The organism is Bacteroides sp. 224, assembly GCF_010500995.1.
In the GTDB taxonomy this organism is placed as follows: domain Bacteria; phylum Bacteroidota; class Bacteroidia; order Bacteroidales; family Bacteroidaceae; genus Bacteroides.
The window spans coordinates 1-42,000 of the sequence record NZ_QVMK01000027.1 but is presented as its reverse complement, the minus strand read 5'-3'; the positions used below and the strand labels follow the sequence as shown (position 1 = coordinate 42,000).

Here is a 42,000-nt window from a genome sequence, read left to right as displayed (position 1 = left end):
AACATCACACATAAAGCATTTGATTTATATAATTCAAGCAACAAAAGTACAGATACTAAGAAAACAGATGGAGACGTACTACGCCGAATGGTTACGGGTGGAGAACCCTCCTCCACCCGGATGTGGAAAGATTTTTCAAACCGTTAAACATTTTACCTACCTGATTGTTATTCAAATAAAACAATATTATGAGTTTGATATTACAAATACTTATTTCGAGCGTTGCAGTATATTTCACTGCATGGTTGCTCCCGGGAATTTCTGTGAAAAGTTTTGGTTCTTCTATCATTGTGGCCATTGTATTAGGATTGCTGAATACACTCTTAAAACCAGTATTACAATTCCTTTCTTTCCCAATTACGATATTAACTTTGGGATTATTCCTCTTAGTTATCAATACTGTTATTATTCTGATTGCCAGCGCAATAATGGGTAACAGTTTCCACGTAAAAAACTTTTGGTGGGCACTCCTATTTAGTATTGTTATGAGCATTGTAGCAAGTGTTTTAGAAAGCATTCTATAAAGATACGCTCAAAAATCACACTACTAAGCCCAATTAATACACTCCCGATCAGTGTCTTTTCCTTATTTTTGCCTGTAAATTAACTTCAAATATTATAGCATGATGAGAAAACAGACATTGATCTTTGTTTTATCCCTACTTACCAGCCTTCCCATAGTGGCACAAGGCAATTATGTGTCGAAAGTATGGGTAGCCGATCAAGGTAACGGCACTTATAAAAACCCAATTCTTTATGCAGATTACTCAGATCCCGACGCTTGCCGCGTAGGAGACGATTATTATATGACATCGTCGAGTTTCGGCTGTCTGCCTGCACTACAAATTCTGCATTCCAAAGATTTAGTAAACTGGACAATTATTAGTGCGGCTGTACCTTACGCACTTCCTCCAATCGAAGCAGTTGAGCGTCCAGAGCATGGAAATCGTGTATGGGCTCCTTGCATACGTCATCATAACGGCGAATTCTATATATTCTGGGGAGATCCCGATCAAGGCGCATTTATGGTAAAAGCCAAAGACCCGAAAGGACCGTGGACTGAACCCGTGTTAGTAAAACCCGGAAAAGGAATCATCGACACCTCTCCCCTATGGGACGAAGATGGGAAAGTCTACCTCGTACACGGATATGCAGGAAGCCGTGCCGAACTGAAAAGTATTCTGGCCATCTGCGAATTAACTCCGGATGCCACCAAAGCCATTACCCAATCACGCATCATCTTCGACGGACACGATAACCACACCACCGTAGAAGGTCCCAAATTTTACAAGCGCAACGAATATTATTACATCTTCGCCCCTGCCGGAGGCGTACCTACCGGATGGCAATTAGCATTGCGTTCTAAAAATGTATACGGCCCTTACGAAGAGAAAATTGTTTTAGCGAAAGGAAACACTCCAATCAATGGTCCTCATCAAGGTGCGTGGGTTGATACTCCAACAGGCGAAGACTGGTTCTTCCACTTCCAGGATGTAGGTGCTTACGGACGCATTGTACACTTGCAGCCCATGAAATGGGTGAACGACTGGCCTGTAATGGGAGTTGATAAAGATGGCGACGGATGCGGCGAACCGGTACTTACCTATAAAAAGCCCAACGTAGGTAAAACTTACCCCATCTGTACCCCTCAGGAAAGCGATGAGTTTGATGGTTTCACCCTCTCTCCGCAATGGCAATGGCATGCCAACATCAACGAAAAATGGGCATACTTTGCCGGAGATAAAGGATTTGCACGCCTCTACTCCTACCCTGTAACAGAAAATTATAAAAGTCTGTGGGATGTAGCCAACCTAATGTTGCAAAAAACGCCTGCCGAAAACTTCACAGCCACTATGAAGTTGACTTTCAAACCCTCGGACAAATATACCGGCGAACGTACCGGATTGGTAGTCATGGGTATGGATTACGCCGGGTTAATTCTTGAGAACACAGATAAAGGCCTCGTACTCTCTCAGGTTGAATGCAAAAAAGCAGACAGAGGAGGTACAGAATCAGTAAATCAATCCATCGATTTAAAAGACGGAACAATCTATTTAAGAGTTAACTTCAAAGCAACCGGCGAAAAAATCGGTAAGAGCGAAGGCGGATATGATTTACTCGTGATGTGCACCTTTAGCTACAGCCTCGACGGAAAGAATTACAAAAAGATGGGTGCCCCATTCCAAGCCAAAGAAGGTAAATGGATTGGAGCCAAAATAGGAACTTTCTGCACCCGCCCAGCCATTAAAACCAATGATGGAGGATGGTCGGAAGTAGATTGGTTTAGGATTAGTTGAGAGTTGAGAGTTGAAAGTTGAGAGTTACCATGCGGCATCGTAACTCTCAACTCTCAACTTTCAACTCTCAACTAAATTTGTACCTTTGCAAACAAAAACTCATGAAGAAACTAATCATATTCGATCTCGACGGAACGCTCATCAATACCATAGCCGACTTGGCACAAAGCGTAAACCATGCTTTAACAATCCTGGGATTTCCAACACATCAGGAAGAAGAATATAACTTCATGGTAGGAAACGGCATTAACAAACTCTTTGAACGTGCATTGCCCGAAGGAGAAAAGACCGAAGCAAATATTCTTCGCATGCGCGAAGAGTTTCTGGCATTTTATAGCGAACATAATGCAGATAAAAGCTGTCCATATCCCGGTATTCCGGAGCTATTGCATACATTAAATGAGCAAGGCTATCTGATGGCTGTAGCTTCCAATAAATATCAGGCCGGCACAGAGAAATTAGTCAATCATTATTTCGGCAACATTCCATTTATAGCGGTTCTGGGTCAAAGAGAAGGAATAAATCCTAAGCCCGATCCAACCATTATTCATGATATCCTACAAGTAGCCCAAGTAAGTAAAGAAGAAGTTTTATACATCGGAGATTCCGGAGTAGATATGCAAACAGCCATCAATGCAGATATTACCTCTTGTGGCGTAACCTGGGGATTCAGACCGCGCACAGAGTTAGAAGGCTTCCAACCCAACTATATTATAGATAAAGCGGAAGAGGTGTTGCAGCTACTCAAATAAAAGCTGGCATAATCGTATATTCACTGAACAATTCTACCCACTTACTCATTTCCTCCTATATAGCTAACAATGTGATAGCCATATAGGAGGAAAATTTGTATTTAAAGCATTGATAAAAACAAAAAAGACCACCTAAACAACAATTTTTGCACATAATTGAGTTAACAGCCCTATATATTTGTAACGTGGTATTAACACTTAAAGAGTTTATATAGCGATAATTATCTATTTTTAAATTAACGAACATGCAAAGAATGTCTAACAAGATGAAAAACATGCGCGCTTTGTTGCTCCTTCTACTTATGGCAACATCGCTTCATGTATTTGCTCAAAATGTAACCTTAACAGGTAATGTAAAAGACAATTCAGGAGAGCCCATCATCGGAGCTTCCGTCCTGGAAAAAGGTACTTCTAATGGTACTATCACTGATATTGACGGTAAATTCAAATTATCAGTACCTTCGAGCGCCACCGTAGTGGTATCCTACATAGGTATGAAAACACAAGAAATTAGCGCCAAAGGAAAAACAACATTGAATGTAACACTACTTGACGACTCACAACTGATTGAAGAAGTAGTAGTTATTGGATATGGTACAGTAGCCAAGAAAGATTTAACTGGGTCAGTATCATCGGTAAGCGCTAAACAATTAGCTGCCATCCCGGTTTCAAGCGCAGTAGAAGCAATGACCGGAAAAATGGCCGGGGTTACTATTACCACTACCGAAGGATCTCCGGATGCTGATATGAAAATTCGTGTACGTGGAGGAGGTTCTCTTTCTCAAGATAACTCGCCTTTGTATATTGTAGACGGATTCCCGGTTTCAAGCATTAGTGATATTGCTCCTACCGAAATTCAAAGTATCGACATCTTGAAAGATGCTTCATCTACAGCTATCTATGGTGCTCGTGGTGCAAACGGGGTAGTTATCGTTACAACAAAAAGCGGAAGTGAAGGAAAAACACAAGTTAGTTTTGGAGCTTCTTATGGTATAAGAAAAGCAACTAAGCTTATAGAAACTTTAAATCCGTATGAATATGCACTATATCAATATGAATTAGGTTCTACCGATTATGGAACATATAATGACTTGGAAATTTGGAAATCGGTGCAAGGGAATGACTTTCAGGATGATATTTTCGGACGTACCGGAAATCAAATTCAATATAATGCAAGTGTCAGTGGAGGAACGAAAGAAATTAAGTACAATGTAAGCTATACTCACAATGAAGAGGAAAGTATCATGCGAGGTTCAGGCTTTAACAAAGACAATGTCAATGTCAAACTCAATACTCAGTTAAACAAATGGATGAAACTCGACTTTAATGCTCGTTTAAGTTATCAATCTGTAGAGGGATTAGGTAGTGGGGCAGATAGTAATGAATCTAACGCAGCCAATTCTATTGTAGCAAATGCCGTAAGATTCCGTCCAGTTGAAGCATTATCAAATAACGAAGATGATGAAGAAAGCAAAAAAACATACAACCCACTGGAACGACTGGATGCTACCTATAAAGAAAAACGCACATTTAACCAGAATTATAATGCTGGCTTAAACTGGACTCCATTTAAGAACATCACAGTACGTACTGAATTCGGATATGGATGGAAATTTACAGATACAGATCAAGTTTGGGAAGCCCCAGCCACTTTAAATTCGAGATTAGGAGATTCAGGACAGCCGCAGGCTTTGATAACTAAAGTTACCAATAAAAACTGGAGAAACGCAAATACCATTACATACGACTACAAAAAACTATTTAATGGTCGTGACAAGATTAACGCAATGATTGGTCATGAAGTTAGTGGTAGTCAGGATAAAAAAAGAACAAACACTTCTGTAAGATACCCTAGTAATTTTACTATTGATGATATTCTGAATAATATGGGAATAGGCGCAGGTTTGGCCAACACAAGTAAAATTGAAGCTAAAGAAAATATGCTTTCGTTTTTTGGACGTGTTAACTATACAATGATGGAAAAGTATCTGTTTACAGTTACAATGCGTGCCGATGGTTCCAGTAAATTTTCTTCTGACAATCGTTGGGGATTCTTTCCTTCTGCAGCTTTTGCATGGCGCATGTCGGACGAAGCTTTCTTAGCTCCTACAGAAGATTGGTTATCTAACTTAAAACTGCGTTTAAGTTTCGGTACTGCCGGAAACAACCGCATTAACTCCGGTCTAATAACCCCCACTTACTCTGTATCTAATACTGATGCTAAAGGGCCTTTTTTCAATGGAGTGAATAATACAATGTTAGAACTTGGAGATATACTATACAATCCTGACTTAAAATGGGAAACAACCATTACACGAAACTTAGGTATTGATTACGGCTTTTTCAATAATAGAATCTCTGGTACATTAGATTTTTATTGGAATACAACTAAAGACTTATTAATGAAAGCCAAGATACCGGCAAGTACAGGTTATCCTTATCAAATGCAAAACTTTGGTCAAACTTCCAACAAAGGAATTGAGCTTGCATCAACCATAGTGATTGTAGATAATAAAAAATTCGGTTTAGATTTCAATTTCAACATCTCATATAATAAAAATAACATCGAGAAATTAAATGTTGATAGTCCTTGGCAGAGTAGTAGTTGGGGAGGTTCAACTCTTTCTAAATACGATGATTTTAAGGTAGAAAAAGGTAGTCCTCTGGGCGAAGTATGGGGTTATAAAACCGACGGTTTCTTTACTGCATACGATGAAGTTAGTAATCCTAAAGGAGAATTGGTTTTAGAAGGTACTACTTGGAAACTTAGAGACGGAGCAGCACCCAATGACAGCAAGACCATCACTGGAGGTTCTTACTATCCGGGAGCAGTAAAACTACAATGTGATGAGAATGGTACTCCTATAAAACAAAAGTTAGGCAATACAATAGCTCCATGGAATGGTGGTTTTGGTTTCAACGGACGTTTCAAGAATTTCGATTTTGGTGCTTCGTTCAATTATTCTTTAGGCCAAGTAGTGATTAATGCTACTAAATTAGCAACAAGCTTTTATTCCGGTTCTGCCAAAAACTACAATCTGAATAATGATTTCAATAGTGGCAAACGTTATACATGGATCGACCCTGAAACTGGATTAAATTTAGGTCGTCCCAGTAATAGTACTATTGCATATTATGGCGGTGCTGATAATATGATAGAAAGATTGAATACTATTAATACAAATGCAAATATCTACAATCCTGCCTCAGCATCTTCAATGGAATTAACCGATTATGCTGTGGAAAAGGCATCATTCCTACGTGTTAATAATATTACCTTAGGGTATACATTACCTAAAGAATTAATGCGCAAAATGTTTATGCAAAATATTAGGGTTTATGTAACCGGCTACAATCTATTCTGCTTCACCAATTATTCAGGGGCTGATCCGGAAGTAGATACAAGCAGCAAGAAAAATCCAATGGCTCCAGGAGTTGATTATGCTGCTTATCCCAAAAGTCGTTCATTCGTAGGGGGAGTAAACGTTACATTCTAATTTAAAAAGAAATATTATTTATGAAAAATATATTCAAAACAATCGCATTAGGCGTCGGTATTCTAAGCATGTCGTCCTGCTCTGATTTCTTAGACCAGACTTCTCCTTCTGAAATGAATACCACCACGGTGTATAACAATAGTTATTATACCAAATTGGCTCTCAATAAAGTATATGGAGATCTTACTTTAGATCAAACTTATTCTCAATACATTCCCATTGTTTGGGGCTTGAATTCTGACTGTGAGTTAGTAGATGGTTTAGGAGAAACATCCACCAGTACCACCAATAATCGCGGCGCTATGAACTACAATGTTATTCCTGGTTGGGGAGATATTTCTAAATTATGGGATTCAATGTACAAGATCATAGAAAATGCCAATATGATAATTGAAGGCGTGGAAGGAAGCAAATTGCTTGAGGTAGATAATGCGGAAAAAATGACCATGCTTCAACATAAAGGACAAGCGTTAACACTTCGTGGCATGATTTATTACGATTTGGTTAAATTCTTCGGAGATATCCCATTTAAAATAGAAACAGCCAAGCCTGATTTGTCTAATGCCTATATAGGGAAAACAGATCGTGATGAAATTATGGACCAATTAATCTTGGATTTAGAGGAAGCGATTGAATATTTACCTTGGGCAGGAGAATCAGATTACTCCACTGAATATGCTACCAAAGGGTATGCCCATTCATTACTGGCTAATATTGCATTAAGTCGTGCAGGATGGCACATTCGCGAAGCAGCTAAAGAGGGATACGAAACAGCCGACTTCAGTGATCCAACTTATCCAACTCAACGTTGTGATGCCGAAACCAGAACTAAAATGTACAATTTGGCGCAGAAGCATTTAAGTGCTGTTATTACTTCAGGAGTACATAAGTTAAATCCATCTATCGAAAACCATTGGTATCTTATCAACCAACGCAAATTAGATGAAACATATAGAGAAAACATCTTTGAGATACCTATGGGATTGGCTAAAAGTAGTGAATTAGGTTACACTGTAGGAGTTAGAATAAATGGTGCAAGTGACTATTATGGAGCAAAAGGAAACTCTTCCGGCAAACTAAAACTAACAGCTCCTTATTTTTATTCATTCGAAAAAAACGACTTACGTCGCGATTTAACTTGTGCTACTTACCAATTAAAAGAAACAGATAAAGTTTTGAAAGAAGAAATGTTGGGTAATACTCCTTTTGCATTGTATTGTGCAAAATGGGATATCAGAAAGATGACCAAAGAATGGCGCGATGCAGCTAAAAGTGCGGGAGAAGCTAAATGCATGACAGGTATTAATGTAGTCAGAATGCGTTATCCGCAAGTATTATTAATGTATGCAGAAGTTGTTAACGAGCTATCTGGTCCTGATGGCGTAGGTGATGCAGGCATATCTGCCAGAGATGCTCTTAAAGAAGTTCATAAACGCGCTTTTAAAGAAGCCAATAAGAATACCTCTGTACAGCAAATTGATGCTATTTCTTCCAAAGAAGATTTCTTTAGTGCTATTGTTGATGAAAACGCATGGGAATTGGCAGGTGAAGGATTCCGTAAATTTGATTTAATACGTTGGAATTTATTGAGCAGTAAAATTGATGACTTCAAAACTGCTTATAAGGCAGAATTAGACAATGGTACATATCCTGAAAAATTGTATTTCAAATATAAACCGGATACTTATGAAATAGATATGTCAAGTGTTTGTTGGTACCAAGAGCCCGAAGACAAAACCGGATATGAGAGTAAAGATTTCTTCGGTAAAGAAAAAACAGCTACCACCCAAACTCAGCTTACTGAAAATTTGCCGCTTATTAGTGCTGGATTAAATGCCACAGTAACCAATAGATATTTATTACCTATTGCTTCTTCCAGTATTTCCGATTCGAACGGAACATTGTATAATTCTTACGGGTATACCAATTAAGCTTAATTGAATAATGAAAATGAAAAATCATAATAACACACTAAAGTCAGGAGTATATATTCTCCTGACAGCCTTATTGTTTATCTCTTGTACAGATAAAAATGATTGGGATGTAGACAGCTCATACGATCGCTTATTCAGTGTAACCAAACTGAGTACAAGCATTGAAGCCGCAGATGTTAAAATCTCATGGACAGTCAGCAATAAAGCAGAATATTATATTATTGAAGTCAGCAAAGATTCTCTTTATGACGACATAGCTATGGGAGAGCATAGTAGTTCTATTATATACGGTGAAGATAAATCAATTACAAAATCACCTTTTACTGTAACCTTAAATAGTGAAACTAAATATTATCTTCGTGCTAAAGCTATGTCTTCATCCAAAGATGACTCTAAATGGGCTTATTTGAGTGATTACTATTTCACTACAAAGTCAGAACAGATCATCACTGCAACCATTATCGGTTCTACATACATTACAATAAATTGGACAGGCGGATTAGCTGTTACACATGCAGAATTACTTGATGCATCAGGTACATTTATCAGAACCATTGATTTTGATGATGATATTATTGAGGCTGGTGCTGTAACTATTGATGAGTTAGAAGCATCCACTGCATACACTGTTAATATATATAATGGAGAGGCCAAGAGAGGATATAAATCATTTAATACCGGAGTAAGTCTTCCCGAAGGATATGATGAGACTGTGATCTTGGCAGCAACCGATTCATTAAACCAAACTTTATTTGATGAATTAGCAGCACGAGAATTTAACTCTGTATTAATAGCATTAAGTCCTGAAGCAACATACTACAATAGCAATTCTATAACTTTACCGGATAACATGTCATTTGAGTTCTTTGGTATAGCCGGAGCAAAGAAGCCTATTATTGGAATCAAACAACTAAATCTCAATAATACGCATGCTCGTATCAAGTTCCAAAACGTAGAAATTTCAGGAAAATATCCAAACGAAAATGGAGTTTCAATTCAATCAGACTACTTAATTAACCAAAGCAATGCAACCAATGTTAATACTATTGAGTTTATAAATTGCTTTGTTCATGATTTCAAGAACTCCCCATTACGTCTTCAAGGATCGGCTGTTAAAACAATTGCTCAGCTGACTGTTGATAACTGTATATTCTATGGTGCTACTTCACGTACATATAGTCTTATACATGTTGATGCCAGTAAAGTTGGTAAAATTGATAAAATATCATTTAGTAATTCTACCATTTGGTATACAGGTAAAAGCTTTATCTATGCTAAAGAAACAGACTTTACAAGTGTAGCTATAGAAAATTGTACCTTTAGTAAAGCTCCTGGAACCGGTGATTACATATTAGACGCAGGTAATACCACAACTGGTCCAAATACCATTTCCCTAAAAAATGTAATTTTTGGAAGTATGGGAGGAACCAGTGTAAAAGGAATTAGAAGCAAGGCTACTGTTTCTGTAGATAATTGTTATAGAACAAGTGATTGGGTTAGCGGTAGTAACCACATTAGTGGACTAAGTGAATACTCTGACTCAGAAACAACTCTTTTCACTGACCCTGAAAACGGAGACTTTACTATTAAAGATTCCAATTTCTCAGAAAAAAGATCATGTGGTGACCCACGTTGGTATATGCCGCAATAAGAAATCATACCTAAAAATAAAGGCTGCTCAAACGAGTAGCCTTTATTTTTTAGATAATCTCCTTAAAAACTCCTATCTTTGTCTCCCAAACTTAACATCCCAATTATCAATGAGAAAAACATTTAAATCAATTCTCCTCTTTGCAGGACTCTTAACATGCACTTGTGCTTGTCAATCAAACAAACAGGAACCTCTTTCCGATGTTATTAATCGTTCTTTGGATGTAGCCACCCAACAGTCTATACTTATGGCCAAGGCTTTAGAAGATCAGGAAGGCAGACTACCTACCACTACAAACAAAGATGGAAAACTAAAAACCAGTAATTACTCTTGGTGGTGTAGCGGATTTTTCCCGGGAGAGCTATGGTACCTCTACGAAAACAACCCTACAGCGGAACTAAAAAAATATGCCGAGATGTACACCAGTCGTGTAGAACCGGCTAAAAACGTTACAAACAACCACGATGTGGGCTTTATGCTCTATTGCAGCTTTGGAAATGGCTTCCGACTAACCAAGAATCCACATTATTTGGATGTAATGACTACCGGAGCTAAATCTTTGGCCACTCGCTACAGACCCGAAATAGGACTTATCCGTTCTTGGGATTTCAACAAAGATAAATGGCAATATCCTGTTATTATAGATAATATGATGAATTTGGAATTCCTTTCTTTTATTGCTAAAGAAACCGGAGATTCATTTTATTCAGATATGATAAATAGTCACGCAAAAAAGACTATGGAACACCACTTCCGTCCGGATTACAGCTCTTATCATGTAATTTCTTATGATACAATTACCGGACTTCCACATGCTAAGAACACTCATCAGGGATATGCAGATGAATCGGCTTGGGCACGCGGACAAGCATGGGCGGTTTATGGTTATACCATGATGGCTCGTGAAACTGGCGACAATGCTTATTTGGAACACGCTAAAAAGGTTGCTGAATTTATTATGAATCACCCCAATATGCCGGAAGATAAAGTTCCTTATTGGGATTTCAATGCACCCGACATTCCAAATACAGTAAGAGATGCTTCATCGGCTGCTATCATAGCATCGGCATTGATCGAACTGTCTCAATTAGATAAAACTGCTCAAAGCAAGCAATACCTGAACTATGCTATTGACCAGATTCGTTCTTTAGCTTCTCCTGTATATCTGGCCGAACCGGGTACAAATAATAACTTCGTACTTATGCACAGCACCGGACACCTTCCGGGCAATAGCGAAGTAGATGTACCTCTCTCTTATGCAGATTACTATTTTGTAGAAGCATTGCTACGACTTAAAAAGTTAATCTAATAGAAAGATGAGAAAGAGTATTGCTTTTCTGTGCATTGTATGCATTTTGATGGCTTGCCAAACTACTCCGGTAAACGACACACCGCCTACCGGAGCAGAAGATCGTGCTTTCTGGGTAAATACAATGGCAAATATTGCCGACCCTGTACTGACTAATCTGGCTAACGACCAACTGAAGCAAAACATGCCTTTTGAATCTTTGTCTAAAGACACACTGCGTATGCAGGTATCTTATCTGGAAGCTGTTGGACGCTTGCTTTGCGGAATGGCTCCCTGGTTAGAATTAGGTCCGGACAATACAGATGAAGGCAAGTTGCGCGAAAAATATATCGAATTAGCTGTTAACGGGCTTAAAAATGCGGTTAATCCGGAAGCCAAAGATTATCTGGTATTCGATAACCGGGCTTATCAGCCATTGGTAGATGCAGCTTTTCTGGCACAAGGACTATTAAGAGCCCCCAAACAACTTTGGGGTAACTTAGATGAAGAGTCTAAAGAACGAATGATTACCGAACTAAAACGTACACGTGTTATTCCCCCCTGGCAAAACAACTGGCTATTATTTGCCTCCACGGTAGAAGCCGCCATCCTGGAATTCACAGGAGAGTGTGACATGGAACGGTTAACAAATGGTGTTGTACGCTTTAGAGACGAATGGTACAAAGGTGATGCACAGTATGGCGATGGTCCTGCATTTCACATGGACTATTACAATAGTTTTGTTATTCACCCAATGCTGACTGATGTACTGCGGATTATGAAAAAACATAACCTGGAGGATGCTGCTTTTCTTCCTCTTCAGTTAGCACGCCACACTCGTTATGCCGAACAACTGGAACGCCAGATTTCTCCCGAAGGTACATATCCGGCAGTAGGTCGTTCCATTGTATATCGCTTCGGAGCATTTCATGCGTTGGCACAAGCTGCCTTGCAAGGAATTCTACCCCAAAAGGTAACCCCGGCACAAGTACGCTGTGCACTCACAGCAGTTATTCGTAATCAAACAAAATCTAAAGATACATTTGATGAAAATGGTTGGTTAAGAATTGGTTTTTCCGGTTCCCAGATCAACATGTCGGAATCTTATATAAACACAGGAAGTATTTACCTATGTTCAATGGGGCTGCTTCCGCTGGGCTTACCGGCCGATGATCCTTTTTGGAGTGATCCTTTCACTGAATGGACTAATCTAAAAGCCTGGAAAGGAATAGATGTAGGAGCTGATAAAGCACTTAAGAAATAAAATTTTCTTTCTTCTATCCGGAGGTGTGTCAAAATGATATTATTTATGATTTGAACACAGAGAAACGGAGGCACAGAGAATTAACTCACTAAAAATGAGAGACTCTGTGCCTTTGTGTCTCTGTGTTCAAATCGTATTTTATCATTAATTGGGACTTTTGACACATTCTCGTTTTTTTAGTTATTTAGTTAGCTTCTTCACCGCCAATACATGCTTACAAAGCCCTCTCTCTCCCTGATATTTACTATACCATTCGCAAGTACACCTTTCTCCTTTCTCGTCCAGAATCACGGTATGGCGTACTCCACTCCCTTCTACACGAGCCTCTACCCTACCTTTTGTTTGACTGATGATTTCTATTTTACCATCTTCTATCAGTTTATTGGCTCCTTTCATTCGGGGATTTAAACTCATAATGCGGTTCAGCTTAAACGGCAAACGACGATAGAAAAACCTATTCTCATCCAGATCAAAGCCAAGCAATCCCATCGCTGCCAGTCGTGCGGTTAGGTTATCAACCGTATCAAAGGCCATATCCTCTTCAATAGCAAACAAGGTGGGGTTGAAAGCCTGATTGGCGTATGCGTACTTATCGAGCGCATCAATCCATTCGTCGGAAACATCATTAATCAGTGCCTCTAATGCAGCACCCTCGCCCGAGAACCCTCGCCAAGCATCACGAGAAAGGGAAAAGCTAAAACGGACATCACCGAAATAAAGCTGCCAAGTAGTAGATTGCATGGTAGGATGCGGAAATACCTGCATCTTATCTATATAAGGCAATAAGGGTTCCAGCAAACGTAACCGATGCAAACCACCCACACAAATGGCATTAAGCGATTTTACCGGTGTAAACATGGGCGTATTACCCCGAACCACTAAGTAATAGTCGTTCTTCACTTGCCCTTTAGGGATACCGCGGAAAAGTTGTTGAGTCTGTATCTTATTAAAAGTATGTACTCGCTCCGCCTTGGACAGATATATTTGAACTGTGCTTAATCCTTTAATCCATTTGGTTGGCAAAGGTACTTTACGTTCTATCACTTTCTCACCTTCCAGATGAAGACCGACCTCTTTCTGACCAATGGAAAGCAATACATTCTCATTCTGCCGGATACCCCCCAAAGCCATAAGCATTGGTTGGTTAAAGTCAACATTAGTGGTTCCATTTTCGAGGAATTCACCATCCAGTCCATCCGGAAGAACATCCACACGTGCATAAACTCCGGCACAATGTGAAAAGCCTTCGAAACGAACACAACTATTACCGGCAGTAACAATAGGGTCTTTCAATAAAGCCATTTGGAAAGGAGACATATTGAAACTGGATTTCACGATGTTCGACAAGGTTATCAGGCAACGAGCCATGATAAACGGATTCTTCACATTCCCCCAAAAGAAACAGGGAGCATCGGTATTCTTTTGAATTTCGCTATATTTAGCTAAAAACAGTTCCTCCGCATTTCCTTTTTTAACAAGACTGGAGGGCATTGCATATTGATAGGTAAGTAAATCTTCCATGTTTATTCTTTATTTGAGTATTTGTTTAATTACTTTCTTTAAGTTGGACTCGAATGTCCAAATGTTTAATTGCTTAATGGTCTCTGCACCAGGTTTTTCTTTTGTCAGTGCCAACAACTCTTTGTATATTTCCAGCAGTTTCTTTAAGTTCTTTATTGGTTGTGGTTTAAGTTCGGCCAATAAAGATTCAATCATTGAGAATAGCGCTTTGTTATGTTTATCGCTTACTCTCAGCATACTGGCAGTCATTAAATCGGTAAGTCTTTTCAAAGGAAATAGCTCTAACGATTCGAGTTTGCCCAAGACTTTTCCTAATTTGCAAGAATCGAGCGTATCGGCAGATACTTTTTCCAGCCAAATGCTGAAAGCATAATCCTGACAGGTTTTAGCTTTGCCCAATAATAAACAGGCAAAGGAAAAATAATGCATCTCGCGGAAAGGAGTATTTGATTCTTGCAGTACACGTGCCACCTGAAATGCTATATGCTGCTCTCCCACCCCCCACATATCGCAATTGGCAAAGTAGGTTGTCAGTTGGCTTAATAGCATATCCGGATTATTGGGAATAGCTCCAAAAAGGAAATCAACAGGTTCACTTTGTATGCTATCTTGTAGAAGATATTCATAAAATAGCGGATGCTCATCTTCATTATATTCACATTTGGGAGTATTCATTCCTACTTTTGCTCTTTGTGCCGGATAGCTATCGTAACCTCTTATCTCCGGATTATATTCATAGGTCATATAATCTTCCATAAAAACAACCCATTGATAATTTCCGGTAAAACACTCCTGAGGGATTCGTTTGTATTCGGACTCTTGCAGCTTGGTTGATATCTGAGAAGACAAACGAGTAAGAGCCACCGTAGCCCACCAAGCCAGATGTGCGAAAGCTCCTTGAGGAATTGCGGAAGTATCTAAAAGAAAGATCATTAATTCTTTCAACTCACCGGATAGCTGTTTGCGAGCCTTTTGCAGTGCTTCTCCGGTTTCTTCTAATGCACAGCGCTGTATGGCTAACTGCATATCCATATCGACAGGAGCAATATGTTGCTGCTGATACATAACCAATCTCTCTACCAGCACTGAAGCATCTATCCAAACAGGCAAATGGGTGGGAGTAGACAGTAAAGGCAATTTATGCTGTTTCTTTATTCTGTCAACAGCTTCGATGGCTATCTGATGAAAACCTTTCAGGTAGATACTTACATCTCGCTCTTCGATATTCACCGCTCGCTTTTTATAGTTTTTACTGTTTTGTGCTCTTTTTAGCTCAATTGCCGCATATTTCTCTTTCATCTTTGCCAACTTAGTTAGCTTTCCGGAAAACTTCTGTATCAGATAATCACCATAATTGGTTAATGCAATATGAGCCATTCCGTCGAGTTTGGGGCTTTCCCATTTACCAAGAGTTTTATACACTTTCTGAAATATGGGTTCCAACAACACCAATTCTTCCTCCTTTATTTCATTGCCCCATACAATCAGGTTGTTCAGTAAATGGTCGAAATGAAAGGGCTCCGACAGGTCGATTGCCTGACCAAGAAAGAAAGCAAAATCTTCTACCGATTTCAGTTCCGGAATTTTATTTTCATCACTAATTAGTTTCCGAAGTTCGATAATTGGTTCTTCGGGTGTAAGTGCCACCGCTTGTTCTGTGTCTGGCAGATAGTTCTTGAGTAGCGTGCGAGTATTCATTAAAAGATGTTCAACGTAAGTGGCGAGCAAATCTTTTAGTTCCGGAGTGGGTTGGGCATACTTCACCAATAGTTCGCCTGCTTTTTTTTGAACAGCCTCATCTTTTGTCAGAAAAGCGGTGCAGAGGTTTATACTTATTTCTGTTTGATGCCCTTTGTGTTTCTTCAAAAGAACTTCGAGCACTGCCAATGTAGTAGTTACCACCGATTTTACTTCCGAGCTAAGCAATATGGGCAATGATGGCAAGAATCCGTTGATACGGAAATTTTGATCTGCTGCCAGCTTCTTCAGCAACTTCATTGTATTGCTCACGGGTTTAGACCATACGCTGGTTAGTGCACTAAAAAGTTCGTCCTGAAGATTCAATAATTCTTCTTGGGTTGGCTCTAAAGCCATAAACAAATCAACAAACCAGCCGGTTTGCGTTTTATTGAAATTGCGGTTGGCTGTCTGCAAACTTTCACGAAGCACTCGCATACGATCAATTCGTCCTTCGGAAGTATATTTAATAAAGGTATCGCACCAGTTGCCTTTAGTTTCTTTTTTATCTTTATTATCGGCCAGCCATTTGTCTGCCCAATCCACATTAGAAGGAGCATAAAACAGATACCAAATATGTTCGTCTAATGTAATAGGGTATTTTTCAATAGCCTCCAGCGTATAGTGCCTGCCACGATTTCCGGGTATAGGTTTTAATATGCTCGCAGGAAGCGTGAACAATATCTCCTCTTCTGTTAAGGATAGATATCCGGCCTGTTCCCATTTAATCAGATACTCATAAGAGCGAAGGAATTGATAGTCGCCAAAATCTTTCGGGCAATACCAAGGCAGTATTTTGTCTAATTCTTCCGGTTTAGGCATCCTCCATCGCCATATTTTTTTTGCTTCGGCAGGAGGAAAGCAAACAAAAGCAGCTATATTATTAACGGCTCTTTTATCCCACGCTCCGGGCGCGCGCTTCTTTTCTTTGTCGTCGTCATACAGTTGGTCGTATTGCTCTATTTCAGGTACTAAGCTTCTTCTTTCCTCTATGGTAAGCGCTTGCAAAAAGGTTATCATACCATTTCTGTCTTGATTCTCTATAAACTCAAGTAGTTTGTCTTTCATTGTGCGCTATTCTTTTCTGTTTAATGGCAAATATAACATCAACTAACCGATTTTACCCAATCTTCGTTGAATAAATTCCCCTACAGTATTTTTTTGATTGCTTTAGCAAGATTTTGCTACGGCCGCAACGAGGTTTTTCCACGGCCGCAACAAGATTCTGCTGCGGCCGCAACAAGATTTGACCACGGCCGTGACAAAACTTTGCCGCGGCCGTGGCAAAAGCTGGCATAAGAAGCATCATACGCATCTATCACAGGTAGCAAAAAAAGAGGAGAGCCATTAACCCTCCTCTGATATGTGTGCTGTAATTGTAAGCAGATTATTTTGCTACTTCAATTTGTACCATACGATTCAAATACACTTTGTCTTTAGCAAATTTATCAATACCACCTGCTGCATCTACAGTCATGCGGCTACGTTCAATTCCGTAAGTAGTAGCCAATGCATCTACTACAGCTTGTGCACGTTTAAGACTTAATGCTTTGTTTTTCTCAGCAGTTCCGGTAGCAGCATCTGCATAACCCACCAATTTGAATTTCAGGTTAGGGAACTCTTTCATTTGGTCTGCAAGGAAACCAAGGTTCACCAATTCTTGTTGAGAAACTGTTGAAGAACCAATATTAAAGAATACCGAACGTGGAGCAATTTGAGGAACACCACTTTCTTTCTCTACTTCCTTTATTACAGTAGTAGGCTTGGCCGCCAAGTCTTGTTTCAGCTTTGCGTTTTCGGAAGCCAAAGAACCCATTTTAGAACGGATATTGGCCAATTCTGCTTCAGAAATCAATTGGCGTTGTGCTTGTGGTTTCTTAAATCCGCGTGCTTTAAACTTGTAGGTCAAACCTAAGGTTGCCGATACCACACCGTCGAAGTCTTTCTTACCACCGACTTCTTTATCGAACTTGTTTTCTACGCCCATAGCGCTCAATTCCAAGTTTAAATCTAATGCATTGCCCAAACGGAAACGATTGATGATACCTGCATTTACAGCAAAAGCTTGAGTTTTATCTCCCGAATAAGTGTGAGTAAGCCCTGCACCTACATAAGGAATAATTTCGTAAACACGATCCGGATTGTATCCACCGAAAAGAGAATTTAGGTTGAATAATACATCACCATGAAGATTTCCATAGCTGATTTTTTGCTTATACATTGATTCAGATTGATAGCGTACATACTCATTACTTGCATCAGGAGTATAGCCATAAGCTTTTAAACCACTGTATTGCAAACGCAATCCTAAACCGGGAGTAAACCATTTACCTACGCCTACGTTCAATGTTGGGCTGATGCGGTCGCCAAAGCTACCTTTTACATCTTGGTTACCCATTAACATAGAAGCACCACCTCCTACAGAAATAAACCAATTGTCTTTAAAACGGTTTGTTAATACTTGGTACTTGTCCGAAGTTTTGTTGAAATCACTAGAATTTTGTGCACACACTGAAGTAATAGATGTGCCGGCAATAGCCAGCATAATCAAAGTTTTTTTCATGTTTGTTGTTGTTTAAATTAAATCGGGGCAAAGGAACAATTTCTTTTGGATGCTTACAACATTCATTTACCTTTTTTATTAAATAAACGATTTTACACTACGCATATAGACATTCTATAACGTTTCAAGTACTTCTTTTAAGTTTTATGCGGAAAATTTAGAAGACGAATACTATGCAATAAAAAATAAGTCACGAAAACACAAAGGCGTTAATATGCTCTCTGTGTTTTCGTGACTCTATGTTCACTTCGCTATTCTATTATTATGCGTTACTCTTCAACTTCCGGCTCTACCCTTCCACTTTCATAAGAAGCTTTCAATTGTTGGATTTCCTTCTGATGTTTCCGTTTTACAATCCAACGGATCAGATAAACAATACCAACACCTACAATAATGTAAAGTAAATAAGCCCACCAAGTAGCATACCATGGAGAAGGAATATATACCCCAACAGAGAAGACCTTACTTTCTTTACCCGACACATTATTGCGATACTTCACCGAAAGAGTATAATTTCCGGATGGCAGATAAGTAAATATACCTAAATTGGAAGTACCGTTTTCGATCCATGAATCGCTTTTCTCATCCAATTTATAATAATAGGTATAATCCTTTCCATATAAATAATCTGTGGCAACAAATGATACAGCAAATACATTCTGATCTTCATTCAAACGAATGGTTTCTTTTCTTCTTTTCTTTTCAAGATATTTAGCAAGATTCTTTTCTTGTCCGAAAATAGATAAACCGGTGAATAATACTTGAGGAGAATAATCATCCGATAAATTCAATTCCCGATCGTTGATGGTTACAAAGCCATTGCTACCCCCTAACAAGATCATATTCCCATCAGGCAATTTATAGCAGGCATTGGGTGAAAAGTTTGTTACTGTTTTGCCTTCGGATTGACGACACAAAGCGAAGCTGTTTTTCTTCACATCAAATCTCACTACTCCACGCTCGGTAGTCAGCCAAAGATCACTATTATTGTCTTCCATGATGCTATATACATAATCATGCAGGAATCCGCTCTCTTGAGTATATACATTCAAGCTGCTTCCGGATAACCGGGCAAAGCCTCCATCACCTCCAAACCACATAGCATTGTCTGTTTTCAGAATGGTATATACATGGTTTATTTGTTGCTTACCTTTTTCCAGGGCAGTAGGTTCTACTCTTTCAGAAGCTGAATCTATCTTATACACATTCTTGCCTTGTCCGCCAACCCATATCGTCTGTTCATTCTCTTTGTATATTACATTGAAGTGAGCAGGCTCTCCCGACTCGCTTCCCGGCATCAAACGTTTGGCCGAGGTTACCAAAGGAGCATCAACAGTCCCGGAAATTCTTGCTTTTACAATTCCTTCTCCGGCTGTGGCAATCCATAAAGTGGTATCGTTCAATTCGCATACCGACTGTACATAACGAAGCGGTTTTCCGTCTGCCATCATATTAAGTGTCTTAATCCGGCGTTCGGAATACGAATAATAGTTCAATCCGTTATCATGGCCAATCCAGAAAAGGTTTTTATGACTATGGGCGATTGTATTTACATTCGGGCTACCCAGCAAACTGTTGCCCACAGAAAGCGACTCTGTACGACGAACGTCTATCCATTCATCATTAAACCCGGGAATTCCTACCATTCCGCTGCCGCGTGTACCCATCCATAAGGTTTGATTTTTATCTAAAAAGAAAGTGGTAGCCGAATGTGCTACAGTAGTATTAAAATCGGCAAACAATATTCCACCTAAAGAAGCCGGTTCCTGATAATACATATACACTCCGTCCGCGTGTGTTCCTATCCAAACGATGTCTTGGTTTTTATCCTCCAACAAGCAAGATACCCCGACAGAAAGCGCAATTGTTTCAATTTGATATTTTTCTCTCTGATCGCTCAAATATCTGATACGCAATACACCATCTGTATCAAACCCTACAAAAAAATCGCCCTTATGCTTGATTATACTCGATATATCTCCTCGTCTTGCAACTTCAGCACGCAGATCCAGAATGTAGTGTTTGGTTTTGTCGGATAAATGATATTCGTACAAAGTAAAGGTTTCGTCTACAAAGTAAACCTCATCCTCGCCGTGGAAGCACCACAACAAGGGATTCTGATGGCGAAAGTAGTTTTGAGAAACCAATTTAATGCCTTTCTCATCTTCCTCTATTGTATAACTGCGGTGACTGCCGGGAATTTCAGAGAATACCCATAATGTATTAGAAGGTCCTACAAATACATCCTGAATACCTTCGGTTCTCAGCCCTCTGGCAGGTACTTTGATAAAGTTATTCGTTTCAGGCTGATAATAATGAACGTAGTCTTCTTCTTTAACCACATAAATTTCATCACCGGGTCCTTTAGTCACCCAACTGTTTAGGTTGAATTCATCGAATACAGTTGCTTTTCGTTGGTCATAATCATAACGAACTAACCCAGCATCCGTCTGTATCCAAAAGATACGGCTTTCAGCTTCAAAAGTAGTACCAATAATGGTGTTAGCCAAGAAGTTAGATACAGAATCGCATACAATATGATGCATATCCAATCCATCAAAACGGTCCAGCCCCTTTTTGGAGCCAAGCCATATAAATCCGTCACGATCCTGACAGACAGAAAAAACTTGTGAATCGGACAAACCGTCTTTCACTGTTAATTGTTTCAGCCCATACGCTTGTAGCTGATTTCCCCCTCCATAACATGCTAATAATAGCAATAGTAGCCGCAATAATTTATTTGTGCCTCTCATAATAAATTTCTATAAAACATTGGTGCACAAAAGTAGCGACTTAGCTTAAATGTACAAAGGAATCGGAGTTGTATTTTCCTGCATACACAAATAAAAAGAGGAGCATCCGTCACAGATATTCCTCTTTTATTATTTAAAATTGAAAATATGAGAGAAACTTATTCTGCCTTACCGGCTGAACCAAGTACGTCTTCTATCTTATGTTTATAAAGCTTCTTCATGTTTTCGCGAGCAGGACCTAAGTATTTACGTGGGTCGAACTCAGCTGGTTGAGTAGCAAATACTTCGCGTACAGCAGCAGTCATAGCCAAACGGCTGTCAGAGTCGATATTGATTTTGCATACTGCTGAAGCAGCAGCTTTGCGAAGTTGCTCTTCAGGAATACCGATAGCATCTTTCAATGCACCACCGTATTTATTGATAGTAGCCACTTCTTCTTGTGGAACTGAAGATGCTCCATGAAGAACGATAGGGAATCCGGGAAGTTCTTTCTCAACACCTTCCAATACATCGAAACGCAATGGAGGAGGAACCAATACACCTTCTGCATTACGAGTACATTGTTCCGGTTTGAATTTATTAGCTCCATGAGAAGTACCGATAGAGATTGCCAAACTGTCGCATCCTGTTTTAGTTACGAAGTCTACTACTTCTTCGGGTTTAGTATATGTATGGTGTTCAGCTACTACATCATCTTCAACGCCTGCCAATACACCTAATTCGCCTTCTACTGTTACATCAAATTGATGAGCGTATTCTACTACTTTCTTAGTAAGAGCTACATTTTCATCGTAAGGAAGATGAGAACCGTCGATCATTACTGAAGAGAATCCCATGTCGATACATGATTTACATGTTTCGAAAGAATCACCATGGTCGAGGTGAAGTACGATTTCCGGATTGTTCCAACCCAACTCCTTAGCATAAGCCACAGCGCCTTCTGCCATATAACGAAGCAAAGTTTGGTTTGCATAGTTACGTGCACCTTTTGACACTTGAAGAATTACCGGAGATTTAGTTTCGGCAGCAGCTTGAACAATAGCTTGCAGCTGTTCCATATTATTGAAGTTAAAAGCTGGAATTGCATATCCGCCTTTAATTGCTTTGGCAAACATCTCTTTCGTGTTTACGAGGCCTAGTTCTTTGTAACCAATCATTTTTTCTTATTATTTATTGTTAGTGAATTTGAAAACTCACCGCAAAAGTACACATTATTGTTTGAAACAGGAGGACTAACTACATATTTTAGCAAGCATTCAGGGTCTTTTTTATACAAAAGAAGTAAGAATAATGTTTTTTTCGATCGAATTGTAAAGCAGAGGTTGCAAAACAATTTCTGCAGACATTACTTTTATCACTTCCTCAAATAAACAATCGTAGGTAAATGATCGCTATATCCATTCAGCCATTCTTTACCACCATGGGTACGAAGTGGAGAGCCTTTATACTTTCCACCCTGCTGAATCAGGTAATCACGTAAGAACACTTCATGTGAATCGAATTTCAATCCTTCATTATTTAATAAGGTAGAAGACAACACTATCTGATCAAAAAGATTCCACTTACCTCTATAAAGTAAGGTTCCTATGCCTTTATCCTCCAGGGTTTCCCACCAGGGGTTGTAGAAATCGCCTTTACCTACTTCATCCTTATATTTTCTGGCTCCTAATGCGGTAGTCATGCTTTCATCCATCGGATCATCATTCATATCTCCCATTACCATAATGTTAAGTTTGGGATGAGCAATAGTCAATGAATCAGTAATAACCCTTACCTGTCCGGCCGCCCAAATACGGGCAGGTGCTGCTGCTCCACGAGAAGGCCAATGATTCACTATGAAACAAACCTCTTCTTTGGCTAACTTTCCTTTAACCAACAAAAAGCCACGCGTTAAATGAGTGGTATCATTATTTTGATATTTATGAGGAATCAATACAGTTTGCTCCGGCTTAAATTGTTTGGGATCATATAATAACGCACAATCAATGCCTCTGCGGTCTTCTCCCTCATAATGCACAATTCCGTAATGAATATCGGCAATGGCAGGTTCGCGCACCAAATCATGAAGTGCATATATATTCTCTACCTCTGCCAACCCAATTACGGCAGGACCTTGGGAAGTTTTATCCCGTCCCAGTTCGCTTAAAACTTGCGCAATTTTCTTTAGCTTAGCGGTATACTTTTCAGTATTCCATTCTTTCGTTCCGTAAGGAAGATATTCGGCATCATTCTTCCCCGGATCGGGCACGGTATCGAACAAGTTTTCCACATTATAAAATGCTATACTATATAATCCTTTTGTTTTTTGTGTATGCCGTACGGAAGTACACACGCAAAACAGCAGCAATACACAACCAAGAATAATCCATTTTTTCATAAACACTTCATTAATTCACTGATTTACATCCAACAAAGTTCTAAAAAAAAACGGAGACTGCGTTTTTTTACTTCTCTTTTTTTTCGGTTCAAAACAAAAGTGTTATCTTTGCGCTCTGAAAAAGACCATTACACTATTCTTACCAAATAGTAAACGAAATAATAATTAAAAGAATATATTCTGAAATGAAAAAAGGTATTCATCCTGAAAACTATCGTCCGGTAGTATTTAAAGACATGTCAAACGGAGATGTGTTTTTGTCACAATCAACTGTTAATACAAAAGAAACTATTGAGTTTGAAGGCGAAACTTATCCATTGGTAAAGCTTGAAATCTCTAGTACTTCTCACCCTTTCTACACTGGTAAGTCTAAATTGGTAGATACAGCAGGACGTGTTGATAAGTTCATGAGCCGTTACGGAAACCGTAATAAGAAGTAATCAGTCCACTATATAAAGACAGATACAAAAAGAGGGAGTTCATTATTGAATTCCCTCTTTTGTATTTATAGGGATTTCCCTATTACCTATTAGGGAAAAATACATCTTTAGGGAAATCACCCTCCTTATATTTGCATTATAAGATTAAGACATAAGATTTTCACCAATAGATTATTAGGATTTTTTTAAGTTAGTACAGTTAATCTAAACCTTATTTTAGTTTCTCTCTCTCAAAGCTTTTCAAGAAAATACCCGGATATTTTGTTCTGCAATATCCGGGTTATTTTTTATTGTAAGGGTTTGTTTATCCTAAGAAAGAAATCAATACGCCTGCCGCAACTGCCGACCCAATAACACCCGAGATGTTACTTGCCATACAATATTGCAATACATGGTTTTTAGAATCATACTTTAATGCGATTTCATTTGCTACACGGCTCGCCATAGGTACAGCACTCAGCCCTGTTGCTCCAATCAATGGATTGATTTTCTTCTTGGTAAATAGATTGAAGAACTTCACAAAGAATATTCCTCCCGCAATGGAAATAGCAAATGCAAGGAAACCTCCTACCACAATACCAATGGTAGTCCAGTTTAGGAAAGCCTCGGTAGTCATAGTAGCACCCACGCAGAGCCCCAAGAAAATAGTTGCAGCATTCATTATGCTGTTGGAGGCAGCATCAAATAGTCTGAAAGTATTGGTTCCTATTTCTTTCACCAGGTTACCAAACATCAACATACCCACCAAAGGAACAGCACTAGGCACAAATAAGGCTACAACTGTAGTAACTGCTATCGGGAAGATAATCTTCAATACACGCATATTCTTGAACTCGGTTTTAGAAGGAAATTTCTTTTCTTCCTCTTTCATATTGATACAAAGTTCTTTCTTTGTACAGAAGAGCTTTACTACCAAAGGAATGATTACCGGAACCAATGCCATATATGAATAAGCCGCAATAGCAATCGGTCCTAATAAATGAGGGGCCAGTTTAATGGTAGTAAAAATAGCTGTTGGTCCATCTGCACCACCAATAATTCCTAATGAAGCTGCCTCCTTAGGAGTAAAGCCCATCAATATAGCTACCAGCAACACCGTAAAGATGCCCAACTGGGCAGCCGCTCCAAAAATAGACAAACGCAGGTTACGCAACATCGGACCAAAGTCGGTCAACGCCCCTACCCCCATAAAGATTATCGGAGGAAGGAATCCTGTTTTAATCAGCATATAGTAGAGAAAGTTCATCAACCCCATTTCATGAGCAATATCATGGAGAGGCATCTCCCAAATATTCTTCTCTACACCTTTGATTAGTACATTTCCTGCCTCATTGGCCTGAATTATGCCCATCTCTCCACCCGGGAAGTTAGCCAACAACACCCCAAAAGCAATAGGAACCAGCAAAAGAGGTTCATACTGTTTCTTGATGCCCAGATAAAGTAAGACGAAAGCAATCAGATACATTATCAGAAACTGCGGTTCAGCAATAATATTACTGAAAGCAGTCATATTGTATAAATTCTCTAATATTTCCTTCATTACTGTATCTTCATTAATACGTCATCTTCAGAAACAGCATCTCCATTATTTACTAAGATGGCAGTTACTGTTCCTCCAAATTCCGCACGGATTGCATTATAAGTTTTCATTGCTTCCACATAGCAAATCACATCTGCTTCTTTCACAACATCACCTACTTTCAGTGGAGCTTCGGAAGTATCTTTCGTCAAGAAGAATTTGCCTTCCAATGGTGAAAGTACATCTTTTCCTTCTCCGGAAACTACAGGAGCAGCAGCATCCTCTTTCGGTAAATCAGCCTCTCCGTAGGCCACAGTTACAGAATATGATTGTCCATCTACCTGAACGGTCAGCTTTTTGGGTTTGGCGTCGTCCATTGGAGATTTATCTCTTTCTGCTTTCTTCTTAGCTACATCGGCCAGGAAGTCTTCTTTCGCTTTACCGCTTTTGTAGGCTTCGTATTGAGCAGGATGCATAGCATATTCGAATAGTTCTTCATCATCTTCGCCAAGATCCCATTTATTCTCTTTCATCATTTTACGATACTTGTCGAGTGCATCCGGATAATTATCTTGCGGATCTCCATCAAAGAATTTACGTCCTTCGCGTTCGGCTTTCTCTATAATTTCCGGCGCAAGTGTTCCCGGTAAGCGTCCGGCTCTACCCAGAATCATATCCCAGATGTCATCGGCAATCATACCCCAGCGTTCTTTGCCTTTCTCCATGGCAATTACATTCATCATGGCCAGATTCTTTACATACTGACTGAAAGGGGTAACCAATGGAGGATAACCAACACGGGGCCATACATAAGCTACTTCATCGAACAGTTTAATGAGCAATTGATCTTGCGTCATAAAAGGCAGATTGCGTTTTGCTTTGTATTTATTGATAGATTCAAGATTCGATTCCAAATCGGCCATTAAACTACCCATCATTCCGCCGGGCAGTCCCGGACCTATCAACAGAGAATTCATCAAACGATTCTTTGGGCTGATATAAAGTCCGAGGAAGTCATCCATAAATTCTTGTACCATAGCACGTACTTTCATATATGCTTCCATATTGATTTCGGGTACTTGGAATCCGGCATCTTTCAGCATGGCTTGCACGCTGATAACATCTGCATGTCCGGTACCCCATGAAAGTGGTTCCATACCTACGTCTACATAATCGCAACCGGCTTCGCAAACTTCCAGAATAGAAGCCATATTAAAACCGGGACCTGCATGACTGTGATATTGAATAGGAATTTCGGGATGTGCTTTCTTTATATTCGCCACAATCTTTCCCAAAGAAACCGGGCGACCGATGCCTGCCATATCTTTGATACAGATTTCGTCTGCTCCTTCTTTTATCAACTCCAACGCCATATTGGTATAATACTCTACCGTATGAATAGGCGAATGTGTAATACTCAGGGCACATTGCGAAATCATTCCGGCTGCTTTGGCATATTTAATAGAGGGAATAATGTTTCTCACATCATTCAATCCACAAAACGTACGGGTAATATCTGTTCCTTGTACTTTCTTTACTTTATAAAACAACTTACGCACATCGGCAGGTACGGGGCTCATACGCAATCCGTTTAATGCACGATCTAACATGTGTGTCTGAATGCCTGCTTCATGGAAAGGTTTCGTCCACTCGCGCACAGCTTTATTGGGGTTCTCGCCAAACAATAAATTTACTTGTTCAAATCCTCCGCCATTTGTTTCCACACGGGCAAAACAACCCATCTCGATAATAGCCGGAGCTACTTTTACCAGTTGATCTACACGGGGCACATACTTACCGGCCGACTGCCACATATCCCTGAAAACCAAACTGAACTTTACTTCTTTTTTCATGTTCTTGTACTAAATCTATTGGATTAATTCTTTCTTTCTACCTTTACTACTTTACCTTTATTATGCGTCACCACATTTACCGCTGCTGTAATAGCCGCCAATATATGCGGAGGTATAGACGTTGATGTACTTTGTACCTTCTTTACCGGCACTACTTCTTCAGGGGCATACTTGTTGACTAATGCAATGAGTAGCTTACCCAAATAAATGACTATCAATAAGATAGTAAATACGGTAATCATTCCTACGAGCATCAGTAACAATCCTGTTTCCATATTCTCCATAGCTTGAATAAAATTATGATTTATATATTTGAAAGACGTTTTTATGTAAAAAACGCCTGAAAATACGCAATATAAATAAGAAAAGGATAGAAAGAAGGAATAAAAAAAGCTAAAATGTCAGAAGAAAGGAGATTAAGAGATAGAAGGCAGTAGTTAGTAGTCAGTAGTTAGAATATAGTAGCCAGGAAATATAAGCGCAGAATTTAAGTACAACTTACCACTATCTCCTAACTACCGACTACTAAATCAAAACTCACTCGTAAAGTGAAACTTAATATTCTTAAAGTCTATCTGTGCCATCTGGAGCACATAGCCGCTATCGGCAAGAAATACATCTCTTCCCTCCTTATCTTTGGCCATATATTGATACTTACGTTTTTTGAAAGCTTCCAGTTCTGCCGGATCATCGCTTTCTATCCAACAGGCTTTGTAAAGGCTGAGCGGCTCCCAACGGCAAGACGCATTATACTCATGTAGCAAGCGGTATTGAATAACCTCGAATTGAAGTTGCCCCACTGTACCAATAATCTTACGACCATTAAACTGGTTGACAAATAACTGAGCTACCCCTTCGTCCATCAACTGATCAATTCCTTTAGATAGTTGCTTTTGCTTCATGGGGTCGGCGTTCTCTATGTATTTAAACATTTCCGGAGAGAAACTGGGTAATCCTTTAAAGTGCAATAGCTCGCCCTCTGTCAGGGTATCGCCGATCTTAAAGGTGCCACCACTATCGGGTAAACCGATGATATCTCCTGCCCAAGCTTCATCTACCGTCGCCTTACGTTGTGCCATAAATTGGGTGGGCGACGAGAAACGAAGTGTTTTATTATGCCGTATGTGTTTGTAGGGTGCATTACGTTCGAACTTACCCGAGCATACTTTACAGAAAGCCACACACGAACGATGATTCGGGTCGATATTGGCCGTTATTTTAAAGATGAAACCGGTAAATTTAGGTTCGTCGGGTTTCACCAAACGTTCTTCTGCTTGCACAGGACGAGGACTGGGAGCTATTTCTACAAAACAATCCAATAGTTCCTGCACGCCAAAGTTGTTCAGGGCAGAACCGAAAAATACAGAAGCCAAATCACCCCTCAGGTATTCTTCTTTATCAAACTCGGGATATACACCGTCAATCAGTTCAAGATCGGAACGTAATTTCTCAGCAAGGTTCTCGCCAATTTGTTTATCTAATTCTTCGCTGTTAATATCTACCGCAACTTTTTCGGTAACCACTTGTTTAGACGATTGATAAAGGTCTAATTTACGTTCGTAAATATTATACACTCCTTTAAATCTTATCCCCTGATCAATTGGCCAGGAAAGCGGACGTACAGCTATTTTCAGTTCTTCTTCCAGTTCATCCAACAGATCGAAGGGATCTTGCCCTTCACGGTCCATCTTATTTACATAGATAATAACCGGGGTTTTACGCATACGGCAAACCTCCATCAGCTTCCGTGTTTGTGCTTCTACCCCTTTTGCACCATCTACTACAATAATTACACTGTCTACGGCAGTCAGTGTGCGGAAGGTGTCTTCGGCAAAGTCCTGATGCCCGGGGGTATCTAAGATATTTACCTTATAGTCTTTATAATCGAACTCCATAACGGAAGTGGTTACCGAGATACCACGTTGTTTCTCGATCTCCATCCAGTCGCTGGTAGCTGTTTTCTTTATCTTGTTGCTTTTCACGGCACCTGCCACCTGTATTTGTCCCCCAAAAAGCAACAGCTTTTCTGTCAGGGTGGTTTTACCGGCATCGGGGTGGGCAATGATGGCGAAGGTTCGCCTTCTTTCTATTTCGGTCATTTGAGTTTGGAGTTTATGAGTTTATAGTTTATGAGTTTGGAGTTTATAGTTTATGAGTTTATAGTTTGGAGTTTGGAGTTTGGAGTTATAATGTTGTATAGAAACTTCAAACTATAAACTTCAAACTACAAACTTAAAACTATAAACTATAAACCAAAAAAGCTTACAAGGCTTTCCTCCCAATGAGGAATTTCAATATCAAAAGTCTCTTTGATCTTTGTTTTATCTAATACAGAATAATGAGGACGTGCTGCCTTAGTTGGATAGTCTGCTGTATGAAGAGGATTTACCTTGCAACTTGTAATACCTGCGAGCCGATGAATGGCTTTGGTAAAATCGTACCAAGAGCATACTCCTTCATTACTAAAATGATAGATACCACGCACTACACCTTTATTTATAATGGCAAAAATAGCAGCAGCTAAATCACGTGCATAGGTAGGGGTACCTATCTGATCGAAGATTACTCCTAAGGTATCTCTCTCACGCCCCAAGCGAATCATGGTTTTCACAAAGTTATTGCCAAAGGTAGAATACAACCAGGCGGTACGGATAACTGCGGCTTTGTCGCAATGAGCCATCACATTCTGCTCGCCTGCCAGCTTGGTAGTTCCATAAACAGAAGCCGGACAGGTTGGTTCATCCTCTGTATAGGGGATATGATTGGTTCCATCAAACACATAATCGGTAGAAACCTGTATGATGGAAGCACCTCGTTTCTGTGCTGCACGAGCCAGATATCCGGGAGCTATATTGTTTAGTTTATCACTTAGTTCTTTATTATCTTCGGCATTGTCCACAGCCGTATAGGCAGCACAATTTACAATAACGTCTACATTGTTTTCTGCAACGAAGTTATTTACAGCTTCTTCATTACAGATATCTAATTCTTCTACGTCAGTAAAAAAATAAGTGTACTGTCCATATTCCTTAGACAATACGCGCATTTCATTTCCCAACTGTCCGTTGGCACCGGTTATTAGTATATTCATATTATATCGTTTGAGTTATATTGAACCACAGAGTTACGCAGATTAACGCAGAGGATTAAATTTTAGTTCTATACAGCATTGTATTAAAAACTCTGCGTTAATCTGCGTAACTCTGCGGTTCAAATTCAATCATTTCCGAACCATTTATTATATATTCTAATCCAACTCCAATTCGCCCACCTTATCTTTATGATAATAAGTACCCAGCAAAGAGAGCAATTCACTTATCGTTTTCACTGCTTTCTGCGTTTCTTCACTGATCTGTTTTTGTTGCATACGCAATAGCAACATTCCGTAAAGAGCTTCAAAGCAAGTTTCTATTTCGGGTTTATCTGTTCCGTTCCCTTTCTGCCTTAGCTCCACAATAAACGGCAAAGCCTTATAGTACGCTCCACTGTAAAAAGGAAACTTAGGAGAAGCAAGTAAGCGTTGGTGTAATTCGGTTAAGTGAATGATGATATTATTATTAATCTGCAAATGCCCGGATTGAGTAACTCCCTCTTCGCGCATCATACCAATAAGGTTCTCGTACCATTTTGCCAGTTCTTTCTTTTCATCATCATTTGCCTTATACCCTGAAACGACCATCTCTTCAAGGCGATCCATATCCAATCCTGCGGCTCGTATCAAATCCTCCACTTGCCACATATAAAGAAGGTATTCGGCAATGCTACTCTCCTTTAGCTTTTGTGATATATACATATATTAATTATGATAAAAAGATTCTCCGAGCAAGGTAAAAACAACCCCTGCTACTGCCACTATAATAACAATAATGCCAATAATGCGATTAACCATCCAAATACCTCTTAAATTGAATTTATTCCGCACCTTGTTCACAAAGAAGGTTATACTTAACCACCAGGTAATAGCCCCGATTAATATACCTAAATAGCCCGACAATTGTTCTACAATAGGAATGTCCGGTAGCACAAAAGCGAAACGTGCGAAGAAACCAATGAAAAGAAATATGATAAGTGGATTAGACAGTGTAACCAGAAGGGCAGTGATGAAATTATGTAAATAAGTACCTTTACTTTTTGAGGCGGGACGAAGGGACTTTACCGGATTGCTCCGGAATGTGTAATACCCAAAGCCGAGCAGCATAATACTTCCAAGAAGCTGAAGGATGAAGATATTCGTACTAATAAAGTCGAAAATAAAGCTCATACCATATCCGGTAAGAAGTGCGTAGGCTATATCGCTGATAGATGCTCCTACCCCTGTTACAAATCCATACCAACGCCCTTTATTCAAGGTACGCTGAACGCAAAGAACTCCCACAGGCCCCATGGGTGCCGACACCACAATGCCTATGATGAATCCTTTTACTAATAAACTTAGTATGGGGACCTCAATACTTATCATGCTGCAAATATCATACTTTTTTGTGAGATGAAAGCAATGTGTTAACGTTTTTTTGTCGGTGCATGCCTAAACTGTTTTTATACAGGGAATTCTATGCCAAAACCTAACGCACCTAACGCACTTGTGGTTTATCTATTTATATATCAACAACTTAAGGTGCGTTAGGTGAGCAAAAACACCTAACGCGCCAATCACGCACCTAACGCACCTCTTTTTTTACCACATATAAAAGAGAGTGTTTGCCCGGTAGATAAAGTTTTGATTAACAGTTTCTTTAGCGTGAAAACACCCAGGTGTTTCGGGTAAAAAGACCCGGATGTTTTGAGGCAAAAGACCCGGGTGTTTGGGGATGAGTGAAAATTTTGTTCCCCCAAAACGCAAAAACCCTGCCACGCCTGGCAGGGTCACTTTAGCAAAAAACCTATTTTACATCATTTCCGCGCTTCACAGCGAAGGCATGTTGACATCATTCGGGCATTTATATACCCCGCCCGAACACGGGGTTTTTACCTTTCTGAGAATATCTTGGAACAACTACTGTCCGGAACGGGTAAAGTTGCGGGAACGGTTTCGTTTATGGTGTTTTTACACAACGATACACCATTGTACCGCCTTTATATCCTGAAGAAGATGGTCCACTGTAAGAGTTATGCCACGCATTAAGGGGGACTGGCCGTTGACTACCACCAAGAGCAATCCACAAGCGATCATGGCCATCAAAACTTTCAACAACAGGATAAAATTTGCTGACTAAGGATATTTCTGGTTCATCAGGTATAAGTTCAACCATCACAGAAGGAGCAGAAAGAAACGTCGCTGCCATTTGACGATCAGAAGGATTATTATAATCATTTTTTGACAGCGGCGGAAAAAAAATAATAGTTCCTAAGCCCATTCCATTAAATGTGCCCATATTAAACTTTTTGAGGCGATCCGTATATCCATCCGCATAATATCCATATTCTGTAAAACTAATAATCTTTTCAGATGTAGTAGCACCATATTCCTTTAGTGGCCAAATATCTCTACCAAAATCCGTGGTTACCCATCCAGTAGGACAAGGGGTATGTGAAGTAGCTTGCCCCCCAACAACGTCAATTGGTCCTCTAGTATCCGTCCATTTTCCCGTAGTTGGAAGGGTGGTAAAAGGGTAGTAAGCTGTTTTTCCGCCCCATTTAAACAAATATCCTATTTGAGAAGGAAATTGAGTAAAAGTAACTCCTCCACTAGGTTTAAAGCCTGATAACCCTGCATCATAAACAGCCTGTATATCTGCATCGTTTGTTGCTGTTATATTATAAGGTGAAAAGCGCCCAGGTTTTCGACCATCATGATGAACATAAGGATAAACAATCTTATTCACAGGTTTTTCTCCTTGACGAATATACAATCGAGATGTTTTTGAATAATCATTATATTGTATTTCAACTATTCCATATCTGGGCTCAGTGTTTTCACTTGCAAGTTTACTTGTTAGCCCAATACGAAAATAGATTGGTGTACCGTCGTTGTCAGCATTACCCATCACTGCGGTTCCCGAAACTTCTTTACTACTACCACTTATTAGATTAGCCTCAGCATCATAAAGTCCTATTTCACTACCAACTTTATCGGGTCTGGATTCCTGCGTATCAAGCACAATAAAATCTCCCTTAATAACCTTTGCTTTCCATTTTCCAGCTTCACCTCTTCCTACTTTTTTAGATTCTCCTCGAGCTGGTAGAGTAATTAATCGTTCGCCTCTTTGATCATGTCTCCAAAAGGCACCTATATAATTCTTCGAAGTAAAAGCAATTATAGGTTTACCAACATCTGCATTCGCCATCTGATAAGAAAGATAAGTCTGATCCGCGGTTACCTTTGTTCTTCCCTTACCATTTGCTCGAAACAAAAACACTTCTGCATTTCTTCTTCTTTTACCACGTATCCAGTCATAAAATTTATCATTCATATTATTATCAAATACAGCGAATGCCTCAGTTGAGATATTCTCAGTAAACTTTAAATAAACACTGCTCGGACTATCGCCATGCGTAATTTCCGTAACCCCCGTTCCTGTATCGCTTGTGCTAAGCGTTAACCAGTTGGCACTGGCATTTCCTTTGCCATCCTTTACTTTTGCGTTTATATAGTCCTCTCCTAGTGAGTAGGTTCCTCCTCTGGGAGTTAAATAAGGCTTTAAGCTACAGGTAACTACTTTTTCTATAAATCCGCTACCAGTTGTATCTTCTATTTTTATTCTTAAATTAAATTCTGCAATATAATCTTTTATGGAAAATAAGCACAAATCAAAAGACGTTCCTGGTATAGACATATCAGAACTTATTGATGCCCCATCAACATCGTTGATTCTTATATCTATATCTCCAGTATTAACGGATTTCCCCCCAACCTCAGCACAAATAGACATTTTTGTTATTCCTACTGCTTGTGCGTCTGTGTATACAGTAGTTATTACATGCTTTTCAAGATCAATGGCTTTAGTCACAAGTTCTGTAAGCTCATCATTCTCTATAACATCTCCAAAATGAATGAATTCCGAGTTGCTCACGCCTAGATAAAATTTTCCATTATCAATCATATCATGCGAGCCCATATCTTCAATGACCAATTCTACATTGGCAAATCTTCCGGCAATGGCTTCTCCTACAGTTTTATAGCCTGTTGATTCGGATATAGAACTGATATTAAACTTGTACCAATGGTTGCGTTTGATGTCTACAACTTTTCCATCGGCAGACGACTTAAATTGAAGTTTGTAGTATTTAGAAGCGTTAGTGCCATGTTTTCCTTTCAGTATTAAGGCCACTCCTTCGGCGGCGGCACTTTCGTAAAGATAAAGTGCGTTATCAACGTTATTTGCGGCATCAATAACGGCAATAATTTCATCGCTACTATTTATGTAGTTCATCTTTCCGGTAACAGAGGCGGTAGGAATAGTGCTCCCCTCTTGATAAAGCCGTCCGCAAGCACGGGTATTGATGGCTCCTAAACCCTCGACAGTAAACCCTGATTGCGAATTTATTACTGTAGTTTTAGCTACTACACGGGTTAATTCTACTGGTAATTCGGTTGTTCCTATATTTGAATCATCAGTCACCGATGTTAAATTATATTTGCCCGACATAGGCAGGTAACCACCATCGTAAGGACTGGCAGTAGGGGCAGCAAGCAACTTGGGGCTGTATAGTATTGTGTTTACAGCTTGTGCATAGCTTTTTCCTGCAAGAACAGTAGCCAGATTAGACGCATCGAAAGCAACAGATTTTGAAGTTGAAATATTCCAGAAAGTAGCCGGTGCATTGGCTACAACCAATACGCGAACCGCAGCGGTAGATGTACTTAGTTCAACCACTGTTTTTCCATTCATAAGTTTGGCTTGCTTCACTTCCTTAAATTTAGAAGTATCAGCTGTACCGCTAAACACAAACACCCAAGGCTGATTATTGATCTGACTCTCATCGATTGCTGCCCGCGAAGTAGGTTTCTGAAAATAGTCTACATTCGTATACAGATTGATACGAGCTTTGCCTTCGGGCACGGGAGGCAATACAGATTCTGAATTCTCAAGCAACTCATTGTCGGCACAAGAGAAGGCTAACAACGAAACGCTAAAAAGAATGAAGTATTGTAATATTCGTAATTTCATAAGGTTCCGGATTAATATATTTCTTATATTTATATAACTATCAATTAGTTCCTGTTAATTCTATTTTCTTATTCAGGGTACCTGCTTTAAGAGTAATAGAATATTTTGTACCTGAGCTCAAAGCCGACTTGACTCTGAAGGTTATTTTTCCTTCTTTTCCTCCGTCAGCAGCGTCATTCAGAGTAATAGGATCATCATAGGTAAACTTATCCCAATTACCGGTTTCTACCACTGTTACTGTTTCTTGATCTGTCCAGACGTAAATACTTGCCTCGCTATTCACTTTTCTTTTTATAGTAAATTGACTGGCCGAGATGTTTAATTTGCTTAGCTTATTGGTATTACCATTCAAATTGACTTCTGTCCATGGAACTATTGTATAGATTAATCTATTACCCACCGGTGGATACACCACTATTTGGTAGTGGCAGTTTCTGAGTATATCCGAATCTAAATAAAGCTTGTATGTTTTTGCTGTCCCAAGCTTTGGTGTTCCTGTAAATTCAAAGTAAACCGGACTCTTGTCGGCAGTGTTTTTATATCCTCCCGATTCGTGCATATAAATATTTCCAACAACACGCTTAGTACATCCTTGTATTTTGCTACCGGAAGGATATTTAGCTGCCTCTTCGGTGGTAAAATCCGTCAAGCTGTAGCTCTTATTATATAGTTGTGGAGAGCTTGGAATCCAAGCTGATAAGCCATGAAGTTTTGCCATTTTCTCTGCCGACTCCGGATCGTAATATGTACCATAGTTTTTATAGTTCATATAATTATCTCCCAAATGATAAGAAATATACCCTTCCTTTTTAGCATTCTTCATTACCACATCATTATTATTATTGGTAAAAGTAATAACGTCGGTCAGTTCCTTGTGCAGAAAAATATCCAATTTAGCTACCATACGGAAGAGGTAAACGCTTTCTCCTAAATTTCCAAACAATCCATTCTTAGTTTCCAATTTATACTCCTGCTGAGTGATTCCATACATTGGAAAAAGTTCCGAATCATTATTTAAATCATTGGTATTACCACCAGCAGTAGTACCCCATCCGCTCTTGGTGGCATAAATATATTTATTCAGAGCATCCTGCATTTTTACTGTTGGGGCTTCTATTGCATTCTCCAGTCCACCTACAGGGCTAATACCATGGGCATTCAAGTTCCCGTAAAAAGCAAACTTCTGTTTTTTTCCATCCATTTTCTTAACAATGGCGCTCACTTTCCATTTTCCTTCCTCTCCGGAAACAGGACTTAAAGTAGCATTTATTGCTTGGTAAGCAAAGTAATATTCACCAGGTTCGCCACTCGGATCTCTTTCTACAAAAGCCAGCACTGTTATATCTTTTAGTACCCCATCGATAGGTTTATCGAAGTTTTGGGTCAGAATAGTTATATCCATCTTCATCTCGTCATCTCCCAGATTCACCGGAAAAGGCTGTTCCCCGGAACCACTATCGCACGAGAACAATAATAAGACGACAGCAAGAAGAAGTGAGTAAGCATGTTTTATTTTCATAATCCTAAAATTTTAATCTATCAAACGTTCTCTTCATCCCAGACTCGCCAACCATTTATGGTTATAAAAGCTTCCATATCGGCAGTTTCTTCATCTCCCCTCAAATCCAGTTCAATATCAAAAACGTAATCGCGAGAGAAGTCGATCTTTACTCCAAGTTTTTTTTCCAATAGTAGAATTAAATCCACTAAGTTGTGTTTGTAAATACAATCGCCTGTGTACCGATTAGTAATGGTTAACATTGGATTTCGATCGCGAAACAATCTCATAAATCTGAGACTAGCATACAAAACATTGTTTTCATCCGGCGAAACAGTGTATCTATAGTCGAACTCCTGACAAGGAGCAAAAGAATTGTCAAATTTGTAAATACCATTGCTGGCCTGCACATTAAATTGGTAGTTTATTCCCACCCACAATGGGCCGGTAACCTTAAAGTTCACCTGATAATTATCCGGCACAACCGGAATTTCAATATCCTGATAGTCTCCGGTAATTTCTATCTCTTTTTGTATACCATGAAAGAGTAGATGCGGAGCTGTGTTTACCATATTACTGGCATCTAATGAAAGATGTAGTAGTGCATCGTTTATATGTGTTTGGTTTACCTGAAACTCTGCAGGTTCAATTTCATAACAAGATTGTAGGTTCAGCCAAGACACAAAGCTATATGTTCCGGCGGGTAAGGTAGTTTCCATCACATAGTCAGCCGTCATCACCGTATTTATATCCGAAAGGCGGCGGTAAAACATGCCCTGTGAATCGAAAATGAAAACATCAGCCAGTTGCGATACATCATAATGCTGTATGGGGTTGGCATTTTCTGATAGCCCATTGATAAACCGTATGCGCAAACGCTCCACGGTGGGGCAATTGGATAAGTCATCGCCAACACAAGAGGTAAGTGAGAGGAGCATACATCCTACGAGAACTGTTATACTGATGGATTTATACATAAAAGTCGTTCGGTTTACTTAATAAAAAAATAAAGAAGAGAAAGAGGAAGAAAGAAGAGAGAGTAGCTCTCTCCTCTTTCTTTTATAATGGCTACAAATTATTCGCCTAGAACATGTTCTTCTTCATCGAAAAGAACCCAGTTCATAACTTCAACAGTTACATCAACCAACGCATTTGTTTCATCAATTGGTTTTCCCGGAGGATAGAATGGATCTGGCTCTTTATCAGGATCTTCTGTATATTCTGTTTCATCGTTAGGAGCACCTAAGCCTTTGATTTCGTTGATTTTCACACGATAGTAGTCGTTACGATGTACGTTATATCCGGTTTCTTTGATCGGATAAACACGATAGTAGCAATAACCATCTTTGTATTCATAAACAACTTCATCAGCAGCAGCTGTAGGTTTTGAAGTCTCGATTGATTTTAACGCATTAGTAGTCGCATCGTTAATAGTCCAGAAAGTAGTAGTACCATATCTGGCTCTGATAGATACATAAGTGTTAGAACCCATACGTCCTAATACTTCCATGTTTTCAGGTACATAGAATGAATTTACATTAGCACTCCAAGCATCACCATCTGCTCCATCAGCAACTGCTTTAACTGCTAAATAGTTCTGGCTGTTTTCGAATTGCTCCGGACCATAAGTAGCACCAGCTTCAATAACCGATTTAGTACCATTCCAAGAATACAAGTAACCATTGTAGTTAGGGTCAGTTTCTTGTTTAGTGGTAAAGATGTAACGGTTAGTTTGTTTTACAGTGAAATCCAAAGTAGTTTCAAATCCCGTTGCAAAAACTATGTCTGTTTTTTGTGCAACCGCGATTTTCGCTACCATACGTTCTACTTTTACAGTTAGCTTATTAGCATTAGGAGTAGTTGTTGTTCCTTCGGGAGTTGCTACTAAATTTGCGCTAAGAGATGTTTGTGCAAACATAGCAATTCCATTATTAGCTACATCATTTGCTAAATCAGTCATCGTGATGTTGTGTACATAACTTGTGATAAGATCTTTACCGGCACTAGTGATGTTACCTTTAATAGTAGCAGGTAAGTTTGCTCCTACATAAATCACTTTTTCACCAGCGGTAGTCTCAATACCTGTTACACTTGCACCATTTGCAACCTTTTTATGAGAAACAGTTGTAGAACCATCTTTCACGTCATAGATCCAAACAGAAATTTCCTTTATTGCACTTTCTTCGCTTGTTCCTATATAGTTACTGGAACCACGTGTGCTTGGAATATTCAATTTAATGTCAACAGTTGCAGTACCCTTCTCACTTGGAGCAGGTGCTTCAACATCGCTGTCGTTACTACAGCTTGTAAATCCAGCCATTAAAGCTGCACAAGCCATCATTGATACATACTTAAAATTCATTTTCATTTTAATAAAAAAATTAGTTGTTAATAAAAAAAAGTAATTCTCTTAAGTTATCTGTTACCTTGCGGCAAAGTTTATTCTAAATAGTTAATCCATACTTCTTAACCAAAGCACTCATCTCCGGATCTCTGTCGGCACGGAATCTTTTTGTTTCATCCATTTTGCAGGCTTCCTCCAATAACTGTATCGCTTGTTGATCGTCTCCTAAACGTGTGCTAAGTATAGCAGCCAGGTAATAGTTATTGGCACTCCTTCCTAAAGTAATAATCAGGTTATACGCCCGTTTATTATAACCTAAGCAGGCAAGTGTCAGAGCAGTGTTGTAATCTTTATAATCGGTAAAAATATCCAATGCTCGTTTATACTCTCTATTTCGCAGCAGCTGCAGGGCTGCTGTATAATCTCTCCGCTGATTGTCGGTGAAATTTAGATTAGTCAGCAAACTGCCGTCTGCCAGTTCATCCATCGAGGAAATTACATAGCTCAGCGTGTCGGTTCGGCGGATGTTATAATTACTGCGGTCGGTAGCAGTGATATATCCTTTCAGAGTCAGCTTCAAAGTTTTTAAGTTACCCTTCACCGGATAAGGTCTTGTGTATCGATAATTAAAGTTCCATTCCGGAGCAATGGTAGCATTGTAATGTGCATCGGGCTGGTAAGGAGCAGGAACCATGCGCTTGAATACCTCTTCTTTACGACTGCCTTTGATTTCGTTGAGCGCAATACGCTCGTGCATCACGTGCTCGGAAGCAATACGAATGGAATCTTTTTCTTCGGGCAACAGGGGTTCAATATCTTGTTGTTTAACACCGTGCTGGTAAATATCACGATACTTGACAGGCACAGTACCCAAGGTAATCTGCTTATGCACCGGGGCCGAAGCAAGTAGTTTCTTACGTTTCACACGATATTTAGCAGCATACAGTGTAGTATCTTGCCCCATTGAGAGCATGCGGAACAACTTATTGTAATAAACCTTATCGGATGCAGCTATTTTCCGGTTAAACTTTGCATTTTCCTGAATATTATAAAGGTCGTACTTCTCCTGCTCTGTCGCTTGCCATTTCAGGTATTCCTGATACTGACTCCAACGGGTGTAGTAGGTATTTAACTCAGTTTTACGGCGGCGTTCTAACTCCTGCTCTACAGCGGTATGGTTAATAAAAGCCGTATCGTAACCCATAGGGTCAATAATGGTAGCTACATATTGGTTGTATCGTTCGTAATCTTGTTTTTGTTTCTCTATAAAGTTTTTGCCACGCAGCACTACGTTTTCCAACTTTACTAATGAATCGTTATGAAGCAGTTCCGGAGTAAGGCATATCTGGTAATCGTCCGAAAGAAATCCTTTAGGGATTTTAATCACAAAGTCGATATTTACCTGACCTTCCCGAACAGGGGCAAAGCGTGCTTTAGATATCACCGTCACCGAAGGGATGGCATACACGTGTGTGGTATCCAGCCCTGTAGGTTCGGTGGTAGAGATGTCAGCATCTACTTCTACTTCTTCTGTATAGGTTACGTCTTCACTCAGCGTACGCACACCTCCTGTTTCCTCTCCGTAGTGGGAGATGGTGATGCGGTTAGGCATCAGGAAAAGAGGCTCTGTGAGGAGGCTCGAACGCGGAGTACCGCAAGATAAGAGCACCAAGAGGATGAGGATACAGGTGAGAAAGTATTTCATTAAATGAATGATTTGTTTGTTGAATAAATGATTGTTATTGAATTAAATAAATGTTCATAATTAGTTTATATCATTGCCCCCTCCGCCCTTTGGGCACCTCCCCCTTGCAGGGGAGGAATTCCTGCGGCATCGACTCCTCCCCTGCAAGGGGGAGGTGCCCAAAGGGCGGAGGGGGACTTTCTCATACTATAAATTAATTATGACCACTTATTTATCTTTTTCTTTTAGCTTCGTCTTCCTTGATTTTAGCTATTTCGTTCAAGTTGTGTGTAGCTTCTTTGTTGCCGGATACTTGAGCTTGTTTCAAAAGTTCTTCGGCTTTATCCAAATCACCTTGCAGCATATAAGCAACACCCAGGTTGTTCCAACTTTGAGGGAAAGTACGTACCTTTTCCAATAAACGGAGAGCGCTGTTTACCTCGCCATTTTCCAACAACAAGGCGGCGGCATTACTTAGGGCAGTAGCATCATTTTCGTAATACTTAGGAATTATCTCCATCATTATGCGTTTGTATTCGGCACTTTCTTTCCCGTAACTTTCTGCCAAGCGATACAACTCAAGTTGAGAGAGATTGCTTGGATTAGTATTCACCAACGAACGTGCTTCGGCATTGCTGTAGCTACGCACGGCATAGTCTACCTGATACTCCACACGACGCAGTTCGGGGAATACATCGCGAAGTAATTGAGAATATGCACCCAAGCCTTTCAGGCGAGATTCTTTGGTATCGGGAGCGTCATTGCTATCAATTATACTTAGGATACGATCTTTCTGTGCAAAGTCGCCACTTTCGATACGGGCTTTCAATCCGTCCCAGTCTTCGGCTACCGATTTTACAGAGAAGATCTGTTCGGGAAGCATATAACGAACACGTATGTATTCTTTCAAAGCAGCGGCA

Annotated in this window: 29 protein-coding genes; 10 read left to right on the top strand and 19 right to left on the bottom strand. The window is 39.6% G+C overall.

Translation table 11 applies throughout. From position 1 onward, the window contains the following. The first annotated feature begins 188 nt into the window (after positions 1 to 188). From D0T60_RS12715 to D0T60_RS12680, 8 genes are all read left to right on the top strand, one after another. Positions 189 to 524: a phage holin family protein gene (locus D0T60_RS12715; RefSeq protein ID WP_163218487.1), complete on the top strand. Its 336-nt coding sequence runs from the start codon at positions 189 to 191 to the stop codon at positions 522 to 524. 102 nt (positions 525 to 626) lie between these two features. Then, positions 627 to 2,297, top strand: coding sequence for a glycoside hydrolase 43 family protein (locus D0T60_RS12710; RefSeq protein ID WP_203558337.1), 1,671 nt, complete (start codon positions 627 to 629; stop codon positions 2,295 to 2,297). 101 nt (positions 2,298 to 2,398) lie between these two features. Then, a complete protein-coding gene (locus D0T60_RS12705) occupies positions 2,399 to 3,049 on the top strand; it encodes an HAD family hydrolase (protein WP_163218485.1) in 651 nt (216 codons plus the stop codon). 245 nt (positions 3,050 to 3,294) lie between these two features. Continuing rightward, positions 3,295 to 6,546, top strand: a complete 3,252-nt coding sequence (locus D0T60_RS12700) for a TonB-dependent receptor (protein WP_163218484.1) — start codon at positions 3,295 to 3,297, stop codon at positions 6,544 to 6,546. Between the two features lie 20 nt (positions 6,547 to 6,566). Continuing rightward, the gene (locus D0T60_RS12695) at positions 6,567 to 8,477 is read left to right on the top strand and encodes a RagB/SusD family nutrient uptake outer membrane protein (RefSeq protein WP_163218483.1); all 1,911 of its coding nucleotides are present in this window, start codon (positions 6,567 to 6,569) and stop codon (positions 8,475 to 8,477) included. Between the two features lie 19 nt (positions 8,478 to 8,496). Next, positions 8,497 to 10,131, top strand: a complete 1,635-nt coding sequence (locus D0T60_RS12690; RefSeq protein WP_163218482.1) for a DUF5123 domain-containing protein — start codon at positions 8,497 to 8,499, stop codon at positions 10,129 to 10,131. Between the two features lie 109 nt (positions 10,132 to 10,240). Next, a complete protein-coding gene (locus tag D0T60_RS12685; RefSeq protein WP_163218481.1) occupies positions 10,241 to 11,440 on the top strand; it encodes a glycoside hydrolase family 88 protein in 1,200 nt (399 codons plus the stop codon). A gap of 49 nt (positions 11,441 to 11,489) precedes the next feature. Further along, positions 11,490 to 12,683, top strand: coding sequence for a DUF2264 domain-containing protein (locus tag D0T60_RS12680; protein WP_239059560.1), 1,194 nt, complete (start codon positions 11,490 to 11,492; stop codon positions 12,681 to 12,683). A gap of 180 nt (positions 12,684 to 12,863) precedes the next feature. Here the strand turns inward: D0T60_RS12680 and D0T60_RS12675 are convergent, their stop codons facing one another. The 6 genes from D0T60_RS12675 to D0T60_RS12650 form a co-directional block, all read right to left on the bottom strand. After that, positions 12,864 to 14,204, bottom strand: a complete 1,341-nt coding sequence (locus tag D0T60_RS12675) for an SWIM zinc finger family protein (RefSeq protein WP_163218479.1) — start codon at positions 14,202 to 14,204, stop codon at positions 12,864 to 12,866. A gap of 9 nt (positions 14,205 to 14,213) precedes the next feature. Continuing rightward, on the bottom strand, positions 14,214 to 17,009 hold the full coding sequence (locus D0T60_RS12670; protein WP_163218478.1) for a DUF6493 family protein: 2,796 nt from the start codon (positions 17,007 to 17,009) through the stop codon (positions 14,214 to 14,216). A 319-nt stretch (positions 17,010 to 17,328) separates the two neighbouring features. Then, on the bottom strand, positions 17,329 to 18,504 hold the full coding sequence (locus tag D0T60_RS12665) for an OmpA family protein (RefSeq protein WP_163218477.1): 1,176 nt from the start codon (positions 18,502 to 18,504) through the stop codon (positions 17,329 to 17,331). A gap of 269 nt (positions 18,505 to 18,773) precedes the next feature. Further along, positions 18,774 to 21,257 (bottom strand): two-component regulator propeller domain-containing protein, encoded by a 2,484-nt coding sequence (locus D0T60_RS12660; RefSeq protein ID WP_163218476.1) that lies wholly within the window; start codon positions 21,255 to 21,257, stop codon positions 18,774 to 18,776. A gap of 158 nt (positions 21,258 to 21,415) precedes the next feature. Further along, positions 21,416 to 22,414 carry a class II fructose-bisphosphate aldolase gene (locus D0T60_RS12655; RefSeq protein ID WP_163218475.1) on the bottom strand — a complete coding sequence of 333 codons (999 nt, stop codon included), beginning with the start codon at positions 22,412 to 22,414 and terminating at the stop codon, positions 21,416 to 21,418. A 197-nt stretch (positions 22,415 to 22,611) separates the two neighbouring features. Beyond that, positions 22,612 to 23,634, bottom strand: a complete 1,023-nt coding sequence (locus D0T60_RS12650; protein ID WP_163218474.1) for an endonuclease/exonuclease/phosphatase family protein — start codon at positions 23,632 to 23,634, stop codon at positions 22,612 to 22,614. Between the two features lie 185 nt (positions 23,635 to 23,819). On the opposite strand from D0T60_RS12650, the gene D0T60_RS12645 reads away from it, so the two are divergent. Further along, positions 23,820 to 24,074, top strand: a complete 255-nt coding sequence (locus tag D0T60_RS12645) for a type B 50S ribosomal protein L31 (protein ID WP_163218473.1) — start codon at positions 23,820 to 23,822, stop codon at positions 24,072 to 24,074. Positions 24,075 to 24,378: 304 nt separating this feature from the next. Here D0T60_RS12645 and D0T60_RS12640 read toward each other — a convergent pair whose 3' ends face one another. The 11 genes from D0T60_RS12640 to D0T60_RS12590 all read right to left on the bottom strand — a co-directional run bounded on the left by D0T60_RS12640 (position 24,379) and on the right by D0T60_RS12590 (position 39,372). After that, positions 24,379 to 25,614, bottom strand: a complete 1,236-nt coding sequence (locus tag D0T60_RS12640; RefSeq protein ID WP_163218472.1) for a sodium ion-translocating decarboxylase subunit beta — start codon at positions 25,612 to 25,614, stop codon at positions 24,379 to 24,381. After that, on the bottom strand, positions 25,614 to 27,446 hold the full coding sequence (locus tag D0T60_RS12635; RefSeq protein WP_163218471.1) for a biotin/lipoyl-containing protein: 1,833 nt from the start codon (positions 27,444 to 27,446) through the stop codon (positions 25,614 to 25,616). The genes D0T60_RS12640 and D0T60_RS12635 overlap by 1 nt, the downstream gene beginning before the upstream one ends. Positions 27,447 to 27,469: 23 nt before the next feature. Further along, on the bottom strand, positions 27,470 to 27,730 hold the full coding sequence (locus tag D0T60_RS12630; RefSeq protein WP_163218470.1) for an OadG family protein: 261 nt from the start codon (positions 27,728 to 27,730) through the stop codon (positions 27,470 to 27,472). A gap of 246 nt (positions 27,731 to 27,976) precedes the next feature. Next, complete coding sequence (locus D0T60_RS12625) at positions 27,977 to 29,545, bottom strand: peptide chain release factor 3 (protein WP_163218469.1); 1,569 nt, start codon at positions 29,543 to 29,545, stop codon at positions 27,977 to 27,979. Between the two features lie 146 nt (positions 29,546 to 29,691). Next, positions 29,692 to 30,537: a dTDP-4-dehydrorhamnose reductase gene (gene rfbD / locus D0T60_RS12620; RefSeq protein ID WP_163218468.1), complete on the bottom strand. Its 846-nt coding sequence runs from the start codon at positions 30,535 to 30,537 to the stop codon at positions 29,692 to 29,694. A gap of 156 nt (positions 30,538 to 30,693) precedes the next feature. Beyond that, on the bottom strand, positions 30,694 to 31,239 hold the full coding sequence (locus tag D0T60_RS12615) for a DUF4924 family protein (protein WP_163218467.1): 546 nt from the start codon (positions 31,237 to 31,239) through the stop codon (positions 30,694 to 30,696). A 3-nt stretch (positions 31,240 to 31,242) separates the two neighbouring features. Further along, on the bottom strand, positions 31,243 to 31,905 hold the full coding sequence (locus D0T60_RS12610; protein ID WP_163218466.1) for a LysE family translocator: 663 nt from the start codon (positions 31,903 to 31,905) through the stop codon (positions 31,243 to 31,245). Positions 31,906 to 32,479: 574 nt separating this feature from the next. Beyond that, positions 32,480 to 35,554 (bottom strand): hypothetical protein, encoded by a 3,075-nt coding sequence (locus D0T60_RS12605; RefSeq protein ID WP_163218465.1) that lies wholly within the window; start codon positions 35,552 to 35,554, stop codon positions 32,480 to 32,482. A 40-nt stretch (positions 35,555 to 35,594) separates the two neighbouring features. After that, positions 35,595 to 37,073, bottom strand: a complete 1,479-nt coding sequence (locus D0T60_RS12600) for a hypothetical protein (RefSeq protein ID WP_163218464.1) — start codon at positions 37,071 to 37,073, stop codon at positions 35,595 to 35,597. 20 nt (positions 37,074 to 37,093) lie between these two features. Next, positions 37,094 to 38,029: a FimB/Mfa2 family fimbrial subunit gene (locus tag D0T60_RS12595; RefSeq protein WP_163218463.1), complete on the bottom strand. Its 936-nt coding sequence runs from the start codon at positions 38,027 to 38,029 to the stop codon at positions 37,094 to 37,096. A 98-nt stretch (positions 38,030 to 38,127) separates the two neighbouring features. Beyond that, positions 38,128 to 39,372, bottom strand: a complete 1,245-nt coding sequence (locus tag D0T60_RS12590) for an Mfa1 family fimbria major subunit (RefSeq protein WP_239059559.1) — start codon at positions 39,370 to 39,372, stop codon at positions 38,128 to 38,130. On the opposite strand from D0T60_RS12590, the gene D0T60_RS18835 reads away from it, so the two are divergent. Beyond that, a complete protein-coding gene (locus D0T60_RS18835) occupies positions 39,290 to 39,457 on the top strand; it encodes a hypothetical protein (RefSeq protein WP_163218461.1) in 168 nt (55 codons plus the stop codon). The genes D0T60_RS12590 and D0T60_RS18835 overlap by 83 nt on opposite strands. Positions 39,458 to 39,496: 39 nt before the next feature. On the opposite strand, the gene D0T60_RS12580 is transcribed toward D0T60_RS18835, so the two are convergent. After that, positions 39,497 to 41,101: a hypothetical protein gene (locus D0T60_RS12580; RefSeq protein WP_163218460.1), complete on the bottom strand. Its 1,605-nt coding sequence runs from the start codon at positions 41,099 to 41,101 to the stop codon at positions 39,497 to 39,499. Positions 41,102 to 41,312: 211 nt separating this feature from the next. Next, positions 41,313 to 42,000, bottom strand: a 688-nt coding sequence (locus D0T60_RS12575; protein WP_163218459.1) for a tetratricopeptide repeat protein, incomplete at its 5' end; no start/stop codon positions are given.

Coding starts and splice junctions, on each gene's coding strand:
- D0T60_RS12715 (WP_163218487.1), top strand. CDS start 189: ATGAGTTTGATATTACAAATACTTATTTCGAGCGTTGCAGTATATTTC.
- D0T60_RS12710 (WP_203558337.1), top strand. CDS start 627: ATGAGAAAACAGACATTGATCTTTGTTTTATCCCTACTTACCAGCCTT.
- D0T60_RS12705 (WP_163218485.1), top strand. CDS start 2,399: ATGAAGAAACTAATCATATTCGATCTCGACGGAACGCTCATCAATACC.
- D0T60_RS12700 (WP_163218484.1), top strand. CDS start 3,295: ATGCAAAGAATGTCTAACAAGATGAAAAACATGCGCGCTTTGTTGCTC.
- D0T60_RS12695 (WP_163218483.1), top strand. CDS start 6,567: ATGAAAAATATATTCAAAACAATCGCATTAGGCGTCGGTATTCTAAGC.
- D0T60_RS12690 (WP_163218482.1), top strand. CDS start 8,497: ATGAAAAATCATAATAACACACTAAAGTCAGGAGTATATATTCTCCTG.
- D0T60_RS12685 (WP_163218481.1), top strand. CDS start 10,241: ATGAGAAAAACATTTAAATCAATTCTCCTCTTTGCAGGACTCTTAACA.
- D0T60_RS12680 (WP_239059560.1), top strand. CDS start 11,490: ATGGCTTGCCAAACTACTCCGGTAAACGACACACCGCCTACCGGAGCA.
- D0T60_RS12675 (WP_163218479.1), bottom strand. CDS start 14,204: ATGGAAGATTTACTTACCTATCAATATGCAATGCCCTCCAGTCTTGTT.
- D0T60_RS12670 (WP_163218478.1), bottom strand. CDS start 17,009: ATGAAAGACAAACTACTTGAGTTTATAGAGAATCAAGACAGAAATGGT.
- D0T60_RS12665 (WP_163218477.1), bottom strand. CDS start 18,504: ATGAAAAAAACTTTGATTATGCTGGCTATTGCCGGCACATCTATTACT.
- D0T60_RS12660 (WP_163218476.1), bottom strand. CDS start 21,257: ATGAGAGGCACAAATAAATTATTGCGGCTACTATTGCTATTATTAGCA.
- D0T60_RS12655 (WP_163218475.1), bottom strand. CDS start 22,414: ATGATTGGTTACAAAGAACTAGGCCTCGTAAACACGAAAGAGATGTTT.
- D0T60_RS12650 (WP_163218474.1), bottom strand. CDS start 23,634: ATGAAAAAATGGATTATTCTTGGTTGTGTATTGCTGCTGTTTTGCGTG.
- D0T60_RS12645 (WP_163218473.1), top strand. CDS start 23,820: ATGAAAAAAGGTATTCATCCTGAAAACTATCGTCCGGTAGTATTTAAA.
- D0T60_RS12640 (WP_163218472.1), bottom strand. CDS start 25,614: ATGAAGGAAATATTAGAGAATTTATACAATATGACTGCTTTCAGTAAT.
- D0T60_RS12635 (WP_163218471.1), bottom strand. CDS start 27,446: ATGAAAAAAGAAGTAAAGTTCAGTTTGGTTTTCAGGGATATGTGGCAG.
- D0T60_RS12630 (WP_163218470.1), bottom strand. CDS start 27,730: ATGGAGAATATGGAAACAGGATTGTTACTGATGCTCGTAGGAATGATT.
- D0T60_RS12625 (WP_163218469.1), bottom strand. CDS start 29,545: ATGACCGAAATAGAAAGAAGGCGAACCTTCGCCATCATTGCCCACCCC.
- rfbD (WP_163218468.1), bottom strand. CDS start 30,537: ATGAATATACTAATAACCGGTGCCAACGGACAGTTGGGAAATGAAATG.
- D0T60_RS12615 (WP_163218467.1), bottom strand. CDS start 31,239: ATGTATATATCACAAAAGCTAAAGGAGAGTAGCATTGCCGAATACCTT.
- D0T60_RS12610 (WP_163218466.1), bottom strand. CDS start 31,905: ATGATAAGTATTGAGGTCCCCATACTAAGTTTATTAGTAAAAGGATTC.
- D0T60_RS12605 (WP_163218465.1), bottom strand. CDS start 35,554: ATGAAATTACGAATATTACAATACTTCATTCTTTTTAGCGTTTCGTTG.
- D0T60_RS12600 (WP_163218464.1), bottom strand. CDS start 37,073: ATGAAAATAAAACATGCTTACTCACTTCTTCTTGCTGTCGTCTTATTA.
- D0T60_RS12595 (WP_163218463.1), bottom strand. CDS start 38,029: ATGTATAAATCCATCAGTATAACAGTTCTCGTAGGATGTATGCTCCTC.
- D0T60_RS18835 (WP_163218461.1), top strand. CDS start 39,290: ATGTCAACAGTTGCAGTACCCTTCTCACTTGGAGCAGGTGCTTCAACA.
- D0T60_RS12590 (WP_239059559.1), bottom strand. CDS start 39,372: ATGGCTGGATTTACAAGCTGTAGTAACGACAGCGATGTTGAAGCACCT.
- D0T60_RS12580 (WP_163218460.1), bottom strand. CDS start 41,101: ATGAAATACTTTCTCACCTGTATCCTCATCCTCTTGGTGCTCTTATCT.